This is a genomic window from Leptolyngbya subtilissima AS-A7 (genome assembly GCF_039962255.1).
GTDB lineage: Bacteria > Cyanobacteriota > Cyanobacteriia > Phormidesmidales > Phormidesmidaceae > Nodosilinea.
This window is the reverse complement of the sequence record NZ_JAMPKY010000002.1, coordinates 1-57,671: the sequence shown is the minus strand read 5'-3', so window position 1 is coordinate 57,671 and position 57,671 is coordinate 1. Positions and strand designations below refer to the sequence as shown.

Sequence of the window (57,671 nt, the reverse complement as noted above, 5' to 3'; positions counted from 1 at the left end):
CTCAACCCCACAACCCGCTGGTTGGGAATATAGGCCACGTGGGCACGACCCATAAACGGCAGCATGTGGTGCTCACACAGGCTAAACAAATTGATATCGCGTACCAGCACCATTTCATTGTGGCCTTCGTCAAAGATGGCTCCGTTGACGAGTTCCTCTAGCGACTGCTGATAACCGCTGGTGAGAAATCGCATGGCCTCGGCGACGCGCTTAGGAGTTTTGAGCAGCCCCTCCCGCTCAGGGTCTTCGCCCACCGACAGCAGCATGGTGCGCACCGCATCGCTCATGTCTTCCTGGCTAGTCTCGGGAATGGGGTATTGCTCGACCTCTTTCCGGTAGCTGTGGGTGCGATCGGGCCGGATTTCGGGGGTCTTACCTTTGAGTTCACCACCGTTAGTGCCAGTGCTGCTAGCAGCTTTGTCGTTCAGGCTATTTGAGGATGCGATAGTCATAGGGTTTCTAAATACTCTAGAGGTTCAACAAAATTGAGGCCACTCGCTGAGCTGGCCAGGTCACAACAGGGTAAAAAACTAGTTACAGGGCACCGCCTGCGGGCATTAGGGTGAGGTCTTCGATCACCGCCTCGGGGGGCAAGAGAATGGTGTGCAAAACGGTCTGAGCCACGATCTCTGGCGTTAGCATGGACGACCGATCAAAATCGGCCTGCACCGTATCGGTATCCCAAATCGGGGTGTTAACCGCCCCCGGTGATACCGTTACCACCCGGATGCCGTGGGTGCGCTCTTCTGCGGCTAGAACCCGCGACAGGGCCACAATGGCGGCTTTGCTCACGGTATACGCTCCCCAGTCAGGAAAAGCCGACCGGGCTGCAATGGAAGCGATGTTGACGATAGTGCCGCCACCGCCCTGCCGCAGCACGGGCAGCACCACCTGGATGCATTGAAAAACGCTGGTAACGTTCAAATCCATCACCTGTTGCCAGTCGGCTAAAGGCATGGTGGCTAACGCCCCGGTGTAGCCCATGCCAGCGTTGTTAACCACTACGCTGAGGGGGCCAAAGTCGGCAAGCACCGCGGCTAGTTGGGCCTGCAAACCCTCCACCTGAGCTAAGTCAACGGCATAGGCTTTTGCCAAAACGCCGTGGGTGCTCAACTCTTCCTGCACCGGCTGCAAAGTCTCTAGGGAGCGACCGAGCAGGGCGACGTCATACCCAGCTAACGCCAGGGCTTGAGCGATCGCTTTGCCAATGCCACGGCTAGCCCCAGTTACCAGGGCGCGGCGCGGCAGGTCAGAAGATACAGGATTCTGCAATGGTAATTACCAATCAACAAGGAACTCAGAACAGCTAACGCCCTAGAATCGCCAGAGAGCCAGGGCAGACTGCCCTCAGGGAACGGCCCGTGGGCTAGGCACTTTTCCCATGTTAACAAATGTAAACACTTTATGAGCGCAGGCAGCGTCGACAAGCGTCTAAGTCTTTGCCTAACCTGTCGCTGACCTCAACCAAGAAAATGAACAGGCATTAACTCCTTGCCGGGGGAATAGGGCTCGAGCCATAAAGCACCGAGAATTTGATAAGCGAGGCAGGCCTTTTGAAGCCTAGGCCTTAGCACCTTAAGCAGCCTCAGCAAAGACCCCAATCTGGCGATACTTCTGATAGCGCAACTGCTGTAGGGCCGCTGGCGCTAGCTGAGACAGCTCGGTGACTTGCTCCACCAGCGCCTGCTTCAGAATGTCTGCCGCCTGAATGGGGTTGGCGTGGGCTCCACCCACAGGCTCGGGCAATAGCTCGTCTAGTATGCCCAATTGCTTGAGGTCCCAGGAGGTGATTTTGAGAGCTTCGGCTGCCTCGCCCGAGCGGCCTGCATCTTTCCACAGAATGGCGGCGCAGGCTTCAGGGCTGGCCACGGTGTAGACGGAATGCTCAAACATCATCAGGCGATCGCCCACGCCAATTCCCAGGGCCCCGCCAGATCCCCCTTCCCCAATGATGGTGCAGACAATCGGCACCGTGAGGCCAAACATTTCTCGTAGGTTGTAGGCGATCGCCTCACCCTGCCCCATCTCCTCAGCCTCATAGCCGGGATAGGCACCCGGGGTATCAATAAAAGTAATGATCGGCATAGAAAAGCGATCGGCGTGACGCATCAGCCGCATCGCCTTGCGGTAGCCGCCGGGAGAAGCCATGCCAAAGTTGCGCACCACATTGTCTTTGGTGTCGCGCCCCTTCTGATGGCCTAAGATCACCACAGGTCTGCCCTCCAGCCGGGCGACCCCTCCCACCAGAGCTGGGTCATCTTTGCCCGAGCCGCGATCGCCGTGCAGCTCAAGCCAATCGTCAGTAATCGCCTGAATGTAGTCAAGGGTGCTGGGCCGACGGGGATGGCGGGCCACCTGTAGCCGCTGGGCCGGCGTTAGGTTAGAGAAAATCTCCTGGCGTAGGTGGGTGGCGCGGGCCTCCAGCTGCCGCAGCTGGGTCGACACATCCACATCGTTTTCTTCCGCCAGTTCTCGAATCTGGGTAATACGGGCCTCTAGTTCAACCAGGGGCTTTTCAAAGGACAACAAAATCGACTTGCGCTCAGGTGGGGCCATAGCCAAGGAAGAAACAAATTAGTTGAACAGGCCAAATTGGGCTAGGAACGCCCTGGTCACCCAGAAAATTCTTGCCCGTTTGCTATCTAGAATACCAAGCCGCAGCCCCTCTGCTGAGGGTATACCTCCGACCCGATCAGGTGCTCGGTTCCAATCAGGAGGTCTCAGTGACTAAAAGAGCCGTGTTGAGGTCGAGCAAGGGGTGAAACCCGTGCCGCCGCGATGCCTGGCCGATCAAATCCATCTTCTCAAGGGTGATTTGGTTGCGCCCCCACGAAAAATTGGTGTACCACTTCTCAAACTCCAGCAGCATGGCTTCGGCAAAACAGGCAAACAGCTGACGTTCAGGCACGTCCAGGTTCACGATTTGCATAATCCGCCAGTCGATGTCGAGGGAGTGCTCGACAATGCCCCCCTTGAGCACATGGACGCCATCAAAGTTAAAATGCTGGTCGAGGTTTTTGGGATAGCCGCCGTCAATCATCAGGCAGGGACGCTTGAGGCGGTTGGGGTCAACCTCAACTCCCTTGGCCATGCTGGTCACCCACACCACAATGTCGGCCTTGGGCAGAGCGGTATCGAGATCCATGGCCAAGCCGCAGCCCAGCTCTTCTTGCAGCCGCTGAATCCGCTCTTGGTTGCGGGCAATCAGCAGCAGCTCTTTGATGTCGGTGCGGGCAGTGAGCCAGCGGCAGACGGCGCTGCCAATATCTCCAGTGGCACCGCACACCGCCACGGTAGCGTTGGAGAGGTTGATGCCCAGCTTTTGGGCTGCGGCGACCACCTGTTGGCAAATGATGTAGGCCGTGTGGGTATTGCCGGTGGTAAACCGCTCAAACTCTAGGGTGACGTTGCGCACCTGCTGAATTTGGTTGAGGTTGAAATTCTCAAAAATAATGGATGAGAATCCGCCCAGGGCGGTGATGTTGAGGCCGTGCTTTTGGGCGTGGGCCATAGCGTTAATGATTTTGCGCGTGGCCGCTTTGATACGCTTGGCGGCCAGCATCTCTGGTAAAAAGCACGACTCGACGTAGCGGCCTTCGATCTGCTGGCCAGTGATGCTGGTGACCTTAATGGGGTCAAAGATTTGGGGTGGAGCGCTGCACCAAAAGTCTAGACCCTGGGTAGCGTATTTGGGATATCCCAGGGCTTGGGCGACTGTCTGGGCATGATCAAGGCTGGTCAAATGTCCAATGAGGCCAAACATTGCAGATCTAGTTAACAAAAGTTGTGCGTTAGAAAACCTGAGTGCAGGTCAACAATTCCACTACGATAAACTGCCTCCAGCCGAATTAAATCGCCCTGGTTGAAGAGGGAATGACTGTGAAATTCTTTATTTCCTAGCTCTCTAAGGATTTGCATAGCAATTTGAATTCATCTTGAACGGAGGGCAGGCATTTCGTCTGCATTGGCCGAGCGCCAGTCCTACGGGGTTTTACAAATCGGCAGGACGGCTAGAGAACAGACGGTTTTCCATCGCTTGTTGAAGAATTCAGCATTTTGTGTCCGTGAGCCTGAGCTCCTGAAGCCAGGGTAGGAAGACTCGCTGCGACGGCTGCTAGATGCGATCGCCACCACCCTGGCCGCCACCCCCTACTTTCAAATCGCCAAAAGCTAGCGCACCCACTTCTGCGACTGGGGGTTATAACTGACCCTGACCTTCGTTCCTGGCTCCTGATGACCGACAACTACGATGGCCCCAGGTCAGACTACGTGCAAGAAATCGGCCTCAGTCCTCGCCTAGACGACCTGTGGAACCACTGCCAAGGCTACGTAGGCTTGGGGCTTCAGCCCTGGGCACCGCCAAAGGGAGGTCCTAACCCAAACCTCAAAGGGACGAACTGACATAGGCAGGCTCTTGGTGCTTGGCACGGGCCAGCAGGTCGGTCTCAGCTGGCACTCTAAGTTTTGAGGCCAACCCAAAGAACTCCATCAGTTTTACGAACCTGAAGGTGGGGTCAGGTAGATAGACGACCTGGCCATCGCGAATAGTAATGCCCTGACGGCTAGAGGCCTGAAAGGCATGGTGAAGATTGTGCCAGCCTTCGCCTAGAGTGAGCAGGGCCACCAGACTATTGTTGCGGCTTTGGTCGTCGGTGGCAAAGGGCTGGGCTCCAAAAATATGGGCCAATGAGTTGACCGTTTGCACGCCGTGAAACAGGAGCGTCGTGCTAAGAAAGAAAGCCGCCAGATACTCAAGCCCGCCAATGCCATAGGAAATTGCCCCTAAAGCGATGAGAGGAATGAAGTGCAGTCGATCAATCATCCGCAAGACCCGATCATTCTCCACATCGCTGGGCAGCCTGGTGGGAAAGCACCGACGCGACAGTAGCCAAAGGCCGTGAGACCACAAAAAGCCGCTAACGCCCTGGGGCGCAGTATGGGGAGAATGGGAATCTAGCACCTGATCGGTGTGTAGATGGTGAGCGAGGTGGTGAGCTTTCCACCAGCTAGGCCCCATCTGCCCAGCCGATGCTGCCACCACACTGCCCACCCATTTCACCCAAACTGGGGCCTGATAGGATTTGTGGGTGATCAGGCGATGGTAAATGCCGGTTGTTGCCAGCATGCGGATGCCATACAGGGCTGCTATCCATAGCACCGAGCCCCAGGAGAGACCCGTTACAAAAACGAGCAGTGCTCCCAGGTGATAAATGGTCAGCTGTAGCGGCCCAACAAGATAGGACGCCAGCGTAAGTTGAGAGTATGGCCTCATTAGTTCCTTATTGCCTAAAGGGATAGTTGAAAATCTGTGGAGCCAGGGAGTAGTGGAACGCAAGCCTCTGCTACAGGCTTGCCCTAGCGTTTAATCAACCTGGAAAATACTGAGCATCCAGGCTGTAATTGTCCTGTTGTTTATTAGGTAAAACAGGTGTTTGAAAGGTCTGTGCTGGGCATCGGCGGCTGGGTCAGACTCAAGCCAGATTCGTACTGAGCGCAGCCAAGGGAGATTTCCCTCGACCTCAGACTGGCTCAGATTAGCTCAGACTGGAGCAGAGAATTGGCGTTTGCCGCTCTGGTAGAGCAGACTGGTTTGCCTAAACGCTGCCGCTTAGCCAGGCACCAACATATTCTAGGTTACTGAAAATTGAATGGCGGGTTTGGACATGGCCATGGCCGCTGGGGTTTTTGGGTGCACCCGCAGGATGTAGACCCCCTGTTCGGGCAGGGGCTTGGTGGTGTGGTTGTCAGTGACAAGGGGGTACCAATCCATGGGGAAGCAGTCGCGGCTGTAGAGGCTGAAATAGAGGCTGTGGGTATCTCGCAGCGTCGGGGGCAGGTCGATGGTGAGCTGTTCCCCCCGATCCAGTGCGCCGTAGAAAAAGTGGGTTTCTGGGTTAGGAACGGGCAGAAAAATCGGTTTGACCACCGATCGCGGCAACCACTGCATCCAGCGCAGCAGGGGGTAGACGTAGAAGTTTAGGGCGCTAAACAACAGGCCCCGACGGGGGGCCAGCCCGCGATAGAACTGGTTGAAATCGGGCGGGGCCGATCGCGTTTCTGATGCCAAGGCGGGGTTGCCATCGACGGCGATCGCGGGCAGCTGCACCGGGTTGCGCCAGTCGTAGTGACGCAGCCCCACCAGATATCGCCCTGGGGGCAGGGTAATGGTGGCGGTGTCTTGGCCGGGGGGCACCGTGAGAGAGCTGATGCTGGTCAGGGTTTTGTAGCCCTTGAGGGTGTAGACCACCGCCGTCCAAGTGGGGGCCGACTGCCAGAGCGATCGCACATCCAGCATGATCTCAGACTGCACGTTAAAAGGCCCTGCGATCGCAACCAGCGAGTGTAGATTCCACCGGGCCCGGCTCATGGTCCACAGCAGCTTGAGGGGCGACTTTAAAAAGTCTGCCGACACCACCTGCCAGTCGGCCTCAACCTTGGTATCGGTGGGATTGTAGTAGCGGCTGATCAACGTCAGGGTCGCCTTTACCACTCGCGAAAAGCCATAGGACAGTAGCCCTAAAGGAATTTCCCACAGTGCAGCCATCTGGCGAATTAGGGTCATGAAGAGGGCTCAGATAGGGTGACCGACACCGAGCCTTCAGAGGCAAGGGCGGCGTGGATGATGCGGGCTAGCCCCCCAGGGGTTTCTAGGGGCAGGTCATGCCCCCCGGCCAGGGAGACCTGATCGGCCTGGGGCAGATTTTCTTGCAGAAACGCCAGATCTTCAGGGCGGTTGAATTGGCTGCTCTGGCCAAATATTACCGTAGTGGGCCGCTGAATTCCCCGCAAAATCTGTCCATAGCCTTGGCGATCGAGTAGACCACCGCTCAGACTCAGGGTCGTGCGGGTTTGCAGTCGAGGATCGCTGCGCCAAATCACCCCCCCTGCCACCGTCTGAGTTAGACGCTGAGCTATAGCCTCGGCCATAGGCTGCGACAGATAAGGCTTTAGGGCCAGCAACCGCTGGGTGGCGGCAGCCACTGAAGTGATCACGGTGGGTTGGGAAGAGTTTGCTAGGGCATCGAGATGGGCCATCAGCTGGGTGGCGGGTTCGAGCGATGGGCCAGGGGCGGGCACCACTGGCTCGATCAACACTAGGCGCTGCACCCGTTCAGGCCGCAGACTGGTCAAAATAGCCCCCAGCACTGCCCCCATAGAATGCCCTACCAGCACAAAAGGCTGGGTACCTAGCGTTGCAGTCAAACTGTCGAGATCACTGAGAAAATCGAGCAGTTGATAGCCGCCATCGGGGCCAGCATGGGCCGAACGGCCGTGGCCCCGCAGATCGGGAGCGATGACATGATATCCCTGGTCAGCTAAGGTAGTTGCTACCCCATCCCAGGCCGCTCCGTGCTCCAAAATACCGTGGAGGCAGAGCACCTGAGGCCCATTCTCTGGCCCCCAGTGGCACAGGCAGCACGGGCGACCTCTGAGCAGAATCTCTTCCTCTCGCATTGCCCCCAAGGGCACGTAGCTGCTAGACAAGGGAACTGGCTCTGTCGGTGATGGAGCAGAGGCTGGAGCTACCGCCTGTTCCTGGGGCAGAGGATAGTCAAACTGCGCCGCCAGGGTTTGGCTGGTGGTGCTCAGTCGGTGGGGCAGTTGAATGCCTTGCCAAATCTTGGCCAAATGGGCCTCGATCCGGCTGCGCTGACGGAAATTAGGGTCATCCACCGCCATGGACTGGGCTGTAACTCCGTCCGTCATGCGTCGTCCCTCGTAGGGAGTAAGCACCGCCGGGTCAAAGGGCAAGTTTAAAAAGGTGCACAGTCCTCGCATCGCCGGTTCTGGATCGACGACCAGGTCTTCGTATCGCAGGGTGTAGTGCCGCTCCGGATCTAAAGAGCCGGCAAAGGTGCGAATGTTTTGGTTACAAGCCTGCCACACTTGCTCCGCTAGCCGATAGGGATCATCGGGCTCCAGATCGAAGATCTTGTACATGCGGTTGTGCACAAAAGAACTGATGACCGAGTAAGGATGACGCACCAGGTGAATGTATTTGGCCCCCTCAAACATCTGCTCGGCCCGCTCCAGAGTTTCTAGACTGAGGCTATAGGTGGGAGATTTATCGACCAACAGCCGCCCCTCGGCCATTTGCTGAAGCTTGTCATAAACCGCTGGCACAGTGGTGTAATGCTGTCGCCATTCGCTCAGCAGGGTTTCGGCCTGCTCAGCATTCACCTGTAACAACTCCATCACAGCCCGTTGCAGACCCTCTTGTAGATAGCTGTAGCCCAAGGCCGCACCCTGAGCCTCTAAGGTGTTAAACGGCAGCAGGTGTAGCTCAGGGGGGCAAAACAACCCAGGATGGCCCGCTAGCATCACCCGCAGCAGGGTAGATCCTGACCGGGGCGCCGACAGCAAAAAGACCATGGGCGGGTTGCGGCGCGTCGGCAGCGGTTCTAGCGGGGCCGGCGACTGCCAGGGGCTCTTAGGCAGTTCCGTGACTGTTTCTTCTGGGAACTCTGCCGGCGCTAGACTTGGGCTAGCCTCAACGCTGGCAGCAGGACGATGCACCCGCACCAGTTCCCGAGCGATGTAGGACGACAGCGCCGCTACCGTAGGATGGGCCAGCACCTCCCGGGGGTACAGCACCAAATCCAGGTCTTGCTTGCACAAGGCCAGCAGTTCCATGGTCATTAGTGAGTCGATGCCTAGCTCCATCAGGGGTGCATCCAGCGCTACTTGCTCGGATAGCCCCATCACTGTTGCCACCTGGGCCTGCAAGTAGGTTTGCACAGTGGCAATCTGCTGGGCCTCGGGCAGGGCCAAAATCTGCTTCAGGGATGGCAAAGCCTTCTGAGCGTTGGGAACTAGGCCAGCCTCATCTGACTCGGCTGGAGCTGTCGGTTCCTCTGTCACAAAGGCCGAGACTATCGCCGGGGGGCGATCGATAGGCAGATAGCGGAGCAGGCGGGGCCAGTCTAGGTGGGCGATCGCCACCGTTGCAGGCGTCTTGGCCGCCAACAGTCGTCCTAGCCACTGCAATCCCTCGGACGCTGCCAGGGGGGGCATACCCCGCTGAGCCAGGGCTGTGGCACTCTGGCGAGCGGCCATTCCTACTCCCTGCCACGGTCCCCAGTTAATGCTGAGGGCAGGGAGGCCGCGCTGGCGGCGGTACTGGGCTAGCGCATCTAGCCCAGCGTTGGCAGCTCCGTAGTTGCCCTGGCCGGGGGAACCCAACACCGACGTAATTGAAGAAAACAGCACAAACCAGTCCAATGGAAGGGTTTGGGTGAGCTGGTGCAGATGCCAGGCTGCCTGGAGTTTACCGGGCATTACCTGATGGAACTGCTCGGTGGACTGGTTGGCCATAAAGCCATCCGCTAAAACCCCTGCCGCGTGAAACACCCCTCGCAGCGGGGGCAACTGTTGCTGAATGCGATCGAGCAGGGTGCTTAGGGCGGCGCGATCGCCCCCATCCACCGCTTCCACCCACACCGTAGCTCCAGCTTGGCGTAGAGGAGCCAAGGTTTTCTCCAAGTCTAGATTGCTGCCCCGGCGGCTTGTGAGCACCAAGTGACGAGCACCCTGCTCCACTAGCCATCCAGCCAGTTGTTGGCCCAGAGCACCGGTACCGCCGGTGATTAAATAGGTTGCCTCTGCCTGGATGGACGTTGCCCCAGGTTCTGGACCCGCATCAGAGGCCACCTCTATCGTCTGTAACCGGAGCACCCAGCTCTGCTGTTGGCGGAGCGCCACCTCATCTTCCCCCTGGGGGCTGGTTACATAGGCCACCAAGTTGTCTAGCCAGGGGGCCACATCCTGCTCTGACTCGTCTGCCTTACCTGGTAAATCCACCAGACCGCCCCAAAACTCTGGATGCTCTAGGCGCAAACTGCGCCCTAAACCCCACAGCAATGCTTGGTGGGGGGAGGTGACGACATCGGTGGTATCTACCGTCTGGGCTCCTTGGGTCACTAACCAGAGCTTGGGCAGAGCGGGGCCAGACTGGTGAGTGAGTGCTTTTACCCAGTGCAGCATTGGCCCAGTCACGGCCTCAGGGTCTAAATCACCTTCCGGGGCCAGCACCAGCAGGGTGGTAATAGCTTGGGGTTTTAACGCCTCCAGCAAGGGATGGAAGGGTTGATCTGAGGTCAGCAAGACCTGGTAGTGGTCCGGCTGAAGAGTGACAAAGCGATCGCCCGCCGAAACCCGAATTGGCGTAACTCCTCGTTTCTGTAGGGCCTGGCTGAGGTTGGTCCACAGGGCATCGTTGGCTCCCCAGATCAGCCAATTGTCTCCATCGGCACGAGGGGCGGCGGCGATCGTCTGGGGCTGCCAAGTCAGTCTATAGGCGGCACTGGGAACGGGCTCGGGAGCGCCGTCGATCACCGCTGCAGCAGCGGCACGGTCGGGCAATGCCAGATCAATCCAGTAGCGCTGGCGCTGGAAGGGGTAGGTGGGCAAGGACAGCCACTGGCGCTGGTAGGGGCGATCGAAATTAGCCCAGTCGATGGCGAGGCCCATCTGGTAGAGGTGGCCCAAGGTGGTGAGCAAGGTGCGCCAGTCTGACTGCCCCCGGCGCAGGGAGGGCAGCCAGGTGTGATGGCTGTGGGCCACACAGCGTTTTCCCATAGCGCTGAGCACTGGATAGGGACCAACTTCTAAGAACTGGGTATAGCCCGCCTGGTGTAGGGTGGCGATCGCATCGGCAAACCGCACGGGCTGCCGAGCATGGCGTCGCCAGTAGCGGGCATCCAGCGGCAAATCGGAGCCGACAAACTCTCCGGTCAGGTTAGAAACCAGGGGTATGGTTGGGGCGTGGAAGCGAATGCCCTGGGCGCTCTGCTCAAACACATTGAGGACAGGATCCATCAAAGCTGAGTGGAAGGCGTGGGACACCTGGAGGGGTTTGGTGCGAATACCCTGGGCGTGGAGGTCCTCTACTACGGTCTCTAGATCGCTCTGGAGCCCGGCGATAACACTGTTGTCTGGGCCATTGAGGGTGGCTAAAGAAACTGTGGGAGGCAGAGCTGCTGCTACCGTATCGGCATCAGCAAACACCGCCACCATGCCGCCATTGGCGGGTAGGGTCTGCATCAGCCGACCCCGCAAGGCCATCAGCCGCAGGCCGTCTTCTAAGCTAAAGACTCCGGCCACGCAGGCGGCCACATATTCTCCAACGCTGTGCCCCATCACCGCCGCCGGACGAATGCCCCAGGATAGCCAGAGCTGGGCCAGAGCATATTCCAAGGCGAACAGGGCGGGCTGGGTGTAGCCGGTTTGGTGCAGGGGGGCCGTGGGGGAGTCTTCCTCAAGGCCGTCTTCGCCAAACAAAACACTCTGGAGCGACAGCTCTAAGTAGGGTTGCAGCAGTTCGTCGCAGAGGTCAATGGCGGCTTTAAACACCGGCTGGGTGTCGTAGAGCTGCCGACCCATGCCGACATATTGCGAGCCTTGGCCGGTGAAGAGGAAGACGACGCCGGGGGAGGTGGAAGGATGGGTAGGGGGGGGAAGTAGGGGAGAGTATTGCTCGAGAGCCGTGACTAGGGAAGGAAGATCTTTGACGAGGAGGGCGAGACGATGCTCGAAGGCGGTGCGGCCAGCATTAACGGTGTGGCAGAGGTCGCCCAGATTGGCCTGGGGCATCTGGGTGAGGGCCGTGGCCATGGCTTGGGCATAGGCTTGCAGGGCGGGCTGCGATCGCGCCGACAGGCAAAACAGGTGCAGGGGCCGATCAGCTACTGGGTCGGCGGTAAAAATAGGGGCGGCCTGGAGGGCTACGTGGGCGTTGGTGCCGCCAAAGCCAAAGGAACTTACCCCGGCGATCGCCATATTTTCGGCCTCGACCCAGGGTTCGCGCTGTTGCTGCACCCGCAGGGGCAGTTGGTCAAAGGGAATGTAGGGGTTGGGGGTGTGGAAATGCAGGCTGGGCACCAGGGTGCGGTGCCTCAGGCACAGGGCTACCTTAATCAAACTAGCGATGCCCGCCGCCGCCTCGGTATGGCCAATATTGCTTTTTACTGAGCCGAGCCGCACCGGCTGCTCCAGTTGCCGAAAGGGGCCAAACACGTTCCCTAAGGCTTTGGCTTCAATGGGGTCACCCAGCAGAGTGCCAGTGCCGTGGGCCTCAATGTAGTCCACCTGGTTGAGGGGAATGCCCGCCCGTTCGTAGGCGGTCTTGACCACCGCTTCCTGGGCGGCTGGGTTGGGAGCAGTGAGGCCATTGGTGCGGCCATCCTGATTGGTGGCGCTGCCGCGGATCAGGGCGTAAATGCGATCGCCGTCGGCCAAGGCTTGACCCAGGCGTTTGAGCACCACGGTGCCCACCCCTTCTGAGCGCACAAAACCATTAGCTGCCGCATCAAAGGCTTTGCACCGTCCCTCGGGAGACAGCGCCGTCAATTTGCTGAAGCCTACAGTAACGGTGGGGGTCAGCATGAGGTTAACGCCCCCGGCCAGGGCTAAGTTACTTTCCCCATTCCACAGACTTTGGCAGGCCAAATGCACCGCTACCAGCGATGACGAGCAGGCCGTATCAACGGTCAGACTCGGGCCTTGCAGGTTGAGCAGGTAGGATACCCGATTGGCCACCATCGTCGAGGCTAGACCTGTGGCGGTATAGGTGCCCACCACCTCTGGCCCCTGCAACAGCATCTGGCCATAGTCTAAGGTCGAGGTCGCCGCAAACACCCCTACTGGTTGCCCACTCAGGGCCTGGGGCACAATTCCAGCATCCTCTAGGGCCTCCCAGACGCTTTCTAAAAACAGCCGCTGCTGGGGGTCAATGTAGGGAGCTTCACGGGGGGTAATGCCAAAAAATGCTGGGTCGAACTGATCAACTCCGTCTAAAAACCCGCCCCAGCGACAGTAGGTTTTGCCCGGGGCCTGGGGGTCGGCATCGTAGAACGCATCGACATCCCAGCGATCCGCAGGCACCTTCCGAATGGCGTCTCGCCCCTCGGTTAACAGCCGCCAATAAGCTTGCAGATTAGGCGCTGCCGGCAACCGACAGGCCATCCCCACTATGGCAATGGGTTCTGGTAGCCCTCGTTTGCGCTGCAACTGTAGCTCTAACAGCAGCCGTTTCTCTGGGGAAAGGCTGCTAATTCGCCTTGCGAGATCCTCCACGGGCTAACTCCCACGCTCCACTAATTAATGACTCTGTCTGCCCAGCAGGGTTTGCACCTCTGCATCAGACAACAATTCTAATTCTCTTACGATTTGTTCCAATTCCCTATGGTCAACAGCCTCGACCAGTGGAGTGGCTACAGTAGCACGGTCCTGGGCCGTGGCCAGATAAATCGACAGCGCCTCTATGGTCGGGTACTCATAGGCCAGGGTAGGTGATAGGGACACTCCCAGGGTCGATTCCAGAGCTTCGGCCAGCTCAACTGCCGCCAAGGAGTCAAGCCCATGCTCGGCCAGGGGTTGGCGCACATTTAGGGTGTGCTTGGGCACGTTTAGGGCGTTGGCTAGCCAGCTCAGCATCCAATCGGCGATCGCATCGGGGTTTAAAGGCGATGCTGCCGGGCTGGCTGGGCTGGCTACGGCAAGTGACTTTGCGTCTACCTCAGGCTGACTTGAGTTTTCCGCAGCGATCGCCTCGTCATCGTTGTCGACTGGGGCTTCAGCGCTCGCCAAGGCCTGACTGGTCTCTGCCGTAGGCCAGCCGTAGACCACGTCAAACTGACCAGCTAAAAACATCGACCGGCATAGGTGGCGCTGCACCTTGCCGCTAGAGGTTTTGGGCAGGGCGTTGGGCTTGAGCAGGGCGATCGCCCCTATCTGCAAGTCGTGGTCCTCGGCCACCCGACGGCGCAGGGCAGCAAAAATTGCCTCAGGGTCAGCGGTGCGCAGGGCACTGCGCTCCAGTTCATGGACGATCACCAAATGTTCAGTGTCATGCTCCATAACTGAGAAAGCGGCTCCGCTGCCCTGGCGCAGGGCTCGATGGGCCTGTTCCGCTGTGGCCTCAATATCCTGGGGATAGTGGTTACGGCCCCGAATGATGATCAAATCCTTTAACCGGCCGGTGACGTAGAGGTCATCGCCATGGAGAAACCCCAGGTCGCCCGTGCGCAAAAATGGCCCCTCAGTCCCGTCGGCCAGGTTAGCTTGGAAGGCTTCTTGGGTAGCGACCTCTCGCCGCCAATAGCCTTGGGCAATACTGCGCGACCAGCGCACCCAAATTTCGCCGATGGTGTGGGGGGGGCAGGGCCGGTGGCTGTCGGGATCCACAATAGTCACCTGATTAGGGATGGCCGGGGGGCCACAGCTGACAATGGGGCGAGCTGCGTCGGCATCGGTGGCAGAGACCAACGTGACCTGATTTTGCTGCAGGTCGGCGGCCTTGAGAATGAGGTGTTTGGGCTCGCCCTGCACAGCCTCGCCAGTGACCAGCAAGGTGGTTTCGGCCATACCGTAGCAGGGATAAAAGGCTTGGGGACGAAAGCCGCTGGGGGCAAAGGCTGCCGCGAATTGGGCCAGGGTAGCCTGATGTACTGGCTCGGCCCCGCTAAAGGCCAGCTGCCAAGGGCTGAGGTCAAGGGCACGCCGCTGCTCGGGAGTGGTTTTGCGGACGCACAGGTCGTAGGCAAAGTTTGGCCCGCCGCTGGTCGTGGCCTGGTAGTGGGAAATCGCCTCTAGCCAGCGCACCGGTCGCTGTAAAAACGAAACCGGGGCCATCAGGGTCATCTCGGCACCAACGTACAGCGGCTGCAAAATACCCCCCACCAGCCCCATGTCGTGGTAAGGCGGTAGCCAGGAAACCCCCCGACTGGCGGCAGTGTTGCCAAAGCAGCGGCCAATCAGCTCAGAGTTGTGCAGCAGGTTGTCGTGGCTGATCATCACCCCTTTGGGCAAGGCCGTTGACCCCGAGGTGTATTGCAACAGGGCCAGGGTGTCGGCTTGGATGGTCGGAGGCCGCCACTGCTGGGCCAGATCGGCTTGTAGGCCGTCGGTGCTGAGGCAGTAGAGCGATCGCAGCCGGGGGGTCTCGGCCAATCGCCGCTCCAGCTTTTGCAGGGTGGCGCTGTCGGTCAGAGCTACGGTGGCCCCAGCATCCTGCACCATGGCCTGGATGCGATCTAAAGAGCGGTTAGGGCGGGGGGGGTAGGCAGGAACAGCGATCGCCCCGGCGTAGAGGCAGCCAAAAAATGCGGCAATGTAATCTAACCCAGCGGGGTAGAGCAGCAGCACCGGCTGGTTTCGGCAGTTGAGGTCTTGGAGCAGTACTGCAATGGCTTGGGCCCGCTGTTGCAGAGCGCTGTAGGTAATCGTCTGGGCGGTCTCAGGGGTGCCCTCCGCCAAAAAACGGTAGGCTATGCCCTTGGGAGTCTGCTCAGCTCGCCAGGCCAATAGCTCCACAAAGGTTGCGATCGTTGTCAAGGGCTGTAGCGACGTCTGGTTCAGTGTTCGTTTCAACATATCCACAGCCCTGAAAAACTTAAAGGAGGAGTACCCCTGCCAGCGGTAGACGAGGACTGCCTAGGCGCCCTATAGAATACCAAGAGAGGTATCCGATTACCTAGGCTTAACCCAGCAACGATTGCCCTGCCGCTCTCAGCTTTGGGGCCGACAGACCGCTCAACCATTGCTATAACCTCTGCAAAGCCCTAGGTGATGAGTTCCAGAGCTGGCTCTACCACCCCTATCAGGGTAGACAGGGGAGCGGGCACCATGTCGCCGCGAAAGTCCAGAATTTGAACTAGCACAAGGTAACCAACCGCTAGCAGCAGGGAGATTACCCCGGTGATCACCGCTACCAGTTTTGAACGATCTATCTTAAAGCGAGCCATAGAGTAACTTAGGAGCAATTTATCAATTTAAGGAGTAAATGAGACCTCAGCTCAGCGTATTCCCTGCGAAGCCTGTCTTAACGTACAGGCCATAAGACACTGGCCTCATGTGTTCAGCCTGACACAACGAGAGCTGAATCGGCCCCTGGCAAGGGAGAGGTTTTCGAAGGGTATTCTAAGGATGAGTCCTTTAATGATTGTCGTCTATTTGGTCTTCGCACGGTTTCTATGAGCGCTCCATTGTTACCGATTGATCCTATCCAGCTAGACAACCGTCTGCCAGACAATCGCGCCGCTGTGGTGCAGACCGAGGGGCTAGGTAAAACCTATCGCACTGGGTTTTGGCTTAACCAGCGAGTGACTTCCCTCAAGCAGTGTTCTCTCACGGTTTACCAGGGTGAGACCTTTGGTCTGCTGGGCCCTAACGGGGCAGGTAAGACTACGCTCTTGAAGATTTTGCTAGGCATTATTCGCCCGACGGCGGGCCAGGCCACGCTGCTGGGTCATGCTTTGGGCGACAGCGCGGTCAAACAGCGCATCGGCTATCTGCCTGAAAATGCTTACTTTTACGACTTTTTGACCGGCTGGGAGTTTTTGCAGTATACCGCCGGTCTATTTGGTCTGTCGCGGGCAGCCCAGCAGCGCCGCATTGTCGAGCTGCTCGATCTGGTGGGCCTACCCCAAGAAGCGGCAAAGAAAAAGCAGCTGCGCCAATACTCAAAAGGGATGCTCCAGCGAGTGGGCATGGCCCAGGCCTTGATGAACGACCCAGACGTGGTGTTTCTCGATGAGCCAATGTCGGGGCTTGACCCCACTGGGCGCTTTCAGGTGCGAGAAATTATTTTGGCCCTGAAGCGGGAGGGCAAGACGATTTTCTTTAATAGCCACATTTTGTCGGATGTGGAGGTGATTTGCGATCGCATCGCCATTCTCGATCAGGGTGAGCTGATCGCCAACGGTAGTCTAGACCAGCTGCTGGGCACCGCCGACCAATATGTAGCCAAAGGTCGCAGCGGGCGTATCGCCGAGCTAGAGCTCTGGCTCGAGCCGATGACGGTGCAGGGCGATCTTTGGCAAGGCCATGTCAAAGGCGACCCCTACGAGTTCGCCAAGCAGATTCCCTTGGTGGGCGGGCATCTGATTGCCTTACAGCAGACTCGCCCAACGCTAGAAGAGTTTTTTATCACCCAAATTCGCCAGCGTCGCGGCGGGTAAACGCTCCGGTCGATGGCCCTGGATCAGGCAATTGTCCTGATCCAGGGCCGATAGGATTCTTTTTGCCTTACTCTACCGTCACCACCACCGCCGATCGCGAGGGCAGCGTTAGGCTGTCCTGGGCCCAGGTCGCCCCGTGGTAGCTGAAGACTTCGTGGACGGTTTGCCCCTGAGAGATTAAGGTATCGGTCGCAATTGGGAGCGCGCTCCCTTCACCAGCGTTGAGGACGACGATGATGCGATCGCTTCCCAGCGTGCGGCTAAACCCATAGACCTGACCCTCGGCGTGCAGCACGTCGTAGGTGCCGATGCGTAGGGCGGCGTGCCGGTGGCGCAGCGCAATCAGCTCTCGGTGAATGGTTAGCAGGTCGAGGTGCCACTCCTTTTCAGGGGGAAAGGTGCGGCGGCAGTCGGGGTCGAGCTCACCCGGTAAACCCACCTCATCCCCGTAGTAAACGCTTGGCGCCCCCGGGAAAGTAAACAACAGCAGGGTGGAGAGCACCATGCTGGCGTCATCCCCGTTGACCACCGAGTGAATGCGGGCGACATCGTGGCTAGAGAGCAGGTTGAGCTGGGTCAGCTGAATCTCCCAGGGGTAGAGCTTGAGCAGCTGCTGAATTTTTTCGCCATAGCCTGCCGCATCCAGGGCAGGGTAGGGATAGTAGTGGGGCTTTTCGACTAGATCCATGCGGATGCGATCGCCCGCCGTAAACGCCATCGTTGGCCCAGTGAACAGGTAGTTCATTACCCCGTCAAACTGGGTGCCGTCGAGCCACTGGCTAGCGTCAGTCCACACCTCGCCCACAATGTAGGCCTCAGGGTTGATGGCCTTGATGCGATCGCGAAATTCCTGCCAAAAGCCCTCGGTTTTGATCTCAAAGGGCACATCGAGCCGCCAGCCATCGATGCCTTGGCGCACCCAGTACTCACCCACCCGCATCAGGTATTCGCGCACCGCTGGGTGGTCGTGCTTGAAAGCTGGCAGGGCTCGGTTATCTACCCAGCTGCGGTAGTTAGCGGGCTGTGACCCGTCATAGGCTGACAGGGGCCAGCCCCCCACCTCAAACCATTCTAGCCAGGGGGAGTTGGGGCCGTTCTCGAGAATGTCGTTAAAGAAGAAAAAGCCCCGGCTACAGTGGTTAAATACCCCGTCTAACACCACCTTGATGTCTTTGGCGTGGGCGGCTTCTAACAGGTCAAAAAAAGCCGGATTGCCCCCCAGCAGCGGATCGACCTGGTAATAGTCGTGGGTGTGGTAGCGGTGGTTGCAAGCCGACTGGAAAATCGGCGTCATGTAGATGGCAGTAACTCCCAGATCTGCCAAATAGTCGAGTTTTTCGGCTACCCCCCAGAGGTCTCCGCCCTTGTAGCCAAAGGGTGTCGGCGGCGATTCCCACGGCTCTAGCGTCACGGCCATCGCTGGGTCATCGAGATGCTGCTGGGTCCGGGCAAACCGGTCGGGAAAAATCTGGTAGAAGACCGCGTGCTTCACCCAGTCTGGGGTTTGAAAAGCCATAGATGCCTTGCCTTGGTTGCTACCGTTAGGCTACCGTCATCTGACCGGAGTGGCTACGTCTCTACAACGTGGGTGCATGCCCCTAGGAAGCAACCGCTAGAATGCCGCCCCAGCAGGTATACCGTCACATTGCTTTGGCCTACGCGAATGCTGTGGAGGTCTTCCAAGTGGGTTTCTAGCACATCGCGAAGATTGGCAAATTTTTGCGCCAGGTGGCCGCCCTGCTCACTGGCCCAGTAGGGGTTGTTGAGCACTGGCCGAAAAAACGTTTCAGCGGGCCGAATTTCGAGGCTCTCCTCGCCCGCCAGCTTTTGAGCCAGAGCTTCGGTGCTGGGCAGGGGGTCGGCATAGATCACTAGGGAAACCAAGGCATCGCTTTCGCTGGGATACCAAAGACCGGCCATCGCCCCTTCGATGGCCGATAGGGAGATCGCCAATTCGTAGTGCTCGGGTTGAAGTTCCATATCAGGCGGTTTGTAGGGTTTTGAGCATGCCCATGGCCTGGTCTACATGGCCCTTGGGGTTGAATTGGGAATTAAAAATATGCCGTACCTTGCCGTCTTTGTCGATGATGTAGGTAACTCGACCGGGCAGTAGCCCCAGGGTGGCGGGTACGCCGTAGGCTTTGCGCACCGCAGAGCCGCGATCGCTGACTAGGGTAAAAGGCAGATTGTGCTTACTGGCAAAGGCTTTGTGCGAGTCGGGCGAGTCGCTGCTGATGCCGATCACCTCAGCCCCTACGGCGACAAAATCTTCATAGCTGTCGCGAAACGAGCACGATTCTACGGTGCAGCCAGGGGTGTCATCTTTGGGATAAAAGTACAGCACCACCGCCCGCTGCCCCCGAAAGCTTCTTAGGGTGACGGTCTCGCCCGCTTGGTTGGGCAGCGTGAAATCAGGGGCGACATCACCCACTTTGATGGCCATAGATGCAAATCTCCTGCACGGCAATTGATAGTTCTTTAGAATACTTAATAAAGGAATTCTCCGCTCAGCGAATAACTGCCGACTAACCCATCAGTGGGCGTTGGCGGAACTAAGGCCAGAGGTTTTAGCTCAATCCTCAACCGCCGACTGTATCCTCCCTTCCCCATCACTCCATCACTCCCCACTCTTCCATGCCCACCCTTGTCTGGTTTCGCAACGACCTCCGCCTCTATGACCACCAGCCTCTCGACGAGGCGTTGCGGGCCGGGCAGCCGATCATTCCTCTCTACTGTTTTGACCCGCGTCAGTTTGGCCAGACCGCCTTTGGTTTTCCTAAAACAGGAGCCTATCGGGCGCAGTTTTTGCTAGAGAGTGTGGCCGATTTGCGGCGATCGCTCCAAGCCCTGGGCAGCGACCTCGTTGTGCGCGTGGGCCAGCCCGAAGACGTGATTTCAGAACTGGTGAAGGCCCACAGCGTTGAGGCCGTCTACTGGCACGAGGAAGTCACCGCTGAAGAACTGCGGGTGGAGCAGGCGGTGGAAACCAAGCTGGCGGCCATGGGCTGCAAAACGGAGGTGTACTGGGGGGCCACCCTCTACCATCCCGACAAACTGCCCTTTGCCATTGATCGCCTGCCAGAGGTGTTTACTCAGTTTCGTAAAAAAGTGGAACAGCACAGCACGGTGGATGTGGCTCTACCCACGCCCCCGAAACTGTTGCCCCTGCCTCAGGTCAATCCCGGCACTCTGCCCACCCTAGCGGACTTTGGCCTAGAGGCCTCAAAGCCTGACAGCCGCGCCGTGCTCACTTTCGAGGGGGGCGAAACGGCTGGCTTAGCACGCCTCAACCACTATGTGTGGGATGCAGACTGCCTCAAGACCTATAAGCAGACCCGCAACGGCATGGTGGGAGCCGACTACTCGTCTAAGCTGTCGGCCTGGTTAGCGATGGGCTGCCTGTCACCCCGGCGGGTGTACGAGACGGTGCAAGACTATGAAGCGGAGCGCATTCGCAACGACTCCACCTACTGGCTGGTCTTTGAACTGCTGTGGCGCGACTACTTTCGCTTGATCTGCGCCAAGCACGGCAACAAAGTGTTTTACCCCTCTGGTCTGCGGGGGCTGCTGATCGACTGGAAGCAGGACTGGCCTCGCTTTGACGCCTGGCGCAACGGCGAAACCGGCTTTCCCCTGGTGGATGCCAACATGCGCGAGCTGGCCCACTCTGGGTTTATGTCGAACCGAGGGCGGCAGAATGTGGCTAGCTTTCTCACCAAAAACCTGGGCATTGATTGGCGTATGGGGGCCGAGTGGTTTGAGTCGCTGCTGGTCGACCACGACCCCTGCAGCAACTACGGCAACTGGAATTACACCGCCGGAGTTGGCAACGACGCGCGGGGCTTTCGCTATTTCAATATTCCTAAACAGTCGAAGGACTATGACCCCGACGGCCTCTACGTGAAACACTGGCTGCCGGAATTAGCAGATGTCCCTGCGGCTAAGGTGCACGAGCCATGGAAACTTCAGCCGGTGGAGCAAAAGCGCTTTGGGGTTATCCTCGGTGTTGACTATCCGCGCCCGGTGGTAAATTTGCAGAAATCGGTGCAGGCTAACGAAGCGATTTACAATGCCGCTCGCGAAATTGGTTAGGAGTTTTACTCACTCTAAGCTGTAACAATCACCGATAAAAAACTGGCAGACCACTGCTCTATAGCCCCTAAAAAGGTTGAGATAGGTCGGTTTCTTTGCGCTCGGTGAAGGTTAAACAGATCGCGGCAACGCTGCTCCACAATTTACTTAAACGTAGTCTGTGTAACGGCGGTCAATGTTGAGCTAACATAAACTTTATGCAGTGTTGACAATGTCATAGTTCACTGACTGATGCTGGCGGGTTAAGCCCAAAAGATAACGTTCATGACTAGAACAAAAGCACCACTAACGCATTTCCATAAATCAAGCCGTTAAATCAAAACCTTAAATCAAATCGTTGAATCAGCCATTTAACCTAATAACCCCAGCTTTGGACGGCTGGGGTTTTTTGTGGCGATTTGTGCTGCGCCAGTCCCCTGGCCCCTAGCGCTATTGCGGTTGATGAAACGCTCATTCGCTATGAATGTTGTAGGGCGGTAGGGGCGATCGCAAACCTCTACGCCCTAATGATCAAACAGATGAACCTACACCTTGGCCGCTAGTCGCTGAGCGATTTCATCGGCATACTGGTCGGCGTTGAGCCCAGTTACCAAGTGCAGCACGTCATCCTGTAGCCGCATGATGCCTTGCACTCCAGCAGCTTGGAGCGCAGTTTCGTCAATGGCAGCGGGGTCGGTGACTTCTACCCGCAGGCGGGTCAGAGCGACGGAGTCAACGGTGCGAATGTTGTTGGCACCGCCCAAGGCTGCGATCGTGGCCTCGGCTTTTTGGGCCGCTTGGGGGTCAAAGGAAATTTTGACCGGATCGGGGGTGGTTTCATTCACAAAGCCTGTGGCAGGTACTTCCACAATGTCGGCCTCGGGACCGGCGGTTTTGAGGTAGTCGGCCATGTCGGTCTTGAGGTTATCAGACTGGGGGCCAAAAATAGCCTGGGCATTTTGCCCCATTTGCAAAACCCCAGAGGCTCCTAGGGCCTTTAGGCGGGGGACGTTGACCTTCGCCATATCATCCACGCTGATCCGCAGACGGGTAATGCAGGCATCCAAGTTTTTGATATTGCTGCGACCGCCAAAGGCCAGCACCAAGGCCTTTGCCATTTCGGCTTTGTCTCCGGTAATGGCGGTGGTGGACTCATCTGTATCTACATCCTCTTCGCGGCCTGGGGTCATGAGGTTGAACTGGCGAATGGCAAAGCGAAAGATGAAGTAGTACAAGGCGACAAACACCGGGGCTAGGGCCGGGATTAACCACACCCGCGTTCCTAGACTGTTAAACAGCACAAAGTCGATCAGCCCGTGGGAGAAGGTGAAGCCCATGCGTCCGCCCAGGGTGACGAACAGCCAGTCGGCGAACCCAGCCAGTACGGCGTGAATGGCAAACAGCTGAGGGGCTACGAACAAAAACGAGAACTCAATCGGTTCGGTAATGCCGGTCAAGAACGAGGTTAAAGCGGCAGAAATCATCAGGCCGCCGACCTGCTTGCGGTTTTTGGGTTTGGCGCTGTGCCAGATGGCGATCGCTGCCGCCGGCAGCCCAAACATCTTGAACCAGTAGGCCCCGCCCAGAATTCCCGCCGTCGGATCTCCCGCAAAGAAGCGAGCAATGTCGCCCCGCACGGTTTCCCCAGTAATTGGGTCTTGGAATGAGCCAATCTCAAAGAAGAAAGGCACGTTCCAGACGTGGTGCAGACCAAAGGGAATTAGCAGGCGCTCGATGAAGCCATAGAGGGCCACGGTCAGCGGCACGTTGCCGCCCTCTGCTGCCGCCTGGGCAAAGCTGTTGATGCCAGCCCCAATGGGCGGCCAAACCACACTCATCACCAGTCCAGTCAAGATAGCGGCAAATGCCGTGATGATCGGGACAAACCGCTTGCCGGCAAAAAAGCCTAGGTAGCGTGGCAGGCTAATGCGAAAGAATTTGTTGAACATATAGGCGGCGATGCAGCCCATAATCAGGCCGCCAAACACCCCCGTATCTAGCGTGGGGATGCCCAGCACCGTCTTGGTCTCCAACCCCATGCCGAGGGCGACGGTGCCTAGGGTGGCGAGAAATACCACGAAGCCAACGGTGGCGGCCAGGGCCGAGACGCCATCGTTGCCGGTGTAGCCGATCGCCACGGCGATCGCAAAAATCAGCGGCAGACTAGCGAAAATGGCGTCCCCAGACGTTTTCATAATGGCGGCCAGCCACTCCGGCAGCCACCAAAACTTCGGGTCGGTGAGAACGCCCTGCTCAATTTGCTGAAGCTCGATCAGACGGGCGCTGCCCAGACCCAGCAGCAGGCCCGCTACCGGCAGCACCGACACGGGAAGCATGAGCGACTTCCCCATTTTTTGCAGCAGCCCGAAGGCGTGGTTCCAGGTTTCTTTGATTTTCATAGGAGGTGAACGGGTTGGGGGTAGGAGGGTAGGGGGTGGATGGGTAAGGGGGTAGGGGGTGGATGGGTGATGGAGTTAAGAAAAGGGGCTTACACAGCGGGGTTTATGTTTCTTCCCGATTGGTTGGCAGAACAGAGGTTTAAACCGATGATCAATTCATCCTTTCCGTGGAGTGAAGGGCGGCGGAACGTCTTTCTCGTAGGCCGAAGGACGCGCGAAGCTGGGGGTCTGGGGCCAGCGAAATGGCCCCGGCGGTGGGCTTGGCTTTCGTCCCTAGCTGTGCGCCACGCTTTTCTGCGAGCAATTGACCTGAATACCTCATAGTTCATGGTGGGCGGTGCCCACCCTACGGTGCTTTGGGTTCTTGAAGATGGTGCATTGGCGGGGCAAGGGTGGAATGACACCGATCGCAACCCTTACCGCCGAATGCACCCTACGCCTCTTCTAGGGGCACCAGATTGCGCACTTGGGCGGCAGAATCCAAATTCAACGCCTGCTGCGCCAACTCCTGACAGTGGGAATAGCTCAAAGCCCGTACCTGGGCCTTCACCGCTGGAATCACTGGCACGCTGACGCTCAGTTCCTTTACGCCCAGGCCCATCAGAATAGGAACGGCTAGGGGGTCGCCCGCCATGCCGCCGCAGACACCTACCCATTTGCCGTGCTTGTCAGCCCCTCGCACTGTCAGGTCGATCATGCGCAGCACGCTGGGGTTAAGGGCATCCACATAGGGGGCCAGCTTGGGATGGCCGCGATCCATTGCCAAGGTGTATTGAGTCAGGTCATTGGTGCCAATGGAAAAGAAGTCCACCTGTTCTGCAAACCGCTCAGCGGACACAGCGGCAGCCGGCACCTCAACCATGATGCCGATCTCGATGGGCGGCACGCCCAGCTTCTGGCGCTCTTCTTCCATTACCGCCTTGGCCATCTCCCACTCCTCCATGCGGGCAATCATGGGGAACATCACCCGCGCCTTGCCTGCGGTGGAGGCTCTGAGAATGGCGCGAAATTGAGTGCGCATCAGCTCGGGGCGATCGAAGCCGAGACGAATGCCCCGCTCGCCTAGGAAAGGATTCTCTTCGTGGGCCATGGGTAGGTAGGGCAGAGGCTTATCGCCGCCCACATCCAGGGTGCGAATAATCATGGGGCGATCGCCCAGCACCCGCAAAATGCTGGCATAGATCGCCTCCTGCTCATCTTCAGTGGGGGCTGAACTGGCCTCCATAAAGACAAACTCTGTTCTGAGCAGACCGACCCCTTCGCCGCCGACCTTGAGCGAGGCTTCAGCATCTTTTTGGCTGCCGATGTTGGCGACCACCTCAATCTGCTGCCCATCCTGGGTGATGGCCGGCTCAAAGGCATGCTCCAGATCCGTTGCCTGCTTGGCCTTTTGGCGGGCAATGCGATGCTGGGTTTGCTCTAGCTCGCCTACGGAGGCATTGAGCCTCACCCGGCCCTTGGTGCCATCGAGAATTATCGGGGTGCCATCGGCCAGGTCAAGAATGCGGGGTTCGATGCCGGCGATCGCCGGTATGCCCATCGACCTTGCCAAAATTGCTACGTGAGAGGTAGCCCCACCCGCCACCGTAGCAAAGCCCACCACCCGCGTCGGGTCAAGGTTGGCCATATCCGACGGGGTGAGGTCTTCGGCCAGCAAAATAGTGTTGGCGGGCAAAACCAGGGCCTCTGCTTTGACCCCAGTGAGAATGCGGAGCACGCGATCGCCCACATCGCGCAAATCGTTGGCCCGCTGGGCCAGCAGCTCGCTCTTGAGCCGGGCCAGCTGGTCAGCCTGGGTGGTGTAGGTCTCCTGCCAGGCAAAGGCGGCGCTCTTGCCCTGGTCGATGGTGCTAGTGGCGCTATCCATCAGTTCTGGGTCTTCCAGCAGTTCTTGGTGGGCGGCGAAGATGGCGGCTTTGCTGGGGTCGCCCTGGCCATGCACCTTGGCGCGCAGACTCTCGATTTCGAGCGCCGCCTGGTCGATCGCTCTGGCAAGCTTGCGGTGCTCATCCTTCGGACTGTCTGCGGTTTCGTCAACGCGCAGGGCCTGTCGCTGCTGACGGTAGGTGTTGCCCACCGCTACCCCAGGCGAGGCGGCCACGCCCAGAATGATATTGGGGTTGTCGCTCTTGGGTCGCGGGGCCGGGGCGGAAATGTCGGCTTGGGCAACACTGGCGGCAGCGGTGGTCACGGGAGCGGCACCCTCTTCGCCCAGGCCATCCCGCAGGGCTGTGGACAGGTCTGCGATCGCCGCGGCTGCGTCGGCCCCGGTCGCCTCCAGCGTCACCGTCTCACCCCGACCGATCTCCAACCCCATAATTGCGACCACGCTGCGGACGTTGGCGCTGTCGCTGCCCCGATGCAGGCGAATAGCCGACTGATACTTTTTCGCTAGCTGAGCCAGCACCGCCGCCGGTCGGGCATGCAGCCCCACCGGGTTGGGAATGACAATGGCTTCGGAGGTCACCGTGTCCCCGGTCTCGGCCTTGCTAGCGGTTGTTTCCCCCACTAGCACCAGCTCCAGCACCATATTGCGGGCGGCGTTGACCATACCGTTAGCGGGTCTAAACTCGGCCACGCGATCGCTGTTGGTCACCACAATTTGGGTCAGCAGGCTGCGGGCGTGGAGCGCTATATAGTCGGCGTCGAACTCAATTAGGATGTCGCCGGATTTAACGCGATCGCCCACCTTTACCCTGGCCGTAAACCCCTCACCCTTTAGAGCTACGGTATCCAGCCCAATGTGCATCAAAATCTCAATGCCCTCGGCGGTCTTCACCGTGACTGCGTGACTAGCGCTATGAATTTGCAAAATATCCCCATCGCAGGGGGCTAGCAGCACCTGACTGGTTGGATCAATAGACACGCCATCGCCCACCATCTTTTGCGCAAATACTGGGTCAGGCACGGTGTCTATCGGAACCACCAGCCCCGACAGCGGGGCCGTTAAAACCAGACTGTTAGTTTTGGTTGGGGGGGCTTCAAGGGCTGTCATAGGTAGGTCCTGAGAAAAGATTAGTTTTGATCGGAGTTCAATTTCGGGACTGCCAAATGATTTTGGGGTGTAGCAAAATTCGGTCTGAGCCGGTCAAAGGCATGGTGTTGAGCGTTGCCTTTTGAGGGGGAATATAAACATCAAAGATGATGGCCACCCTAGTGGGTTCAATTCAGCAATCTAACGTTGCAAAGTAGTCGGGTAAGTATCAGTTTTGTTAGGTGCGATCGCGCCTAGCACCGTCAGCATCGATAAGGCTGGGCGCGATTGGTTTAGAATCACCACAGATAACCCTTTAATCTCTGTGCATTTGGGAATGGCCCAGTCTTCTACTCCTCGCCGCCCTTCAATCAGCCCCTGGGAACGTCTGGTGGTCTTTGCCAACAGTGAAACCGTCCTCTACGTGCTGAAGCGCATCTTGCAGGCTGCCCTAACGCTGCTGCTGGCCTCGGCCCTAAGCTTTTTTGTAATTCAGCTAGCACCGGGCAATTTTCTCGATCAGTATCGCCAGAGCCCGCAGTTTTCGCCCGAAACCCTGGCGCAGCTAGAGGCCCAGTTTGGCCTCGATCAGCCAGCCTGGCGGCAGTACCTCAACTGGCTCTACCAAGTAATCTTCCACGGCAACTTTGGCCTCAGCTTTGCCTACCAGCGCCCAGTGGTTGACCTGCTGTGGGAGCGGGTACCCAATACCCTGTTGCTCGCTTTCGCGGCTTTTCTGGTTACCTGGCTAATCGCTATTCCCATGGGCATCGTCAGCGCGGTCAACCAAAACCGTCCTGCTGATCGCGTGTTGCGGGTGCTGAGCTATTTGGGTCAGGGCATGCCCAGTATCGTGACTGGCCTGCTGCTGCTGTTCTTTGCTCAGAGCGTGGCACCGCTGTTTCCCATTGGCGGACGCACCAGCATCATTCACGACGACCTCAACTGGTTTGGCAAGCTCGTGGATGTGGGCTGGCACCTGATTTTGCCTACCCTAGCCCTCAGTATCACCAGTTTTGCTGGTCTTCAGCGGGTTACCCGAGGGCAGCTGCTCGACGTGCTGCGCCAAAACTACATTCAAACCGCCCGTGCCAAAGGGCTGTCAGAAAATCGGGTGGTCTACGTCCATGCTCTGCGCAATGCGGTCAACCCGCTGATCACGCTTCTGGGCTTTGAGTTTGCTGGCCTGCTGGGTGGTGCATTCATCACTGAAACCTATTTCAACTGGCCTGGTCTTGGAAAATTGACCCTCGAAGCGGTGCAGGCCCAGGATTTGTATTTGGTGATGGCGAGTCTGATTATGGGAGCGGTGTTGCTAATTGTGGGCAATCTGCTGGCCGATCTGGCGCTGAGTTTTGTCGACCCTCGCATTCGCCTGTCGGATATTAACTAGGCGGCGAGAAAATATGGTGTCTCAGCTCTACTATTTGCTGCGAGCGCGCGCCGACGGCAGCTACCTGGTGGCTCGTCCCCACGGTGGTGGTAGCCCCGATCAGCCGCCTCCTACGGGGTTTCTGCTGGTGTTTACCGCCGACTACGATGCCCTCAGCTATCTCAACGCCCACGCCCCCGAGCTGAGCGACAAATTTGCGATCGAGACTATCACCGCCTCTAGCCTCAAACCCTTGCTTAACCGCTGGGATTTCCAAGGCCTAGGCATGGTCAATGACCCTCGCCTGCCCCAAGTCGAGTTTTTTAACCGCAGCTAGCTAGGGCTTCCTCAAAACCAAGAAAAAGTCATCGCAGCACAATAGATCAGTAGTTGATACCCCGATCTCAGCCTCAGCCGCCATGGCCGATAGAACGCAATACCTGTTGGAACTAGTCCATCGCAACGTCAAACCATACATCGCTAATCCAAAGACCAAAGCCGTTATGGTCACAGGCTCAGTGGCAGAGGGACGGTGCGATGAGTATTCAGACTGCGATGTGATGCTGTACTACGATGAGCTGCCCACCGATGATGAGTTGGCTCTGGCACGGCAGCACAATCAAGGTGCAGAATTGATTGAATTTTTGGGCGATCGCCAATCGGGTGCGTTTGGTGAAACCTTTCGGATTCAGGGAGTTGAATGCCAGTTTGCCCATACGGCGATCGCCCAGTGGGAAACAGAAATGGCCACCGTTCTGGAAAAATTTGAGATTCAACCCGGCATCCTGAAAATGCTGCATGGCACCTTAATCGGCATGCCTCTCCACGGAGAAGCCCTCATCCAGCAGTGGAAAGCCAATATAGCTAGGTATCCTGACCAGCTCGCCCAAGCCATGGTGGAGCACCATCTCAAATTTTTTGCTCTTTGGGGCATGCAGCCAAAGCTGGCTCGGCGCGATGCCACCCTCTGGTACTACCAAATTCTGGTCGAGTCCGTCCAAAATATTCTCGGTGTGCTGTCGGGCTTGAATCGTCTGTACTTCTCAACGTTTCAATTCAAGCGCATGGGCACCTTGATCGAGCAAATGAAGATTGCCCCTCAAAATCTTGCGCTACGGCTGGAAGATTTGTTTCACCAAGAGGCCGCGAGCGCAGCGCTTCACCTGGAATCCTTAGTACAGGAAACCGTAGCGCTAGTCGAAGCCCACATGCCCCAAATCAATACCGCCTTTGCCAAGCGACAGCTGGGCTGGAGACAGCAGCCGTGGCAAATTATGTCAGCCGATCAATAACTCAGGGATGGCAGCTCCTCTAGTCGTCAGCTCTGGCTGGAGCGAGTAAAGAGTCTGAAGTAGAGCCCCTGACTCAATTCTTTGATCGGAAACAACAGGTAGGTCAGCGGGTTGATGGTGACAATGATGTTGCGTACGTTGCGCTTGGCTAAGGCCACCACCGCCCAAGCTATCCAGTCGGCAGACATCACCCCAATGGGGTTGAGGTTGCTCTTAAACGGCCCTAGAATCACCTTGCGCACGACGCAGGGGGCACCGAGCCGGCGCAGATTAACCAGGTCGCCCATCAGTCGCTTAGACAATTCGTATAGCGGGCTAAAGGCCGGGTTTACCTCAGCTTCGGAGGTGTTGACCCAGACTTCCTTGGTCGCCCGCTGGGGCGAAGTCTCCACCGTGCTGAAGAAGACCTCCATTAGCCGCCAGCCAGAGAGGGCGTTGGCCTCTAGGGAGGTTTGAATGGCCTCAGAGGTGCGATCGCCGTGCACATTCAGCCCATGGTTCAAAACCAAGATATCCACCTTCTTGAGCGCCTCGCGCAGGTCAGCTTCAGCGCCAGGTTGCCACTGCCAGCAAGGAATGTTCTCATCAAAGGTAGCGTTGGCAGAGGTTGTCAGGGCAATGGGCCGGGCTTTCTGACGAACGAGTTCGTTGATCAGAGCGCGACCCAGGGTGCCCGACGCGCCAGTGACCGCTACGGTTTTGCCCTTGAGAGAAACAGCAGTGCCCATCAGCTTATCCAGACCGGTAAAGTAGCCGGCGAAGTAGGCGTTGGTGTCGTCGAAGTGGTGCCGCCAGTGATAGGTGCGGTTGACCCACCAGTTGCCGGGAATCGTGGTGAGTTCGCCGGGTTCGTGGGTGAGGTCGGTGGTGAGTAGCCAGCCCTGGGATCGCGCGATCGCCGCTAGCAAAAATCCCAGCCCATACAATGACCCTAGCCATAGCCCAGAGATGCCAGTAGAAATCGCCAGACCCGCCAGGGCCCCAGTCATGACTATGGCTTCGGGAGTGTCGTTATAGAGCTGAGCCTGGCGATAGAGGTCGGGGCTAACGGGGCTAAAGTCTTTTTTGTAGGCCCGATGGTGCCAGTTGTGAAGGCGCATGAGGGGCGGCCAGTAGTGGCTGACCATGTGATAGATATCGCGCACCGCCTCTGCTACCAGGATCGCGATCGCACCCCACAATCCCTGCCAAATTACCGTTTCAAGCGGCATATAAAATTCCACACCACATCGAGCAATTCACATTCTGACACGACTTGCTGCGGGGTGCAGGCTCCTGAACAATAGCAAAGCCCGGAGGGTCACCTCCGGGCTTTGCTATTGTTCAAGCTTTAATTAAACAGCTAAGCCGCAGGCTCTTCGGCTGTAGCAGTCGGAGCACCCACTGGGCGCGATACCTCAATGCCGTTTTCTTCTAGCACCACCACCGGATCGCTACCGCGCATGTCAATGCGCTTGACCAGCACCTGACCGTTAGAAACTCGCTGACCTGCCTTGACATACTGACTACCAGCCGAGGTTTGTACTACAGCAAAGTTTTCGTTGCCGATGGTCATCACGCCGGTCACCAGCACGGCTTCCGCGAGGGCGGGCTTTGGAAGTTGAGGCAGAGGTGCTAAGGCCGCAGGGGTTGCAGAACGTCTAGCACCAGCGTTGCCTGCAGCGGCTCCTGACCCGCCTGACGTCGTACCAGCTGCGCCACCAGCGCCACCAGCTCTAGCCACAGCGGACCCAGCGCCGCCACCAGCACCAGTACCTGCCCTGCCACCAGCCGCAGTAGCACCAGTCCCACCACCCGCAGTAGCACCAGCCGTAGCTGTGCCACGGGTCGCGCCTCCTACTGGCGGTGGTGGGGCAATTACCCGAGGCGGCGGCGGTGGTATGGGCACTATGGCGAAGGGGTCGGTACGGCTGTTGTTAATTTGCTGAAGGCGCTCGTTGGGGTCGGTAGACTGAATCAAATCAGCCCGAGCAATGGGCGAGAGCTGAGGTGCAACGGGCACCAGCGGCTCGGCAAAGGCTTCTTGGGTAGCTACCGGCTCCTCAGGTACGGGCACCGACTCCACCGGAACTTCTTCAGCGGGAATGCTCTCTTCGGCAGGGGTACCAGCCTGCTGGGTTCGCTGGGCAATAAAACTACCCAAGAAGGGAATTGACGCCAGCATGGCCAGCAGACCACCTAGAAATATCATGAGGCTGTTGCGGGCCCACTTGCGGCCTCGAAACTTAGCCCAAAAGACTAGCAGCGCAAAGGGGATAAACAGTGACAGCAAACCCCACACGGGGCTGACCTTAAACGCGTCTACAACGCCAACAAGGCTGCCCACAGTAGCCAGCACAGCGCCAAGAATAAACAAGACTAAAAACGCGATCGCCCCCATTGCTGAGCCTCCTTGCTTCCTGAGCCGATGTTCCTAAACGATAGCTCAATTCCGAGGATGCAGAGCGTTTTAGGCGGTTTCATCTTCGTTAGACACCATAAGCACCTGTAAATGCTTGAGCCCTTGCTTCACCCGGCGCGATACGGTAACGGCGCTAATCCCCATGCGCTCGGCGGTTTCTTTTTGGGTAAGGTCGTAGAGAAAGACAAATTCCAGCACTTCGCGGGTGCGGTTCTCAAGCTGGTGCAGAGCCTGCTGAAGGCGAAGTTGATCTTCTTGAGCCAGCTGAAAACTTCTGTATTTGAGGTCGGGCAACAGGTCGCCTAGACAGCCTGATTCTTCATCTTGTACTGGGGCGTCGAGGCTCAGCAGCGATCGATTGCGAGTGGCCAGCTTGACATCTTGCCACTCGGCTATCGAGATATCGAGGGCTGCAGAAATTTCGGCATCGTTGGGCAGACGACCCAGATCGGCTTGCAGTTGGCGAATAACACGGGCCGACTGGCTTTGCAGTGCCTGCCACCGCCGTGGGATGCGCATAGAGGTGCTTTTGTCGCGCAGGTAGTGCTGAATTTCGCCACGAATGTAGGGAATTGCAAAGGAACTAAAGGCATAGCCCTTGCCCATGTCGAAGCGTTCGATGGCGCGAATCAGCCCCAGGCTACCCACCTGCATGAGGTCGTCAAAGGTTTCGTTAGATTGTTGCAGCCAACGGTAGGCCTCACGGCGGACTAACCCAATGTTGAGCTGCACCAGTTGATTGCGCAAATTGAGATCGGGATTGCTTTGATAGAGCCGCAGCAGTTCTAGGGTGCTGCCTTTAGCTTGAAATCGGGAAGTGGCGACCATGGCGATCTCAGGAAGTGGTGAATCCAGTTGGGTAAACCGAGAACTATGCTGCCTGACGGTAAGGCCCTAAACGGTAACAAAGGTAGTTGGGGCATAGGCGGCAAAGAAAACCTTGCTACTCTCGCCCGGCTGCTCTCTGTTAACGACAAGGCAGTGCATCACAGGATCGTGTGCTCGTGATATAAGCCTAAGCGCCGACGGAGGTGACCACAATGGCGTAACTACGGATACCTATGGACTCGCCCCATCAGTATAAGAGCTGGCGATTCTGTTCTAAAGTCTTCCTGCTTGAGTACTTCTCGCCAAGGCTTTAATAGGCCGATTTGGGGTGCTACCCTCAAATTTTGTTGGTCGCCAAGCCTTGCTCCCCAATGGTTTCAGCCTCGTTTACATAATTTCTATGGCTCTGTGAACTTTTGGCGAAGTCTGCCAGTTCCTACGGATGTGGCTAGGCAAGTCTAGTCATTGGTTAAAATTTGAGTCTTGAACTTATGCCTGAACAATTAAAACAAAGACCCGTGTTTTCCCTGGGGTGGGTCTCGAAGCGTTACATAAGTTCGGAGTCAATGCTTAGTTTAGGTCTGGTGCAGCGGTGCCTTTCTCACTCCAAATTCATCTAGGGCAGGAAAGGCAATGTCAAAATAGGCCTTAGGCTGGTGATCGCCAGTTTGTAATCCTAGAGCTCATCGCTATGGTTTTCTTTCGGTCTCGCCCCGGCTGGCAGCTACCAGAGTCGCGAGTGACTGCTGAGGGGGTGTTTTGGCAGCGACGACGGTTTATGAAGTCGCTGATTGGGGCCGGAGTTGGGTTTGCGGCGGCTTCAGCAGGGGCCTGTCAGCGCTCGCCCACCATGGACGCAGACCTGGCGAATACCTTAGGAGAACCCCTGAGCGGGGCGAGGCTCAACGGTGCCTTTGCTGATGCTGGACGAGAGCCGACGCCGCAAATGTATGCCAGCCGCTACAACAATTTCTACGAGTTTGGCGGCAGCAAAGATATTTGGGCGAGCGCCCAGGCTCTGCCAACTGACCCGTGGAGCGTAGAGGTGACAGGATTGGTCAAAAATCCTCAGACCTTTAGCCTAGATGACTTAACCCAGCGCTTTGATCTGGAGGAGCGCATCTACCGATTTCGCTGTGTAGAAGCTTGGGCTATGGTTGTGCCTTGGATTGGTTTTCCGATGCGATCGCTAATGGCGTCGGTGGAGCCGAACTCAGCGGCTAGGTATGTCCAATTTACTTCCTACTACGACTCTGCGGTGTGCCCAGGTCCTAGTCTAGGCTTTGCCCGCAATCTGCCCTGGCCTTACACCGAGGGGCTGACTGTGGAGGAAATGGCTAACGACTTGGCCTTTTTTGCGGTTGGTGTCTACGGGCGCACCCTGCCTAAGCAACACGGTGCCCCAATTCGTATGGTGGTGCCCTGGAAGTATGGGTTTAAGGGGGGTAAGTCGATTGTCAAAATTGAGTTTGTAGCTGAGCAGCCTGCCACCTACTGGAATACGCTAGCCCCCGATGAGTATAAGTTTGAGGCTAATGTAGAGCCCGATGTACCTCACCCACGCTGGTCGCAGGCTAAAGAGCGGTTGATTGGAGAATCGACGGCAGTGTTTGCCTGGGAGCAGCAGCCCACGGTGATCTACAACGGCTACGGGGAGTATGTGGCAGAGCTGTATGGGTAAGGGGTTAGGCGGCGATCGCAGCCCGAATCACCTCTTTATCCAGGTCCTTACCAATCACGACCAGTCGGGTTTGGCGAGGCTCACTGGGTTGCCAGGCCCGGTCAAAGAAGGAGTCAAACCGCTGACCAACGCCGTGGACTACCAGACGCATGGCTTTGTTAGGAACATCAACGAAGCCCTTGATACGGTAGATCTCATGGGTGGCGGCGAGGGTTTCTAGCCGCTTGACTAAAGCCTTGGGGTCAAAACTTTGATTGAGCACGATGGGGATAGCGACGATATCGTCGTCGTGGTCGTGATCATGCTCGTGGTCGTGGTGGCTGGGGCGGCTGTCGAGGTTGTCTTCGACGGCGGCGTTAAAGCCCAGTAGCAGGTCGGGACTAATGGGGCTGCTGCCCTCGCCTCCGGCTAGACCCAGTACTTTGACGGAGTGGGGTAGCTGCTGGGTGAGCCAGGTTTCGATGCGCGTGCGATCGCTCTCACTCACCTTATCTACCTTGGTCAACAGCACCAGGTCAGCGCAGTTGAGCTGGTCTTCAAACAGTTCTTCTAAAGGCGTTTCGTGGTCGAGGCTGTCGTCGGCCTGGCGCTGAGCTTCCAGAGCGGGTAGGTCGCCCACTAGGTCGCCTGCGGCTAGGGCTTCGCCGTCGACCAGGGTAATGACGCTGTCAACGGTGGCGGCGGTGCGAATTTCGGGCCAGCGAAAGGCTTGCACCAGGGGCTTGGGCAGGGCGAGGCCAGAGGTTTCGATCACAATGCAGTCGATCTGGCCGCGGCGGGTCATGAGCTGCTGCATAGTGGGCAAGAACTCCTCCTGCACGGTGCAGCAGAGACAGCCGTTGGTGAGTTCGAGAATGTTGGTTTCGGAGGCGATCGCCTCCCCATCTTCGTCACACACCTGGCAGCTACGCAACAGGTCGCCGTCGATGCCGACTTCGCCAAACTCGTTGACCAGCACGGCAATGCGCCGACCCTCAGGGTTCTGCAGCAGCTGGCGGATTAGGGTAGTTTTGCCTGCCCCCAAAAAGCCGGTAATGATGGTGACTGGAATTTTATGCATAGCCTTTACATTGCGCCGATCCTCAACCTATCACGGCAACAGCCGGGCAGAGAGAACAACTTATGCAGAGAGAACAACTTATATCGTGGTTCAGCAGTGGATCGGATTATTCGGCATCCCCCACCTGCTTTTGGTCAACCTCGCCAAAGATGGCGCTGGGGTGGCAGTAGTATTTAAACTCCAGCAGGTTAAAAAATGGATCCTGCAAAAAGAAGGTGCGGTGCTCTAGGGTGCTGCCTGCAAAGCGCCGCTTTTCGCCCTGGTAGAAGTTGAGCTGCTTATCCTTAGCCCGGTTTAGCAGCGTTTCCCAATCGGTCTCGGCCAAAAATACCAGGCCAAAGTGGCGGGGATAAATGCCTTTTTGGGGAGTGATTTCAGCGGTGGCGTGGGCCACGAGCTGATGGCCGTAGAGGTTGAGAATGAGCGAATTGGCCGTTTCTCGCCCTGGCTGGCAGCCCAACCCGCCTGCATAAAACTCCTTCGCCGTGGCAATGTCGGCCACCGGAAAGGCCAGGTGAAACAGGACGCTAGAAGATTTCATAGGGCTTGCAGGCCGGTACGACGAAGGCAAACATTCCGTCGCCCTGGGCTAAGCGACGACTTCACGATTGGCGGAGCTTTCGGTGCCAGAATCGACGGCGTTGAGCAGAGCTTTAAGGGCGGTATCTTCAGCCTGGCTAATTTGCTGGTCGAGCAGGGCGATGTGAATGGCTTTTGACAGCACAAAGGCTGCTACTTCGGGCTCGAGTTGCTCCACTAAGAGGGGCATTGGCATGGGCACCTTTAGGGCTGAGTGAATGCCCGTCAGCAACGATTCTTCCAGGCCCATGGCCACTAATCGGGGCCGCAGGGTAGGCCAGTCTGCGAGGGGGTCTTGTCCGCTGGCGTGGAGAATGGAGGCCAACAGTCGCTGCACCTTGCTCTGATGGGCGGAGGGCATAGCGTTATAGGCGAGGGTGTCAACGGCGGGGGTAGCGTCTACATCTCGGTTGAGGTTGTCGAGAATTTGCTGCCACTCAGCCTCGCTACACTGCTCTGGCTTGCCCACGCAGAGCGAGACCTGAATGCGGTTGCCGTTGGTTTGTAGCTGGGTCACCTCGGCGTGAATGCCTAGATAGCCGAGCCACTGCGACACCATGCCCACTAGCTTGCTGTTGGCCGATTGGGCCTGGGCCAGCATTTGCACTTGGGTACGCACCAGGGGGCGAACAAGCTGTACAAGCATGGAGCTTTCCTCGCGATCGCGTGATCTGAAGCCGCCTTGATCTTACACAACCCCTTAGGCTGTGGTGGTAATGCAGTATGCCATTGGGTAGCGAACTAACGGTCTGAGTCACGTCAGGAAGGATGCCTGCTTCTTAGCTGACGGGGCCCAGGCGATCGAGGGGCCAAAACCGGAACCGGGCCCGACCAATGATGTTTTGCTGGGGGAGCCCGCCCCATACATGGGAATCATTGCTGTCGTTGCGGTTGTCACCCATGACGAACACTTGCCCTGGGGGGATGGTGACAGGCTCTAAAGCATAGTCGGGAGCTTCGAGGGTATAGTCCTCTTGCAGCGGTTCGCCGTCAACGATCACCTGTCCTTGGCGGACGGCGATGGTCTGACCGGGTTCGCCAATCACTCGTTTGATAAAGGCCTGACGAGTCTCGTATCCCAGCTGGGCAAGCTGCGGCGGTGGCGCAAACACCACGATGTCGCCCCGGTGAGGAGACTGCCAGCGGTAGCTGATTTTTTCGACCAGTAGGCGATCGCCGATGTGCAGCGTCGGATCCATTGAGTTGGAGGGAATGTAGCGAGGTTCAGCGATTAGCACCCGCACCGTGAGGGCTATTGCTAGGGCGATCGCCAGTACCCGGATATTACTCCACTGCCCGGTCCACAGCGATCGCCAGCGGGCCCAAGCTGAAACCTCCGCTGGCGGTGCTTTATCTTCAGTGGGGGGATTAGGTGGGGCAGGTTGCGGCAGCTTAGGATTCATCGGGTTGTCGTTGTCGCGGTATGGGGCAGCAATGCTTTTTTCTTTCACCTTAAAGCCCAGTGTTGCCCCTGAGCTCAAGGCTGAAATCGAAATTCTACAACTGCACCGGTGTTTTCATTGAATTGCTCGTAGCTGGTGATGCCCCGCACCGTGATCTGGTCGTTGATGCGATAGCGCACGCTAAACACGGCGGGGGTAACATTAGTAAATACTTTTTGCACTGACACCGAGATACTGGGTGAAAAGTTAAAGCCAATCTCGCCGCCAATATCGATCGTACCTGTTTGTTGCCCCCCCGGTGGCGAGGCCGAAAACAGGCGTAGCTCGGTGCGATCTAGCCCCGACCCCAGCAGATTTTGCAGGTTGTTGAGCAGGGCCGACCCCGCAAAAGCTAGCAGGCCCTGGAACCCATCGCCGCCGCCTGACACGCTGCCCAAGGTGGATTCAAGTGCCGCCAGTAGCCCACCGCTGAGCAAGGCAACAATCTCACCCTCAGAGCGGGGTGGAGTACTGGATAGCTCTACTCCCTGCAGATTCACTACGCGGCTAACGCGACCGTTGACGCTGGCGCGAATGCGTACAGTCTGCACCCCAGCCTGGGTGAGACCCAGTTGGTCGATGCGAGACACGCTAATCTCGTTGCGGGGGAAGGGGGTGGCTACAGCTAAGGCATTGCCAGCCGCAGCGCTATCAGGCACTGCCGCTGATAGGTTGGCCACTAAGTAGGGGTCGATGGTTTCGTCGAGATCGCTGAACTCAGCATAGTTCTCATCACCTGTGAGGCGAAACTCGGTGGTCAGTAGGTTAATGCGGCCCGAAGGTAGATTGATCCGGCCATCGGGTCTGATGTTGGGGACCGTACCCATCAGGTCTAGCGTACCTTCGGCCCTCACATCTACAATGCCGGGGACGGCCAACCGCACATTCTCAGCCAGCACCAGCTTAAGGTCTTCTAACACCGGCGGAATGGGGTCAAAGATGCTGGACTCTGCAGTAGATGCAAAGGTGGTGGAGGTGCCTCCCCCGACACTGGTATCAGGCAGGGTGAGCAGCCCATTTGATAGCTTCACTTCGCCGTAGACCAGGGGCGGCAGCAAAAAGACGCTGCCGTCGACAACAACGTTGCCATCGACGCGGCCTCGATAGGTGCCAGCAGGGTTGCGCAGGTCAAGAGCAATGTTGTCGAGGGTAACGTGGAAGGGGTTTTCACCCGTGGGTGCTGGCGTACCGTCCTCTAGGGCCGTGCGGGTGTCAAACAGTCCAGGGGCCAAGTCTTGCACTGAAGGCAGCAGCTTGAGGTTGCCCTCAGCCGTTACCTTGCCGTTGCTAAAGTCGCCCTCTAGGTTCTGGAACGCGAGCACGAGGCCGTTGGTGTAGACAGAGTTGCCGCGGATGGTGTCAGGGCCTTCGAGCACATCGATGCGGCCTTGGATATTGGTGAGGGGCTCCGACAGGCTGCGAGAGCTGATGGTGACGCCCTCAAGGTTGGCATTGCCGGTCACATTGAGGGTGGTGAGGGCTTCCTGAACGGGCCGGTTGACGGGCCAGCGCCCTTGAACGGCTAGGTCGAGGCTGGCTGGGCCTGACTCCCAGGTGATGGCGCGGGTGAACAGATTGACCAAGGCAAAGCCCTCGTCACGCACTCTCAGGGAAATATCGACCGTATCGGTTTCAGGCTGTTGCCGAAGACCAGGCAGAGGCAGGGGCACAGTGGCCACCAGCCGCAGCGGGTCGACTTGTTCGTCAATGGCGACTCGGCTGATCAGGTTGAGGCGGGCGTCTTCGTACCGGAAGTTAGCGGTGGCCAGATCGATGGCGTTGCGGTTGATGGTGGCTTCGTTGACCGCCAGCTGACCGCGCACTTGAGGGGCAGCCAAGGTGCCAGTGAGGGTGGCCCCCAGGTTGACTAGCCCGTCGAGGTTGTCGGGCAGGCGTAAAGGCTGGCGCAGCGCGTTGATGGGCACATTGCTCACCTCCAGACGCAGGGTACGGGCCACGGGGTCATCAGGACGCAGGCTAAAGTCGCCGTTGAGGGTAGCCAGCCCTACACCCTGCTGGGTGGTATCGGAAAAGTTGGTGAAGTTGGAGCGCAGGCTGACTGGCTCGAGGCGAATGACGCTGTCTTGGTAGCTGCCCTTAGCAATGACTTCGTCGATGCGATAGGTAGCACCGTTGCTGCCGTCGGCATTGCCCCAGACCCAATCAGCGCCGGCCAGGTCAAAGGTGATGTTGAGGCTGTCGGGCACGGTGCCATTGGCGGTTACTTTGCCCGAGAAGTTGCCGACAAACTCATCGAGGGGAGGCAGGGTGGCGGTTTCGCCCTGGGCCGCCAGCATATCTTTGAGCTCTTGCACTTCGGCTAGACGGCGGAGCTGATCGAGCAGGCTGGCGTTGCGATCGCCCACGGTCTGCACCTCCTCTAGCGAAGCCAAATCGGCCTCAGTAGCGGGGCGATACCACTCGGGGGGCTGCAACACGTTAAAGCGAAAATCGGCCTGCTCAAAAATCAGCAAGGTTTTGAGCAGGTCTTGAATTTGACCGTTGTCAACTACAAGCTCGCCGTTGATTTGGGGCTGGTCGCCTAGGGTGTAGGTGCCGCTAGCCAGGTAGCGGCTGAGCCCAGAGGCCGATTCGAGCACGACCCCGGCTAGACCGATGACGTTGTTGGCGTAGGTAACGCTGCCTCGCAGACGACCATAGCGAGTAAACTCGGCTGGGCGCTCGGGGGCTGTAGGGTCAATGGCGACGGTGGTGGTTTCGTTGGGCAGCCTGAGGTAGCCAATGCTGGGGTCTTCCACGTCGAAGGTGGCCTGGAGGGTGGGCTGCCGCAGGTTAGCGACAATTTCGGCCCGGCTGATCAGACCGCTCACGGTGCCAATGCCGTTCACGCTGGCCTGGGGCAGGCGGAGGTCGCTCAGGGGCAAATTTTCAACGGTGGCGTAGAGGTTGTCGCCTCGGGTGTAGCCCTCGGCCAGGGCTTCGCCGCTGCGGATCTCGAAGGCTAGATCGCGTTCGCCTCCAGCGCTGGCCACATAGACGCGATCGCCGCCGCCCGTCAGATCAACCGCCAGAGCGCCGCCCTGGTTGTAGGTAACCGGGCCGCTGAGGGGAGAGGCAAAGGCCAGATCGCCCGCCTGTAGCCCCACCAGAGAGGCATCGCCGCTCAGGGCTAGAGCACCGGGACGACCGCGCAGCCGTCCGTTAAAGAAGGCATTGCCCGTCAGGGGAATTACCTGGGGCACGGGCAGCGCCGCCAGGCTGAAGTTATCGGCGTTGAGATTGAGATCGAGGTTGGCGATCGCCGGTGCTTCAGGGCCACTGAGCCGCGGGGTGATAAATCCATTGGCCTGGATTCCTGTAGTGTTGGCCTGCCGCACTAGGATCGACTGCCCGTTCCAAGCTAGGTCGGCGGTGAGCGGGCCGCGCACCTGGGCGAGCTGAGGCGAGCGAGCCGCCGCCGTAGCCAAACCGTCTGAGAGCACGAGTTGCCCCTGTCCCCTCGCCCCGGCCAGGGTGAGGTTATCGGTGCTGCCGGTAAAGCGAAAATTGCCATCAGCGGTGCCCTGAAGGTCGGGGGCAAAGGCCGCCATTTGCAGATCCTGGCCCTGCAGGTTGGCGCTCCACTGGCCGCCCGCCAGACTGGCGTTGGTGAGCAAGGTGCCGCCCCTGGCCAGGGCGATCGCGCCATTGCCCTGGCCTCGAACACCCGCCAGTCCAGGATTGTCTAGGTTGCCTGAAAGCTGAGCGGTGCCGCTAGCTACCCCATCGAGCCCAGCCCCCAAGCGGCTGAGCTGTACTCCCTGGCCCCGTAGGTCAGCGTTCCACTGACCATTGGCGAGCAGGCCATCGCCCGCTATGGTGCCCCCCGCCACCTGCACAAAGGTATCGGTGAAGCGCACCTGGTTGCCTGCCAGTCTAAGGTTGCCCTGGGCCGGGTAGTTGCCCATGGGGGCGCGCCAGCTGGCCGTGCCGACGAGCTGGTTGACGGGGCCAGCGATCTCAGCGTCAAAAAATACCGGCCCTAGGGCTACCCGGTCAGACAGTCCGTAGGCCTGGCCGATGGTGTCGGCGGGAATGCGATCGCCCGCTAGCGCCAGCGTCAGCCGCCCCGGATCGCCAAAGGTAAAAACGCCGCTACCGGTCAGGGCACCGCCCCCGACGGGCACCGCTAGGATCTGATCAATCTCTAGATTGGGCGATCGCAGGATGCCTGTGGCCCTGACTTCGCTAAAGGCCACCCGGTCAACAGTGACTTGGTTTTGGGAGATCAGCTCGGTAGTCAGCACCGGCTTGCCCAAGGGTCCAGTCATGGTGACGTCTGCCCCAAAGGTGCCGTTGGCCTCTACCGGCAGACTTCTGTCCAGCACTTCAGAAGCTTGAGCTACGGTAAACGGGTTGACCTGGCCGCTGAGGTTGTAGCCCTCATCTAAGTTGAGGCTGCCCCCAGCGCGGGCGGTCAGATCGCCCATGCTGGCGGTGACATTCTCAAACTCGAAGGTGCGGCCCCGAAAGCGCACGTCGCCCTGAGCATTTTGCAGGGGCTCGGGCAGAATGGGGTGGACTACGCTGCCCTCCTCTACCCGAGCTGTGCCTACCACGTTGGTGGGGATGCCGCGACCGCTTTCAATATCGGCCTGCCCACTGATCACGCCAGCGGGAAACTGCACCGGTAGAGGCTCCTCCAGAAAGGAGTCAACCAGGGGCATGATGTCGGTTGTCCGAGCCTTCTGGGTGCGCAAACTAATGTTGGCCCGTAGGCCAGGGCCAGGCGCCTCGGTTGGGTCGACCGGAGAATCAGCGGTTTCGCTGGGAGTTTCTTTAGGTGGTGGCAGTAGCACCGACCCAGTCAGATCCAGGTTACCCCCCTGGATGGATTCACCGTTAAGTTTTAAGTCAAGCTGCCGAGTTTCGATGGGTGAATCAGGAGTCTCGGGTACCTCAATGAAAATTTCGTTGAAGTCGAGCTGGCCCTGCAAGTTTTCGATCGCCACCCGCACCGGCTCAACATCCCCCTGGACGTAGGGCACCATGGTCAACTGAGAATCTTTGACGTAGAGCCGATCGAGATTCACGTTGATGAAGGGATCGCGCTCCGGATCGCGTTCAGATAGCTCTAGGTCTAGGTCAAACCACTCGCGTTCGGCATTCTGCTCCAGGTAAAGCTCTCCCTGCTCTAGGGTCACCGTGAGGGGCAGTTCTCGCCGCCACAAATCCCACAGCTTAAACTGCACCTCTACCGCTGCCAGTGACAGACTATCGGGGTCCGTTGGTGTCGGTGGAATTTTAGATGGCCCCAGCCGCACCCCCGATAGACCTACCCGTTCCACCGGTCCCAGCTCCACTGGGCGTTCAAGAGCCTCCGATAGCTCTCTAGCCAGTAAGGGCACGAGATTATTTCGGCTCCACAACCAGCCCCCGAGCGCCGCTGCACCTCCCAACACCAGTAGCGCGCCCAATAACAGGCCCGCTGTAAGCCAACGGCCGCTGCCGCCCGACTCCGGCTCTTGAAAGGTCTCCAGTTCTTGAGAAGTTTCTGGTTCTCGAGAAGGCTCTGGTTCTTGAGAAGGGGTCATACCCGTTTACGCCACCGCAGAACACCCACCAATAGTAATGAACTCCCCGCTTTCTGCCTACCACTTCCGATGAACTTAATGGTCGGTGCTATCTGTAGTGAAACTACTGGGCTCGATCGCGAAGAAACCTGAATCGCCCAGCTTCAGTCACCTAACTGGGAGCTTCAAGCCATAGACGACCACTGAGGCAGCTTTGTTCGCGGGGCAGCGGCCCGGTACAGTAAATAAGTAATGCTGTTAGCGAGATAGGGCCATGGTGGTGTACGTGCTGTTGTTTAATGCCCGCACCGACAACGAGGGTATTCATGCCGAAACCATTAACGGGCAGAACATAATCTTGATGTTTGAGCATGAGGACGATGCCATCCGCTATGCCTTGATGCTGGAGGCTCAGGACTTTCCAGAGGCCACTGTGGAGGGGTTCGACCAGGCTGAAATTGAAGAATTTTGCGAATCTGCTGAGTACGGCTATCGCCTGGTACCCGAGGGCACTTTGGCGGTCCCCCCCGATCAAACCCTCGAGGAAATTACCTGGGACCCCGACGATCCCGATGCCGTTGCTCCCCTAGCCGACAGCGCTCCGCCCACCGACGATGGCGGACTTTCTCAAGCTGAGCTAGACCGCATGCGCCAGCAGCTTGAGAAGCTGCTCTAGGGGCACGAGCAATGTCAACTCCTACCTCAACCCTGATTGACCGAGCCCGCCAGGGCGATGCCCACGCGATCGCCCAGTTACTGACTCCCTCTCTGGCCGCTGGTGTGGTCGCTCGTGGCCAGTGGCGGGGCACCATGCTCCACCTCGATTTAGAAGCTGATACGGCTATCCCTCAAAACCTGGTGGTGCCCCACATTCGCCGTGGGCTGATGCGTCTGGGGTTAACTTGCCCCATAGATGGCGTGTGGGTCAGTGGGCGACAAACCGGTGCTGACACTGCCGACTGGCAAGAATGCTTCAGTCTCACGGGCGCGTTTAACCCAGCGGATGCTCAGGCGGCTGGAGCGGTTGAGGATGCTATCAGTGCAGCGTCAAGTTCGCCTGCTACCGCGGAGAACGCTGGGTCAATGGCACTACCACAGGATTTTTCGACTGAGGAATCGGTGCCTCCGCCGATTGTCAGCACGCCGCCAGCGCATTCCGCTTCAGACAAGGACAGGGGGGGGGTGCCAAACGCGACCCTAGTCGCGCTGACTCACTTGGTGCCGCTGGTGAGCTATCTGGCGGTTGGTGGCCAGTGGCTAGGGGGGTGGCCGCTGTTTTGGGGAAGTTCGTTTTTGCTGCCCTGGCGAGTGGTGGCACCCCTAGCGCTGCTGTTAGTTAAAGGTGCGGGATCTGGGGCAAATCCCAATGCTGCCTTCGTTCAGAGCCAGGCCAAGGCGGCTCTGAACTTTCAGCTAACGATGCTCATTGCCTGGATCGTGACCATTGCGCTGATGTTTATTTTGGTGGGCTTTTTACTGGTGGTGCCCCTGGCCCTGATCGAGATCGTCAGCTGCATTGTGGCGACGACTCAAGCCGCCGAGGGCAAGCCCGTCCGCTATGCGATCGCCATTCGGTTTGTGCGCTAGACCCACTATCCCTTACATTGGCGGCATTGTATATGCCTTCTGGATGCTGCCTGTGACCGCTAATTCTTCCCTCACTAACCCTGCCGAACCCGCTGATCGCGGCCACCTGCTGACCGAGCAAGCCAACCCCCGCAGCGCCCAACTCGATCGGCTCAGCGCGCTGGAACTCGTTGATTTGTTTAACGGTGAAGACCAACGTACCCTGGCCGCGATCGCTGGGGCTAGGGAAGCGCTGGCAGCAGCGATCGATGCCGCTAGCGAGGCGCTGCGCCAGGAGGGGCGACTGTTTTACGTGGGCGCAGGCACCAGCGGTCGCCTAGGGGTGCTCGATGCGGCAGAGTGCCCACCCACTTTTTGCACCCCGCCCGAGCTAGTTCAGGGCATTATTGCCGGGGGATCCGGGGCGCTAGTAAAAAGCTCTGAGGGGCTAGAGGATATTGCCGAAGACGGTGCCGCGGCGATCGCCGAGCGCGACGTGCAGTCCCACGATGTGGTAGTGGGCATTACCGCTGGGGGTACGACGCCCTACGTCCAAGGGGCGATCGCCGCTGCGAATCAACGCGGTGCCACCACCGTGTTTATGGCCTGCGTGCCCGCTGACCAGGTGCCCACCGAAGCCGACATTGATATTCGTCTGCTGGTTGGCCCAGAGCTGCTGGCGGGCTCGACCCGGCTGAAGGCGGGCACGGCCACCAAAATGGCCCTCAACATTCTCTCGACGGGAGTGATGGTGCGCCTGGGCAAGGTCTACGGCAACCGCATGGTCGATGTGGCGGTGACCAATACCAAACTGCGCGATCGCGCCCTGCGCATTCTCTGCGACCTAACCGATCTCGATCGTGAGGCTGCCGCTGACCTACTCGATCGCAGCAACCAGCAGGTCAAACTCGCTCTGATGATGCACCTGGGCAACCTCGATGCCCAGGCGGCGGCTGAGCGCTTAGCCCAGCACCAGGGACAGCTACGGCAGGCTTTAGCTGACAGAGCTGAGGGGGTAGGCGAAGGAGAAGCCTAAACCTTAGAGGACAGTTCGGGATGAGGTGGTTCGGCTTCGTCCATCCAAGCGCGATCGAGGCGAGTGCCCTCAAGCTTGGCAAGCCCTAGAGTCGTATTCCGCAGGTTGGCACCGGTGAGGTCGGCACCACGCAAATTGGCGTTGGTGAGGTCAGCACCGCGTAAATCGGCGTAGCTGAGGTTGGCGTTGCGTAGGTCAGCGCCGATGAGTGTGCCGTAGTGTAGGGTGGCCAGGCGCAAGTCGCTACAGCGCAAGTTGGCCCCCGTCAGGTTAACCTGGCTGAGTTCAGCTCGGATCAAAACCGCACGAGCTAGGTCGGCACCTTCCAGATCGGCATTTTCTAAATTGGCGCGCCACAGATTGCAGCCGCCTAGTTTAGCCCCGGCCAGCATAGCCCCATGTAAATTGATCGACACCAAATTGGCCTGGCTCAAGTTGATGCCGGGCAACTCTAGCCCAGGCATCCATGCTTCGTGGAAATCGAGGTGGCTAAAATCGCGGCGACCAGCGGCATACAGGTCTAATACCTGGCCCATGGTTACGGGGATGGATTGAGAATCCATAGGACTGTTACTACCCATCAGACACTACTCCAGCCGGTTCTGCCGTTCAGGCAGATGATCTCTCACCCGCTTTCGGCTCAAGACCTCAACACGTTGCTAATTGTTACGTATTTGTAAACTAATGTAACAACTTCTTGTCCTCGCGGCAAGCGCAGCAATAGATGCCGACCTTGGCCACAAAAGCTGTCGGCAGCCTGAAATTCGCAAAGCGCTTTAGTCCACTTCGCTTGTCTGCATATCTAAATGCCCACAAGCAGACTACCTGGCTGAAGAAATCCCTCAGTCAAGATTATTTCTGTGGTCTTTAGTGGCCTTCGGCTTTGGCAGAAGCTTTAGGGGCAGTTGCTCGGCGGGGCACTCTTCCTGTGTTGGAGCCTTGGGCCAGAGGGTGAGAAGGCCGACTTTGCCAAGTTCACGGAGTTTGCCCAACTGATGCTTTTCTATCCCCCGCTAAGCAACTACTCGGCGCTTGGTGTCTCTGCGCCAACCTCTAGACTGGGCTGGCTAAACAGACCAAATACGGGGCCCACCAACGCCCCAATGGCAAAGCCGCCGGCGTGGGCCCAATAGGCAATGCCGCCGCTCTCCATACCGATCATGGCCGGAGCCCCAAGGCTGGCGAAGCCATAGAATGCCTGCTGCACAAACCAAATGCCCAGGTAAAATAACGCTGGAATTCTTAGCGGTAGAGGAAACGGCCCTAGGGGTACCAGAGTGAGAATGCGCACCTCTGGGAAACGGAAGATGTATGCTCCCATAACGCCTGCGATCGCGCCGCTCGCCCCCAAAGACGGAATCTCTGAACCCATGGCAAAGAACCACTGGGCCAAGTTAGCCAGCATGCCGCACAGCAGGTAAAACACCAAAAACCGCCCGTGCCCCATCTGGTCTTCGACGTTGTTGCCAAAGATCCACAGGTAGAGCATGTTGCCGGCCACGTGCAAAAAGCCACCGTGGAGAAACTGGCTGGTGAATATCGTCACCCATTCTTCAGCGTTGGGGACTGAGACTTCCGTATTGAAGCTGGTGGAAAGCTCGTCGGGCACCAAGGCCCAGCTGTGGAAAAAATCGGTCAATCCGTAGGCGGGCAGGCTGAGCTCATAGACAAAAATGGCTATGTTGAGCGCAATCAGCCCGTAGGTGACGTAGGGCGTACGCTGACCTGGGTTGTAGTCTTTTAGGGGTACCACCAGTTACCTCGCAAATAGTGCTGGAGACAAAGACACTATTACAGAGTGTTCAAGAAATGAAAATCTGTCTCTGGTTGGCCTTTGCGCCAGAGCTAGCGGCCTGCCGGTAGCAGAATGAACTCGGTATGTGGTGCTCGTGAGGCAATTGTCGTTGCGCCTAAAAGCCACCTGGATTTTGAATGCGGGGTTTGAGAATGCGATCGCTGGCGACCGACACAGATAGCTAAACTCAAAAGGGGCATGAAACCGGCTCTCACTTCCCGTTTTGGGCAAGGGTATGGAGGTGAAGATCCAAGGGGAATGCTGTCTACTCGGCGACACAATCTACACTGGGATTAGGGGCTGGGGCACAGCACTATTTTCAGGACCTCCCATTCGTCACCACGCCCTCGAACAGCCATGACTAAACTCTTCACTTCTCGCGCTGGGTTAGTGATATCGCTGTCGTTGGGCACACTGCTCTCCTGCTGCATTGGCCCTCCTGGCCCTCAAGGCATGCCTAAGGCTGGCAATGGCGAAGCGGCGGCAGCGGTGCCCGCTGACCCCTGGCATGGGGCCGTTGGTGAAGCCAACCGAGCCAGTCAGCTAGCGGCGACTGCGGCGACCGCTGCCCAATGGCAGCAGGTGGCCGGGGCTTGGGGGCGATCGCTAACCCTACTGCAAGCTATCCCTGCCGATGACCCCCGCCATGTCTTTAGCCAGCGCAAGGCCCGCGAATATCGGCAAAATTTGCTGCTGGCTTACCAAAAGTCCGATCAGCAGGGGCTGCCCCGCGCTTTCCCAGCCCTAGGCAGCGATGTGCTAGACGAGCAGGTCAGCCTCTACCGGGCCTATGTTGCGGCGCAGGGACCGCCAGATGTGCTGATTGTAGGCAGTTCGCGATCGCTGCAAGGCATTGACCCCCAGGTGCTGCAACAGGCGCTGGCGGTGGAGGGCTACCCTGGCCTACGGGTTTACAACTTTAGCGTTAACGGTGCCACAGCCCAGGTGGTGAGCTTTGTCACCCGGCAGCTGTTGGCCACCGACCTGCACCCTCGGCTAATTGTCTGGGCTGAGGGCTCCCGCGCTTTCAACAGCGGCCGGTTTGACCGCACCTTTGCCGAAATTGTGGCGTCTCCAGGCTATGCCGCCGTGCAGGAGGGCGCGAAGCTGACTCTGCAAGCCCAAGCCCCTTCTGCCTCTGCCCCCGAAGATTCCGCCGGGGCGTCCGCCGAAACTGCCGTATCCCCTGAAACCGCCGAGGATGCTGAAGCTGAAGTGTCTGAACCAGTCGAAGATGGGACTGAGTCCGCTGAAGAGTCTGAGGAAGCCGCCGAAGAATCTACTAAAACCCCCGATGGCGCTTCAGAAACTTCTTCTGAAACAGCCACTGCAAGCTACGGAACGGTACCGCTTACCCCAATCAATTCCCAAGGTTTTTTAGCTGCTAACGATCAGTTCAACCCAGAGGTGTATTACCGCCGCTTTCCTCGGGTGCGCGGCCAGTACGACGATGCCTACCGTGCCTTTCGCCTGGAGGGGGTGCAGACATTATCTTTGGCAGCGATGACCCAATTTTTGGAGAGTCAAGGCATTCCATTGGTGTTTGTGAACTTGCCCCTCAGCAACGACTACCTAGACGGGGCGCGTACGCCTTACGAGCGGCAGTTTCAACGATTTTTGCAGAATTGGGCTAACCGAGGTGCCTTTACTTTGGTGGATCGGTTAGAGGAGTGGCGCTGGCAGTCTCACCTATTTGCTGACCCCAGCCATGTCAACCGCTACGGGGCGCGGGAGATGGCCCGACTGCTAGCCACCGATCGCCGCATTCCCTGGCCCCAAGCCGAGGTGCCCGCCGAAACCGACACCCCAACTGAAGCTGAGGCGGAAAGCTCTGACAATTCGTCTCCACCAGAAGAGTAATCACAGTGGGACAGCGCTAGGAATCTTTGGTTTTTTGCCACTCGGCTAGCTCGCTGGGTGTGTTGACGTTGACGAACATAGCTTCATCGATATCGGCGATGGGGGCGATCGCCTGCTGATTGAGCCAGGCTTGCAGCGATCGCCCGCCGGTCGCCGCGTATTGCTCTAAGGCATCCAGCGCAGCGACTCGGTAAAACCCGCACAGCGGTTCCCAGCGGTGCTGACGCTTGGGCAAGTAAGCCAGGTATTGTGGTTCCAGGTTGGCCAATTGATTGCGCCAAGCAGCTAGTACCGCTGCCGAGAGGTTGGGCATATCGCAGGCTAAGACCAGCACCCAAGTGGGCGGCTCTGGTCGGTCTTGCAGAATGCTGAGGGCTGTGATCAACGCAATCAGCGGTCCCTGAAACGTACCGGCTTGGCCTGGACTGGGAGTTTCTACAATGAAACCGACCGCATTGGGCAAGGTAGGTCGATAGCGATCGGGCCAGGGGGTAACGACAGACACGCGATCGGTACATTGCAGCGCGATCTGGCAGGTGCGCTGAATCAGTGTTTCTTCACCGATTGAAATCAGGCCTTTGTCGCGCCCCATCCGCGAGCTGCGGCCCCCCGCCAAAATTACGGCAGCTAGGGAGGTCATGTCATCCAGGCCCTACGCATCAATTTCGACTCGCTTAATGCGGGCGGTGTGTCCCGACTTGATGTGCACCTGAGTTTTGGGAATACCCAAAGCTTGGGCTAGCAGGACAATCAGCTCTTGGTTGGCCTTGCCATCCTGGGGTGGGGCTTTGAGGTGGAGTAGCCAGCTGCCATTGTCGAGATGGGTGGCTTTTTGCTGCTTGGTGCTGGGTTTCACCCGCACCGTCAGCACCGTCATGCTTTGTTCTGGGCTATGGCACCCTGGGCGACCTTGCGCAGCCGGGCGGCATCGGCCCAAACCAGTCCCTTAAAGAAGTAGATAATGCCGGTGAGAAAGGCTAAAACCATATAAAACAGCCGAATCCCCCAACCGGCCCCGTCAAAAATCATGGAGAACACGCCTGGCTCAATGCCGCTGAAGCGGGTAAGCTCGGAGCGAAACCACTTTTGGTCTTCAACCATGCGCTTGAGCTCAGCCACGGTGGCAGGCAGAATGGGCATGCGGGTCGTTGTGGTGTAATAGCCCCAGAAGCCCTGGCTACCACCCTCGCTGGAGAGCGCTTGGTTGGCCAGCGCCGTAATTTCTTGGCGAGACAGACCTGACTCGGTAGTCAGCTGACTGAGCCACAAGTGATGCCGCAGCCAGTAGCTGCTAAAAAATACTAGCGGCAGCACTACAACCAGGGCAATAGACTTAATCGCCACGGAGGTTTTGGCGGCCAGGTGCCGCGAGGCGGCCCCCAACCCAAAGCCCAAAAAAGCAAATAATATAATGACGCTCAGCTCGACAATCTCAAGGCTTTTGAGCCAACCACCCAAAATGGGAATGGGGTGCAAAAATGCCTCCGCTGCCCAGGTAATAAAAAACCGGGCTGCTAAGACAGCCGCAGTAATGGCAACAACCGTCAGCAAATACCGAGACACATTGGCTGAGGGGCGCGGGATGGGCATGGTTAGGGATGACGAAAACAGGGCGGGGGCAAATAATGCCCTTAATCATAATGGTGATTCGATATCTGGCTTTTAATCGAGAAGAAAAGTTAGTTATCTAGATGGTACTAAAGCTGGCTAACTCTCTCCAGTTGATGAGAGGCAAAGGCTCCTTTTTCGGTCACGATCGCCGTAATTAAACCAGCTGGAGTAACGTCTGAGGCGGGGTTGTAAAATTCTGCACCGTTGGGAGACGTGACGCGATCGCCCAGTTCGTAAATCTCCTCAGGGGGGTGTTCTACGATCGCTATCCCTGCTCCACTGGCGATCGTGAGGTCAATGGTCGATGCCGAGGCCGCTACCACAAAGGGAATGTCGTGGGCCTTGGCCACCAGGGCCAGGCTGTAGGTGCCAATTTTGCTGAGGGTGTCGCCGTTAGCGGCAATGCGATCGGCTCCGGCTAGCACCCCGTGGATCAGCCCCCGCTGCATGCAGTGAGCCGCCATGCTATCGGTTACTACAGTTACCGGAATGCCTTCCTGCACACATTCCCAGGCGGTGAGGCGCGAGCCTTGAAAGGTGGGACGGGTTTCGGCGGCGTAGATGCGTTCTAGGCGGCCCGCTTGCCACAGCGATCGCATAATGCCCAGCGACGTGCCATAGCCCGAAGTCGCCAGCGCCCCGTGATTGCAGTGGGTCAGCAGTGTTAACTTGGCCGGGCTTTGGGGCAACACTGCAATACCGTAGTCGCCGATGGCGTGACACAGGCTAAAATCCTCTGCCTGCATCGCCTGGGCCTCGGCTAAGAGCTGACCCCTGACCACCTCAATGGCATCGCTAGAGTGGTGGGCCACCGCCAGCATTCTATCCACCGCCCACTGCAGGTGGGCCTTGTCGGGCCGGGTCTGCTTAAACTGATCGCCGATCGCCTCCAGCCGTTCCCAAAAGGCGATAGGGTCGTCGGTGTGAATCTCGATCGCCCCCAGGTAAAGGCCGTAGGCAGCCGCAAGCCCCATGGCCGAACCGCCCTGGACAATGCCAGAGCGGAGCGATCGCACCACATCGTCGCAGCGGCGAATCGACACAATGTTGTAGCGCTCCGGCAGCTGCCGCTGGTCGATCAACACTAGGTGATCGTTTTGCCACACCACCGGATAAACGTGGGTATCGCTAGGAGCCATCATCACAGTTTCGACGCAGTAAAAGGGCAGCCGTACAGCCAATGACATTCAGTATGGGGGTTTCTGAGCCCCTGTCAATGCAGTCACCCTCCGTGAAGTCAGGGAGTAATTCGTGGACTAGTCAGCCCTGTCTGCAGGTCGCTGACGTTAAGGCATCCCAACATAGCCAGTGAAGCCTGGGTTGGGACAGCCTAGAGCGTCAAAATTCAAGTCTATTGAGCAGGTTTTCCATCTTCCGATCTGCTATTTTCGTTCTTTTGCTGCACCTCAATTCCTTTCCTGGAGAGAGCACAAAGCGCTTGGCCTATTCCACGATCAAAATCTGGCTCCAATTTGGCGAGGAGGGCGTATGGTAAGGCGATTGCTGCTGGCGACGATTTGGATTGGCTTTGTGGGCTATACCCTCTGGCTGGCCCCGCTCGATCAACCGTTCACCTGGTTCTTTGCCTACAACCTAGTGACGTTGCAGTGGGGAGAAATCAATGCCTATCTCATGGTCATCTTTTGGATGATGGGAGTTTGGCCGATGATCTACGCCTGCCTAATGTTTGCCGATGGGCGTGTGCAGCCCTTTCCGGCTTGGCCGTTTTTTGTGGTCTCAAACTTAGTTGGGGTGATTGGTTTGATCCCTTACTTGCTAGTGCGGCAGCGCAACTCCGCCTTCTCTGGTAAAAAAGATTTTTGGCTCGACCTGCTCGACCGACGCTCTACTGGAGTTGCACTACTGCTCACCACCCTAATGCTGTTCACCATTGCGATTACGGTCGGCAACTGGAACGACTATGTGATGCAGTTTCGCAGCTACGCCTTTGTGCATCTAATTTCCTTAGACTTTTGCCTGATGGGGCTGATCTTTCCGCTGACATCGCTGATTGATGACGACATGCAGCGACGAGGGGTCTATCGGCCTGAGAGAGTTTGGGCGATCGCCCTAGTGCCCTTGTTTGGTCCATTGCTCTATCTGTGTTGGCGACCGGCACTGCTCAGCCTACCGTCCACCCGAGAGACGCTCAGCAACGGTTTTTCTAAAGCTCTGTGATACGTTTTTGATTTAGCTGATGCAGCCTTGGCCGTTTGGCCCGCCAACGTCTAACCCCCCTCAGAATTAACCCTATGGCTACCTATGTGATTACCGGCGCAAACCGCGGCATTGGCTACGAATATTGTCGGCAGATTCAGCAGCGGGGTGATCGCGTCATTGCCGTGTGCCGTCAGCCGTCGGATGAGTTAACTGCCCTGAGGGTGCCGCTCGAAACAGGCATTGACCTCACCGACGAGGCTGCCGTCGCCGACCTGGCCCAACAGCTCAAGGGCACTGCGATTGATGTGCTGATCAACAATGCTGGCATGGCAGAGCGTATCACCCTAGACAATCTGGATTTTGACAGCATTCGACGGCAGTTTGAGGTGAATGCGATCGCCCCGCTGCGGCTGACGGCGGCACTGCTGCCCAGTTTGAGCGACGGGGCAAAGGTGGCAATTATGACCAGCCGCATGGGGTCGATCGCTGACAATACCTCCGGCGGCTCCTACGGCTATCGCATGTCGAAGGTGGCGCTGTCGATGGCGGGCAAATCGTTGGCCCACGACCTCAAGCCTAGGGGCATCGCCGTGGCGATTTTGCACCCAGGGCTGGTGCAGACCCGCATGACCGGGTTTACCAATAGCGGCATCACCCCAGAAGAGTCAGTCAAAGGACTGCTGGCCCGCATCGACGAGCTAACCCTAGAGAATTCCGGCACCTTCTGGCACTCGAATGGAGAGGTATTGCCCTGGTAGCTAGAAATGCTTCTGACTCTAAATCCTTATCGGGATCTATATTCCAGCACCATTACTCCTTGACCCAGGGCTCATCCCAGGGGCCGCCGCCGGTTTCTAGCCCGGCTTGAGTGCTAGTGGCGGCGATTATTAGATCCAACTCACTACCCCGCCGCTGCCAGAGCTTGAGGCTGAGGTCGCCCAGGGCCGTGTCGCGACAGCAGAAGGCCATACCGTCGTGGGTTGGTGCCCGCAGTGGAATCCCGGGGAGATCGGTAGTGCCAGTAACTTCAACCACATAGTCAGGACGCTCGCACTGCATGTGCCAGTAGCCCCAGGGCGTTATGTGCCAGGTGACACGAGCATTCCAGGGCACAAACTCGTAAAATTTGCCGCTGTGGTGAATCCCCACCATCGCTACCGACTCCATCCAGGTCAGCACCTGGCGGCGACCCCCCCCAGCAGTGAGGGCGAGGTCGGGCACACCATCAAAGGCATTGCAGTTGAGCCAAAACCACTTTTGCGGGAACGATCGCCCCCAATTTTTCTCGCTATAGGTAGGGGCATTGGCGAACTCATACCGCTGCCCCTGCCACTCAATCCACCCCGTGGCGTGGCCGTGGGCCATGAGAATTTGCCAGCCCGGCTCAAAAATTGGCAGGCTAGAGAGGAGACCGGCGGTGGATTGCTGAGGTTGGCCAGTGCTACCCCAGCCATAGACTGGCTCGGTGTAATACTGCCAAGCCACGGATCCTAGAACAGGATCATTCAAATAACCCTGATGCCAGGTCGCCGTCACCTGATAGCCCTCTGATATTTGGTCCTTAAATTCTGACGATGACAGCAGGCGAGGCTGAGTGTTGGTTTTTCCCCGCCAGTGGCCTAGCCCCAGACCCTCTTCCCAAGCCCAAAATTGCCCCACATCGGGAAAAGTGCGCCAAAAGTAGCTGTCATCCGGACCTAGAATTTGTGCCGTGCCGCCGCTGTGGGGCTGTCCTCCAACATGGCCTTCAATGGAGTACATAAAAGCAAAGGTCTGGCGAGCCTCCGGCAGCGTGAGCCGAAAATACCAACCTTCGAAGAATCGATTGTCTTTGCCATCCCAGTGGTAGCCACTGTGGGGAGTTTGCAGAGGGTGAAGGGGCATGGGGAGTGAGGGAGTGGATGGGTAGGAGGGTGGACGGGTGGGAGAGTGGATGGGTGGGAGAGTAGGGGAGTGTTGGATTTTGAGTTAAGTGATCGAACTTCTGTTTAGATATGTGCCGATAGCCTAGAACACAGTCTGGAACCTCAGGGGTTGTGCCGCCCACAGGCACATTTTCAGAACATAGGTTTAAACCGATGATCAGCTAGTCCTTTCCGTAGGGTAAAGGGCGGCGGAACGCCATTCTCGTAGGCCGCAGGACGCGCGGAGCCGGGGGTCTATGGCCAGCGAAATGGCCCCGGCGGCAGACTTGGCTTTTATCAGATATCTGTCACACAACCCGGTGCTTGAAGATTAGCTTTGATCACAAAAATCTTTTAGTCTTCGACCCAGCGGGGAACGTACTGCCACCCATCGCGGATCTCATCCCGAAACCGCTGATGCCCTGGCTGCTTCTCTTCCACCAGCTGCCAAAAAGCGGCGGAATGATTCATATGCACGGTGTGGCACAGCTCATGAACGAAGACGTAGTGCACCAACTCCGGGGGCAAGAACAGCAGCTTGTAGTTAAGGCTGATGTTTTTGTTGCTAGAGCAACTGGCCCAGCGAGTCTTTTGTCCGCGTATCGAGATGCGGCTAAAGGGCAGGTTGATCACAAAACTCAGCTCCCGCAGCCAGGGGGCAAACTCAGCGCGGGCCTTGCGGCTCAGCCACTGGCGCAGCAGGTCGCCACATGCGGCACTGTTGTCGATGGGGCCACGCAGTAGCAAGGTTTGGGGGCCGCTCTGGGTCATAGCCAGGGTGCGGGTGGTGGCGGGTTGATAGTTAACCTGCCAGGTTTGATGGCGCGATCGCACCTCGATCTGCCCCGGTTTCTCTTCAAAATGGTCGTCAGTGAGGCCAGCAGTCTGGTGGGCAAGACGCTGGCGCGATCGCCACAGCCAGTCGCGTCGCCGATACAGCAGCTCAGGTACCTGGTGCTGGTCAAACCCTAGGGGTACCACGACCTCGATCTGGCCGTTGAGATGCACTTTGATGGAAACATGGCGAGCGCGATCGCTCTCCCGAATGCGGTAGTCGGGCAGCACCGCCGTCTCAGGTGAGAAAAGCTCCAGCTGTTCAGACGAGTCAGCCATGGGCGGCAGGAACACACTATGTTAAATAGCCTGTTCTATCCTACGGTGCTCTAGAAAAGACAGCAAAATTTGCCGGTGCGGTGGCCCCAACGGGCGCTCCCCACGGGCGCGAGATGAGAACCGCTGGCCCTGATGAATATCATCAACACTCCACAGCCCCAAGTCCAAGCCCTCGGTCAGCACCAGCTGCTCCACCGGCACCACCAGCAGCCCGTGATAGACGTGGCGCACCACGGTTTCATCCTCCACGCGCTCAAACAGCGATAGCTGGGGCGCAATGTAGCCAATTTCTTCCTCTAATTCTCGGTATACCGCCGTGTCGGGGTCTTCGCCCGGTTCAAGGTGGCCGCCAAAGAAAGCCCAATGGCCAGGCCAGGCAATAGTAGGGATGTCATCACGGAGCTGAAGCAGGAAGCGATCGCCTTGGTACAGGATGGCGATCGCCACTTCAGGCTTAGTCGTACGGAGCATTTACTCACCTATTTCTCACGCTCTATATACATAGAGGTCGATCTCAACCTCATTCTCCGCCGTCTTCATTCCCTACCGACCCGAGCCGCGCCCTTCGTAACAGGCTGAGGCGTCAAATGTAACGCTGCGCTTAACATTATTGTTGCCGAAATAAATACTGCTGGTCATAGGGATGCCTCCTGAGTGGTCATACCACCAGCTACATCGCCAGCACTCAGGATTTCGGAAACTCTAGAGTCTCTACAACCTGCTAAAGATCAAGGGTTGAGTATCAATAATTAACATTAGTTAATAGAAAGAGGGTGGGATCGCCAATTTGGGGGTATCGATCCGTGTGTTTATTGAGTTTTGTTAATAGAACCCTGATCCAGTGATCAATTTTGTGATCAGAGCAATTCTGGAAGCCTCATGAATCAAGGGCTTTCGCAGGTTGAATTATTGTAAACCTCAGTCAAAAAGCGTCAAATCGCGAGACTATAATGCTCAAGAGCAATCACCGCCTAAGTATCGATTGTGCCTTTGGGCCATGGCTCACTTGGGTATAGTTCGACCTAAAGCGATTGATTCTCCATTTGCTTTTGTCTAGAGAGAGGAGAGTCTCCATGACAACTACCCCGCGGGAGCGGGAGGCGAAAGCCAAGGTCATCGTAGATAAGGATCCAGTACCTACTTCCTTCGAGAAGTGGGGCAAGCCGGGTCACTTTGATCGGACCTTAGCTAAGGGACCCAAAACCACCACTTGGATTTGGAACCTTCACGCCGACGCTCACGATTTTGATAGTCATACCAGTGACCTAGAAGACATTTCGCGCAAAATCTTTAGTGCGCACTTCGGTCACCTAGCCGTCGTCTTTATCTGGCTCAGCGGCATGTACTTCCATGGCGCTAAGTTTTCAAACTACGAAGCCTGGATGACCAACCCCACGGGCATCAAGCCCAGCGCCCAGGTCGTTTGGCCCATCTTTGGCCAAGAGATCCTCAATGGCGACGTGGGCGGTGGTTTCCACGGTATTCAAATTACATCTGGTCTATTTCAGTACTGGCGTGCTGCGGGCTTCACCAACGGCTTCCAGCTCTACTGCACCGCCATTGGGGCGCTGGTGATGGCGGCTTTGATGCTGTTCGCTGGGTGGTTTCACTACCACAAGCGCGCTCCCAAGCTGGAGTGGTTCCAGAACGTGGAATCGATGATGAACCACCACTTGGCGGGCCTGCTCGGTCTGGGCTGCCTCAGCTGGGCTGGTCACCAAATCCACGTGGCGCTTCCCATTAACAAAATGCTGGATGCTGGTGTGGCCATACAGGATATTCCCCTGCCCCACCAGTTCATCCTGAATAAGAGTCTGATGGCTGACCTATATCCCAGCTTTGCTGAGGGTATAAAGCCGTTCTTCACCCTGAACTGGAATGTCTATTCTGACTTCCTTACCTTCAAGGGTGGTCTGAACCCCTTGACCGGTGGCCTTTGGCTATCGGATACGGCTCACCACCACCTGGCGCTAGCCGTCCTCTTCATTGTTGCAGGTCATATGTACCGCACCAACTGGGGCATTGGCCACAGCATGAAGGAGATTCTAGACAACCA

At 57.8% G+C, this 57,671-nt stretch carries 45 protein-coding genes (1 of these 45 running past the window's edge); 14 read left to right on the top strand and 31 right to left on the bottom strand.

Features of this window, described 5'->3' with window-relative positions; translation table 11 throughout:
- The 4 genes from folE to NC979_RS04865 form a co-directional block, all read right to left on the bottom strand.
- Positions 1-452 carry the 5' portion of a GTP cyclohydrolase I FolE gene (gene folE / locus NC979_RS04880; protein WP_190518053.1) on the bottom strand. Its footprint begins 271 nt before the window's first position, so 452 of the gene's 723 nt are visible here — the first part of the coding sequence; the start codon lies at positions 450-452; the stop codon falls past the left edge of the window.
- 82 nt (positions 453-534) lie between these two features.
- Positions 535-1,272, bottom strand: coding sequence for an SDR family oxidoreductase (locus tag NC979_RS04875; protein WP_190518052.1), 738 nt, complete (start codon positions 1,270-1,272; stop codon positions 535-537).
- A 303-nt stretch (positions 1,273-1,575) separates the two neighbouring features.
- Positions 1,576-2,556: an acetyl-CoA carboxylase carboxyl transferase subunit alpha gene (accA, locus tag NC979_RS04870; protein WP_190518049.1), complete on the bottom strand. Its 981-nt coding sequence runs from the start codon at positions 2,554-2,556 to the stop codon at positions 1,576-1,578.
- Between the two features lie 154 nt (positions 2,557-2,710).
- Complete coding sequence (locus tag NC979_RS04865; RefSeq protein WP_190518047.1) at positions 2,711-3,763, bottom strand: long-chain acyl-[acyl-carrier-protein] reductase; 1,053 nt, start codon at positions 3,761-3,763, stop codon at positions 2,711-2,713.
- A gap of 470 nt (positions 3,764-4,233) precedes the next feature.
- Between NC979_RS04865 and NC979_RS04860 the strand changes: the two genes are divergently transcribed.
- Entirely contained in the window at positions 4,234-4,401 is a 168-nt protein-coding gene (locus NC979_RS04860; RefSeq protein ID WP_190518045.1) for a hypothetical protein, read from the top strand.
- Here NC979_RS04860 and NC979_RS04855 read toward each other — a convergent pair.
- The 5 genes from NC979_RS04855 to NC979_RS04835 form a co-directional block, all read right to left on the bottom strand.
- Positions 4,385-5,272, bottom strand: a complete 888-nt coding sequence (locus NC979_RS04855) for an acyl-CoA desaturase (protein ID WP_190518042.1) — start codon at positions 5,270-5,272, stop codon at positions 4,385-4,387. The genes NC979_RS04860 and NC979_RS04855 overlap by 17 nt on opposite strands.
- Positions 5,273-5,629: 357 nt before the next feature.
- Positions 5,630-6,562 carry a DUF6208 family protein gene (locus NC979_RS04850; protein WP_190518040.1) on the bottom strand — a complete coding sequence of 311 codons (933 nt, stop codon included), beginning with the start codon at positions 6,560-6,562 and terminating at the stop codon, positions 5,630-5,632.
- On the bottom strand, positions 6,559-13,074 hold the full coding sequence (locus NC979_RS04845) for a type I polyketide synthase (protein WP_190518038.1): 6,516 nt from the start codon (positions 13,072-13,074) through the stop codon (positions 6,559-6,561). The genes NC979_RS04850 and NC979_RS04845 overlap by 4 nt, the downstream gene beginning before the upstream one ends.
- Before the next feature lie 24 nt (positions 13,075-13,098).
- Positions 13,099-15,372 (bottom strand): AMP-binding protein, encoded by a 2,274-nt coding sequence (locus tag NC979_RS04840; RefSeq protein WP_190518036.1) that lies wholly within the window; start codon positions 15,370-15,372, stop codon positions 13,099-13,101.
- Positions 15,373-15,560: 188 nt separating this feature from the next.
- On the bottom strand, positions 15,561-15,743 hold the full coding sequence (locus NC979_RS04835; protein WP_199308787.1) for a hypothetical protein: 183 nt from the start codon (positions 15,741-15,743) through the stop codon (positions 15,561-15,563).
- Between the two features lie 228 nt (positions 15,744-15,971).
- Here NC979_RS04835 and NC979_RS04830 point away from each other — a divergent pair, with 228 nt between their 5' ends.
- The gene (locus NC979_RS04830; protein ID WP_190518034.1) at positions 15,972-16,958 is read left to right on the top strand and encodes an ABC transporter ATP-binding protein; all 987 of its coding nucleotides are present in this window, start codon (positions 15,972-15,974) and stop codon (positions 16,956-16,958) included.
- Positions 16,959-17,025: 67 nt separating this feature from the next.
- Here NC979_RS04830 and NC979_RS04825 read toward each other — a convergent pair whose 3' ends face one another.
- Genes NC979_RS04825 through NC979_RS04815 form a run of 3 tightly spaced genes read right to left on the bottom strand, consistent with a single transcriptional unit; the run spans position 17,026 to position 19,401 of the window.
- Complete coding sequence (locus NC979_RS04825) at positions 17,026-18,474, bottom strand: glycoside hydrolase family 13 protein (RefSeq protein ID WP_190518032.1); 1,449 nt, start codon at positions 18,472-18,474, stop codon at positions 17,026-17,028.
- A 53-nt stretch (positions 18,475-18,527) separates the two neighbouring features.
- Complete coding sequence (locus NC979_RS04820) at positions 18,528-18,938, bottom strand: nuclease A inhibitor family protein (protein ID WP_190518029.1); 411 nt, start codon at positions 18,936-18,938, stop codon at positions 18,528-18,530.
- A gap of 1 nt (position 18,939) precedes the next feature.
- Entirely contained in the window at positions 18,940-19,401 is a 462-nt protein-coding gene (locus NC979_RS04815) for a peroxiredoxin (RefSeq protein WP_190518028.1), read from the bottom strand.
- 191 nt (positions 19,402-19,592) lie between these two features.
- Between NC979_RS04815 and NC979_RS04810 the strand changes: the two genes are divergently transcribed.
- Positions 19,593-21,050, top strand: a complete 1,458-nt coding sequence (locus NC979_RS04810) for a DASH family cryptochrome (protein ID WP_190518027.1) — start codon at positions 19,593-19,595, stop codon at positions 21,048-21,050.
- A gap of 524 nt (positions 21,051-21,574) precedes the next feature.
- Here the strand turns inward: NC979_RS04810 and ptsG are convergent.
- A complete protein-coding gene (gene ptsG / locus NC979_RS04805) occupies positions 21,575-23,428 on the bottom strand; it encodes a glucose-specific PTS transporter subunit IIBC (RefSeq protein WP_190518026.1) in 1,854 nt (617 codons plus the stop codon).
- A 433-nt stretch (positions 23,429-23,861) separates the two neighbouring features.
- On the bottom strand, positions 23,862-26,423 hold the full coding sequence (ptsP, locus tag NC979_RS04800; RefSeq protein ID WP_190518025.1) for a phosphoenolpyruvate--protein phosphotransferase: 2,562 nt from the start codon (positions 26,421-26,423) through the stop codon (positions 23,862-23,864).
- Positions 26,424-26,739: 316 nt separating this feature from the next.
- Here ptsP and NC979_RS04795 point away from each other — a divergent pair, with 316 nt between their 5' ends.
- From NC979_RS04795 to NC979_RS04785, 3 genes are all read left to right on the top strand, one after another.
- Positions 26,740-27,795, top strand: coding sequence for an ABC transporter permease (locus NC979_RS04795; protein ID WP_242023968.1), 1,056 nt, complete (start codon positions 26,740-26,742; stop codon positions 27,793-27,795).
- Positions 27,796-27,808: 13 nt separating this feature from the next.
- On the top strand, positions 27,809-28,111 hold the full coding sequence (locus NC979_RS04790) for a hypothetical protein (RefSeq protein ID WP_190518024.1): 303 nt from the start codon (positions 27,809-27,811) through the stop codon (positions 28,109-28,111).
- An 82-nt stretch (positions 28,112-28,193) separates the two neighbouring features.
- Positions 28,194-29,066 (top strand): hypothetical protein, encoded by an 873-nt coding sequence (locus NC979_RS04785; protein ID WP_190518023.1) that lies wholly within the window; start codon positions 28,194-28,196, stop codon positions 29,064-29,066.
- A gap of 26 nt (positions 29,067-29,092) precedes the next feature.
- On the opposite strand, the gene NC979_RS04780 is transcribed toward NC979_RS04785, so the two are convergent.
- The 3 genes from NC979_RS04780 to NC979_RS04770 all read right to left on the bottom strand — a co-directional run bounded on the left by NC979_RS04780 (position 29,093) and on the right by NC979_RS04770 (position 32,295).
- Entirely contained in the window at positions 29,093-30,277 is a 1,185-nt protein-coding gene (locus NC979_RS04780; protein WP_190518022.1) for a bifunctional sterol desaturase/short chain dehydrogenase, read from the bottom strand.
- 131 nt (positions 30,278-30,408) lie between these two features.
- Complete coding sequence (locus NC979_RS04775) at positions 30,409-31,446, bottom strand: hypothetical protein (RefSeq protein WP_190518021.1); 1,038 nt, start codon at positions 31,444-31,446, stop codon at positions 30,409-30,411.
- A gap of 69 nt (positions 31,447-31,515) precedes the next feature.
- On the bottom strand, positions 31,516-32,295 hold the full coding sequence (locus NC979_RS04770) for an RNA polymerase sigma factor SigF (protein WP_190518020.1): 780 nt from the start codon (positions 32,293-32,295) through the stop codon (positions 31,516-31,518).
- Between the two features lie 691 nt (positions 32,296-32,986).
- Here NC979_RS04770 and msrP point away from each other — a divergent pair.
- Positions 32,987-33,976 carry a protein-methionine-sulfoxide reductase catalytic subunit MsrP gene (msrP, locus tag NC979_RS04765; RefSeq protein WP_190518019.1) on the top strand — a complete coding sequence of 330 codons (990 nt, stop codon included), beginning with the start codon at positions 32,987-32,989 and terminating at the stop codon, positions 33,974-33,976.
- Between the two features lie 4 nt (positions 33,977-33,980).
- Here msrP and cobW read toward each other — a convergent pair whose 3' ends face one another.
- The 5 genes from cobW to NC979_RS04740 form a co-directional block, all read right to left on the bottom strand.
- A complete protein-coding gene (gene cobW / locus NC979_RS04760) occupies positions 33,981-35,036 on the bottom strand; it encodes a cobalamin biosynthesis protein CobW (RefSeq protein ID WP_190518018.1) in 1,056 nt (351 codons plus the stop codon).
- 106 nt (positions 35,037-35,142) lie between these two features.
- Positions 35,143-35,577: a VOC family protein gene (locus tag NC979_RS04755; protein ID WP_190518017.1), complete on the bottom strand. Its 435-nt coding sequence runs from the start codon at positions 35,575-35,577 to the stop codon at positions 35,143-35,145.
- 48 nt (positions 35,578-35,625) lie between these two features.
- Positions 35,626-36,261: a hypothetical protein gene (locus tag NC979_RS04750; protein WP_190518014.1), complete on the bottom strand. Its 636-nt coding sequence runs from the start codon at positions 36,259-36,261 to the stop codon at positions 35,626-35,628.
- A gap of 133 nt (positions 36,262-36,394) precedes the next feature.
- A complete protein-coding gene (lepB, locus tag NC979_RS04745; protein ID WP_348253524.1) occupies positions 36,395-37,066 on the bottom strand; it encodes a signal peptidase I in 672 nt (223 codons plus the stop codon).
- A gap of 26 nt (positions 37,067-37,092) precedes the next feature.
- A complete protein-coding gene (locus NC979_RS04740) occupies positions 37,093-42,591 on the bottom strand; it encodes a translocation/assembly module TamB domain-containing protein (RefSeq protein WP_190518011.1) in 5,499 nt (1,832 codons plus the stop codon).
- Positions 42,592-42,844: 253 nt separating this feature from the next.
- Here NC979_RS04740 and NC979_RS04735 point away from each other — a divergent pair, with 253 nt between their 5' ends.
- From NC979_RS04735 to murQ, 3 genes are read left to right on the top strand one after another with little or no spacing between them, the layout of a single operon-like run.
- A complete protein-coding gene (locus NC979_RS04735; protein WP_190518009.1) occupies positions 42,845-43,246 on the top strand; it encodes a DUF3110 domain-containing protein in 402 nt (133 codons plus the stop codon).
- A gap of 11 nt (positions 43,247-43,257) precedes the next feature.
- The gene (locus NC979_RS04730) at positions 43,258-44,157 is read left to right on the top strand and encodes a DUF4870 domain-containing protein (RefSeq protein ID WP_190518006.1); all 900 of its coding nucleotides are present in this window, start codon (positions 43,258-43,260) and stop codon (positions 44,155-44,157) included.
- 52 nt (positions 44,158-44,209) lie between these two features.
- A complete protein-coding gene (murQ, locus tag NC979_RS04725) occupies positions 44,210-45,172 on the top strand; it encodes an N-acetylmuramic acid 6-phosphate etherase (RefSeq protein ID WP_347403918.1) in 963 nt (320 codons plus the stop codon).
- On the opposite strand, the gene NC979_RS04720 is transcribed toward murQ, so the two are convergent.
- Positions 45,169-45,735, bottom strand: a complete 567-nt coding sequence (locus NC979_RS04720; RefSeq protein ID WP_190518003.1) for a pentapeptide repeat-containing protein — start codon at positions 45,733-45,735, stop codon at positions 45,169-45,171. The genes murQ and NC979_RS04720 overlap by 4 nt on opposite strands.
- Positions 45,736-46,193: 458 nt before the next feature.
- Entirely contained in the window at positions 46,194-46,925 is a 732-nt protein-coding gene (locus NC979_RS04715) for a rhomboid family intramembrane serine protease (protein WP_190518001.1), read from the bottom strand.
- 399 nt (positions 46,926-47,324) lie between these two features.
- On the opposite strand from NC979_RS04715, the gene NC979_RS04710 reads away from it, so the two are divergent.
- Positions 47,325-48,827 carry a hypothetical protein gene (locus NC979_RS04710; RefSeq protein WP_190517998.1) on the top strand — a complete coding sequence of 501 codons (1,503 nt, stop codon included), beginning with the start codon at positions 47,325-47,327 and terminating at the stop codon, positions 48,825-48,827.
- A gap of 16 nt (positions 48,828-48,843) precedes the next feature.
- On the opposite strand, the gene NC979_RS04705 is transcribed toward NC979_RS04710, so the two are convergent.
- From NC979_RS04705 to mtnA, 4 genes are all read right to left on the bottom strand, one after another.
- Positions 48,844-49,467 carry a molybdenum cofactor guanylyltransferase gene (locus tag NC979_RS04705; RefSeq protein ID WP_190517996.1) on the bottom strand — a complete coding sequence of 208 codons (624 nt, stop codon included), beginning with the start codon at positions 49,465-49,467 and terminating at the stop codon, positions 48,844-48,846.
- A 12-nt stretch (positions 49,468-49,479) separates the two neighbouring features.
- Positions 49,480-49,704: a DUF167 domain-containing protein gene (locus tag NC979_RS04700; protein ID WP_190517994.1), complete on the bottom strand. Its 225-nt coding sequence runs from the start codon at positions 49,702-49,704 to the stop codon at positions 49,480-49,482.
- The gene (locus NC979_RS04695; RefSeq protein ID WP_190517991.1) at positions 49,701-50,417 is read right to left on the bottom strand and encodes a hypothetical protein; all 717 of its coding nucleotides are present in this window, start codon (positions 50,415-50,417) and stop codon (positions 49,701-49,703) included. Before NC979_RS04695 ends, NC979_RS04700 begins: the two co-directional genes overlap by 4 nt.
- Positions 50,418-50,524: 107 nt before the next feature.
- Positions 50,525-51,625, bottom strand: a complete 1,101-nt coding sequence (gene mtnA, locus NC979_RS04690) for an S-methyl-5-thioribose-1-phosphate isomerase (RefSeq protein WP_431191015.1) — start codon at positions 51,623-51,625, stop codon at positions 50,525-50,527.
- A 301-nt stretch (positions 51,626-51,926) separates the two neighbouring features.
- Between mtnA and NC979_RS04685 the strand changes: the two genes are divergently transcribed.
- Entirely contained in the window at positions 51,927-52,616 is a 690-nt protein-coding gene (locus NC979_RS04685) for a DUF2834 domain-containing protein (protein WP_190517989.1), read from the top strand.
- A 74-nt stretch (positions 52,617-52,690) separates the two neighbouring features.
- A complete protein-coding gene (locus NC979_RS04680; RefSeq protein WP_190517986.1) occupies positions 52,691-53,356 on the top strand; it encodes an SDR family oxidoreductase in 666 nt (221 codons plus the stop codon).
- 52 nt (positions 53,357-53,408) lie between these two features.
- On the opposite strand, the gene NC979_RS04675 is transcribed toward NC979_RS04680, so the two are convergent.
- From NC979_RS04675 to NC979_RS04665, 3 genes are all read right to left on the bottom strand, one after another.
- On the bottom strand, positions 53,409-54,482 hold the full coding sequence (locus NC979_RS04675; RefSeq protein ID WP_190517984.1) for a tocopherol cyclase family protein: 1,074 nt from the start codon (positions 54,480-54,482) through the stop codon (positions 53,409-53,411).
- A gap of 374 nt (positions 54,483-54,856) precedes the next feature.
- Positions 54,857-55,615 carry a M48 family metallopeptidase gene (locus NC979_RS04670; RefSeq protein WP_190517982.1) on the bottom strand — a complete coding sequence of 253 codons (759 nt, stop codon included), beginning with the start codon at positions 55,613-55,615 and terminating at the stop codon, positions 54,857-54,859.
- A 21-nt stretch (positions 55,616-55,636) separates the two neighbouring features.
- On the bottom strand, positions 55,637-56,086 hold the full coding sequence (locus NC979_RS04665; RefSeq protein ID WP_190517980.1) for an NUDIX hydrolase: 450 nt from the start codon (positions 56,084-56,086) through the stop codon (positions 55,637-55,639).
- A gap of 602 nt (positions 56,087-56,688) precedes the next feature.
- Between NC979_RS04665 and NC979_RS04660 the strand changes: the two genes are divergently transcribed.
- On the top strand, positions 56,689-57,671 hold a 983-nt coding region (locus NC979_RS04660), incomplete at its 3' end, for a photosystem I psaA/psaB family protein (RefSeq protein WP_488656483.1).

What these genes read in the sequence shown, in the direction of transcription:
- accA (WP_190518049.1), bottom strand. Translation starts at nt 2,556, where the DNA reads ATGGCCCCACCTGAGCGCAAGTCGATTTTGTTGTCCTTTGAAAAGCCC.
- NC979_RS04865 (WP_190518047.1), bottom strand. Translation starts at nt 3,763, where the DNA reads ATGTTTGGCCTCATTGGACATTTGACCAGCCTTGATCATGCCCAGACA.
- NC979_RS04860 (WP_190518045.1), top strand. Translation starts at nt 4,234, where the DNA reads ATGACCGACAACTACGATGGCCCCAGGTCAGACTACGTGCAAGAAATC.
- NC979_RS04855 (WP_190518042.1), bottom strand. Translation starts at nt 5,272, where the DNA reads ATGAGGCCATACTCTCAACTTACGCTGGCGTCCTATCTTGTTGGGCCG.
- NC979_RS04850 (WP_190518040.1), bottom strand. Translation starts at nt 6,562, where the DNA reads ATGACCCTAATTCGCCAGATGGCTGCACTGTGGGAAATTCCTTTAGGG.
- NC979_RS04840 (WP_190518036.1), bottom strand. Translation starts at nt 15,372, where the DNA reads ATGTTGAAACGAACACTGAACCAGACGTCGCTACAGCCCTTGACAACG.
- NC979_RS04835 (WP_199308787.1), bottom strand. Translation starts at nt 15,743, where the DNA reads ATGGCTCGCTTTAAGATAGATCGTTCAAAACTGGTAGCGGTGATCACC.
- NC979_RS04830 (WP_190518034.1), top strand. Translation starts at nt 15,972, where the DNA reads ATGAGCGCTCCATTGTTACCGATTGATCCTATCCAGCTAGACAACCGT.
- NC979_RS04825 (WP_190518032.1), bottom strand. Translation starts at nt 18,474, where the DNA reads ATGGCTTTTCAAACCCCAGACTGGGTGAAGCACGCGGTCTTCTACCAG.
- NC979_RS04820 (WP_190518029.1), bottom strand. Translation starts at nt 18,938, where the DNA reads ATGGAACTTCAACCCGAGCACTACGAATTGGCGATCTCCCTATCGGCC.
- NC979_RS04815 (WP_190518028.1), bottom strand. Translation starts at nt 19,401, where the DNA reads ATGGCCATCAAAGTGGGTGATGTCGCCCCTGATTTCACGCTGCCCAAC.
- NC979_RS04810 (WP_190518027.1), top strand. Translation starts at nt 19,593, where the DNA reads ATGCCCACCCTTGTCTGGTTTCGCAACGACCTCCGCCTCTATGACCAC.
- ptsG (WP_190518026.1), bottom strand. Translation starts at nt 23,428, where the DNA reads ATGAAAATCAAAGAAACCTGGAACCACGCCTTCGGGCTGCTGCAAAAA.
- ptsP (WP_190518025.1), bottom strand. Translation starts at nt 26,423, where the DNA reads ATGACAGCCCTTGAAGCCCCCCCAACCAAAACTAACAGTCTGGTTTTA.
- NC979_RS04795 (WP_242023968.1), top strand. Translation starts at nt 26,740, where the DNA reads ATGGCCCAGTCTTCTACTCCTCGCCGCCCTTCAATCAGCCCCTGGGAA.
- NC979_RS04790 (WP_190518024.1), top strand. Translation starts at nt 27,809, where the DNA reads ATGGTGTCTCAGCTCTACTATTTGCTGCGAGCGCGCGCCGACGGCAGC.
- NC979_RS04785 (WP_190518023.1), top strand. Translation starts at nt 28,194, where the DNA reads ATGGCCGATAGAACGCAATACCTGTTGGAACTAGTCCATCGCAACGTC.
- NC979_RS04780 (WP_190518022.1), bottom strand. Translation starts at nt 30,277, where the DNA reads ATGCCGCTTGAAACGGTAATTTGGCAGGGATTGTGGGGTGCGATCGCG.
- NC979_RS04775 (WP_190518021.1), bottom strand. Translation starts at nt 31,446, where the DNA reads ATGGGGGCGATCGCGTTTTTAGTCTTGTTTATTCTTGGCGCTGTGCTG.
- NC979_RS04770 (WP_190518020.1), bottom strand. Translation starts at nt 32,295, where the DNA reads ATGGTCGCCACTTCCCGATTTCAAGCTAAAGGCAGCACCCTAGAACTG.
- msrP (WP_190518019.1), top strand. Translation starts at nt 32,987, where the DNA reads ATGGTTTTCTTTCGGTCTCGCCCCGGCTGGCAGCTACCAGAGTCGCGA.
- cobW (WP_190518018.1), bottom strand. Translation starts at nt 35,036, where the DNA reads ATGCATAAAATTCCAGTCACCATCATTACCGGCTTTTTGGGGGCAGGC.
- NC979_RS04755 (WP_190518017.1), bottom strand. Translation starts at nt 35,577, where the DNA reads ATGAAATCTTCTAGCGTCCTGTTTCACCTGGCCTTTCCGGTGGCCGAC.
- NC979_RS04750 (WP_190518014.1), bottom strand. Translation starts at nt 36,261, where the DNA reads ATGCTTGTACAGCTTGTTCGCCCCCTGGTGCGTACCCAAGTGCAAATG.
- NC979_RS04740 (WP_190518011.1), bottom strand. Translation starts at nt 42,591, where the DNA reads ATGACCCCTTCTCAAGAACCAGAGCCTTCTCGAGAACCAGAAACTTCT.
- NC979_RS04735 (WP_190518009.1), top strand. Translation starts at nt 42,845, where the DNA reads ATGGTGGTGTACGTGCTGTTGTTTAATGCCCGCACCGACAACGAGGGT.
- NC979_RS04730 (WP_190518006.1), top strand. Translation starts at nt 43,258, where the DNA reads ATGTCAACTCCTACCTCAACCCTGATTGACCGAGCCCGCCAGGGCGAT.
- NC979_RS04720 (WP_190518003.1), bottom strand. Translation starts at nt 45,735, where the DNA reads ATGGATTCTCAATCCATCCCCGTAACCATGGGCCAGGTATTAGACCTG.
- NC979_RS04710 (WP_190517998.1), top strand. Translation starts at nt 47,325, where the DNA reads ATGACTAAACTCTTCACTTCTCGCGCTGGGTTAGTGATATCGCTGTCG.
- NC979_RS04705 (WP_190517996.1), bottom strand. Translation starts at nt 49,467, where the DNA reads ATGACCTCCCTAGCTGCCGTAATTTTGGCGGGGGGCCGCAGCTCGCGG.
- NC979_RS04700 (WP_190517994.1), bottom strand. Translation starts at nt 49,704, where the DNA reads ATGACGGTGCTGACGGTGCGGGTGAAACCCAGCACCAAGCAGCAAAAA.
- NC979_RS04695 (WP_190517991.1), bottom strand. Translation starts at nt 50,417, where the DNA reads ATGCCCATCCCGCGCCCCTCAGCCAATGTGTCTCGGTATTTGCTGACG.
- mtnA (WP_431191015.1), bottom strand. Translation starts at nt 51,625, where the DNA reads ATGTCATTGGCTGTACGGCTGCCCTTTTACTGCGTCGAAACTGTGATG.
- NC979_RS04685 (WP_190517989.1), top strand. Translation starts at nt 51,927, where the DNA reads ATGGTAAGGCGATTGCTGCTGGCGACGATTTGGATTGGCTTTGTGGGC.
- NC979_RS04680 (WP_190517986.1), top strand. Translation starts at nt 52,691, where the DNA reads ATGGCTACCTATGTGATTACCGGCGCAAACCGCGGCATTGGCTACGAA.
- NC979_RS04675 (WP_190517984.1), bottom strand. Translation starts at nt 54,482, where the DNA reads ATGCCCCTTCACCCTCTGCAAACTCCCCACAGTGGCTACCACTGGGAT.
- NC979_RS04670 (WP_190517982.1), bottom strand. Translation starts at nt 55,615, where the DNA reads ATGGCTGACTCGTCTGAACAGCTGGAGCTTTTCTCACCTGAGACGGCG.
- NC979_RS04665 (WP_190517980.1), bottom strand. Translation starts at nt 56,086, where the DNA reads ATGCTCCGTACGACTAAGCCTGAAGTGGCGATCGCCATCCTGTACCAA.